General features: G+C 69.6%; 59 protein-coding genes and 3 pseudogenes (1 of these 62 only partly in view). 38 read left to right on the forward strand and 24 right to left on the reverse strand.

Translation table 11 applies throughout. The features are described from left to right. Positions 1–132: 132 nt before the first annotated feature. The gene (locus ACWDEX_RS31165) at positions 133–489 is read right to left on the reverse strand and encodes a hypothetical protein (protein ID WP_450467814.1); all 357 of its coding nucleotides are present in this window, start codon (positions 487–489) and stop codon (positions 133–135) included. Positions 490–844: 355 nt separating this feature from the next. Here ACWDEX_RS31165 and ACWDEX_RS31170 point away from each other — a divergent pair, with 355 nt between their 5' ends. Then, positions 845–1,465 (forward strand): TetR/AcrR family transcriptional regulator, encoded by a 621-nt coding sequence (locus ACWDEX_RS31170; RefSeq protein WP_450467815.1) that lies wholly within the window; start codon positions 845–847, stop codon positions 1,463–1,465. A 280-nt stretch (positions 1,466–1,745) separates the two neighbouring features. Here ACWDEX_RS31170 and ACWDEX_RS31175 read toward each other — a convergent pair whose 3' ends face one another. The 5 genes from ACWDEX_RS31175 to ACWDEX_RS31195 all read right to left on the reverse strand — a co-directional run bounded on the left by ACWDEX_RS31175 (position 1,746) and on the right by ACWDEX_RS31195 (position 4,820). Then, positions 1,746–2,243: a hypothetical protein gene (locus ACWDEX_RS31175; protein ID WP_450467816.1), complete on the reverse strand. Its 498-nt coding sequence runs from the start codon at positions 2,241–2,243 to the stop codon at positions 1,746–1,748. A 112-nt stretch (positions 2,244–2,355) separates the two neighbouring features. After that, the gene (locus ACWDEX_RS31180) at positions 2,356–3,432 is read right to left on the reverse strand and encodes a hypothetical protein (protein WP_450467817.1); all 1,077 of its coding nucleotides are present in this window, start codon (positions 3,430–3,432) and stop codon (positions 2,356–2,358) included. A gap of 91 nt (positions 3,433–3,523) precedes the next feature. Further along, entirely contained in the window at positions 3,524–3,883 is a 360-nt protein-coding gene (locus ACWDEX_RS31185; RefSeq protein WP_450467818.1) for a hypothetical protein, read from the reverse strand. Further along, complete coding sequence (locus ACWDEX_RS31190) at positions 3,880–4,002, reverse strand: hypothetical protein (RefSeq protein WP_450467819.1); 123 nt, start codon at positions 4,000–4,002, stop codon at positions 3,880–3,882. The genes ACWDEX_RS31185 and ACWDEX_RS31190 overlap by 4 nt, the downstream gene beginning before the upstream one ends. A gap of 407 nt (positions 4,003–4,409) precedes the next feature. Continuing rightward, a complete protein-coding gene (locus ACWDEX_RS31195; protein WP_450467820.1) occupies positions 4,410–4,820 on the reverse strand; it encodes a hypothetical protein in 411 nt (136 codons plus the stop codon). Positions 4,821–5,116: 296 nt separating this feature from the next. On the opposite strand from ACWDEX_RS31195, the gene ACWDEX_RS31200 reads away from it, so the two are divergent. The 5 genes and pseudogenes from ACWDEX_RS31200 to ACWDEX_RS31220 form a co-directional block, all read left to right on the forward strand. Then, positions 5,117–5,560, forward strand: a complete 444-nt coding sequence (locus ACWDEX_RS31200) for a tetratricopeptide repeat protein (RefSeq protein WP_450467821.1) — start codon at positions 5,117–5,119, stop codon at positions 5,558–5,560. After that, on the forward strand, positions 5,557–6,108 hold the full coding sequence (locus tag ACWDEX_RS31205; protein WP_450467822.1) for a DUF4303 domain-containing protein: 552 nt from the start codon (positions 5,557–5,559) through the stop codon (positions 6,106–6,108). Before ACWDEX_RS31200 ends, ACWDEX_RS31205 begins: the two co-directional genes overlap by 4 nt. Then, complete coding sequence (locus ACWDEX_RS31210; protein ID WP_450467823.1) at positions 6,096–6,590, forward strand: hypothetical protein; 495 nt, start codon at positions 6,096–6,098, stop codon at positions 6,588–6,590. Before ACWDEX_RS31205 ends, ACWDEX_RS31210 begins: the two co-directional genes overlap by 13 nt. A 421-nt stretch (positions 6,591–7,011) precedes the next feature. Then, positions 7,012–8,145, forward strand: a complete 1,134-nt coding sequence (locus ACWDEX_RS31215; RefSeq protein WP_450467824.1) for an outer membrane protein assembly factor BamB family protein — start codon at positions 7,012–7,014, stop codon at positions 8,143–8,145. A 274-nt stretch (positions 8,146–8,419) separates the two neighbouring features. Then, positions 8,420–8,557 (forward strand): annotated as a pseudogene (locus ACWDEX_RS31220) (IS5/IS1182 family transposase); the annotation flags it as partial. A gap of 56 nt (positions 8,558–8,613) precedes the next feature. Here ACWDEX_RS31220 and ACWDEX_RS31225 read toward each other — a convergent pair. The 3 genes from ACWDEX_RS31225 to ACWDEX_RS31235 form a co-directional block, all read right to left on the reverse strand. Continuing rightward, positions 8,614–8,976, reverse strand: a complete 363-nt coding sequence (locus ACWDEX_RS31225) for a hypothetical protein (protein WP_450467825.1) — start codon at positions 8,974–8,976, stop codon at positions 8,614–8,616. Between the two features lie 326 nt (positions 8,977–9,302). After that, a complete protein-coding gene (locus ACWDEX_RS31230) occupies positions 9,303–9,950 on the reverse strand; it encodes a hypothetical protein (protein ID WP_450467826.1) in 648 nt (215 codons plus the stop codon). Between the two features lie 72 nt (positions 9,951–10,022). Further along, positions 10,023–10,349 (reverse strand): substrate-binding domain-containing protein, encoded by a 327-nt coding sequence (locus tag ACWDEX_RS31235; RefSeq protein ID WP_450467827.1) that lies wholly within the window; start codon positions 10,347–10,349, stop codon positions 10,023–10,025. 19 nt (positions 10,350–10,368) lie between these two features. Between ACWDEX_RS31235 and ACWDEX_RS31240 the strand changes: the two genes are divergently transcribed. Further along, positions 10,369–10,629 carry a hypothetical protein gene (locus ACWDEX_RS31240; protein WP_450467828.1) on the forward strand — a complete coding sequence of 87 codons (261 nt, stop codon included), beginning with the start codon at positions 10,369–10,371 and terminating at the stop codon, positions 10,627–10,629. A 76-nt stretch (positions 10,630–10,705) separates the two neighbouring features. After that, positions 10,706–10,822 (forward strand): annotated as a pseudogene (locus tag ACWDEX_RS31245) (cold shock domain-containing protein); the annotation flags it as partial. A 190-nt stretch (positions 10,823–11,012) separates the two neighbouring features. Here ACWDEX_RS31245 and ACWDEX_RS31250 read toward each other — a convergent pair. Together ACWDEX_RS31250 and ACWDEX_RS31255 are read right to left on the reverse strand one after the other, a co-directional pair. Continuing rightward, entirely contained in the window at positions 11,013–11,300 is a 288-nt protein-coding gene (locus tag ACWDEX_RS31250; RefSeq protein WP_382557521.1) for a hypothetical protein, read from the reverse strand. A 79-nt stretch (positions 11,301–11,379) separates the two neighbouring features. Further along, positions 11,380–11,868, reverse strand: a complete 489-nt coding sequence (locus ACWDEX_RS31255) for a YybH family protein (RefSeq protein WP_450467829.1) — start codon at positions 11,866–11,868, stop codon at positions 11,380–11,382. A 35-nt stretch (positions 11,869–11,903) separates the two neighbouring features. On the opposite strand from ACWDEX_RS31255, the gene ACWDEX_RS31260 reads away from it, so the two are divergent. Further along, entirely contained in the window at positions 11,904–12,266 is a 363-nt protein-coding gene (locus tag ACWDEX_RS31260; protein ID WP_450467830.1) for an ArsR/SmtB family transcription factor, read from the forward strand. A 243-nt stretch (positions 12,267–12,509) separates the two neighbouring features. Here ACWDEX_RS31260 and ACWDEX_RS31265 read toward each other — a convergent pair whose 3' ends face one another. After that, positions 12,510–13,499, reverse strand: coding sequence for an Acg family FMN-binding oxidoreductase (locus tag ACWDEX_RS31265; RefSeq protein ID WP_450467831.1), 990 nt, complete (start codon positions 13,497–13,499; stop codon positions 12,510–12,512). 385 nt (positions 13,500–13,884) lie between these two features. Between ACWDEX_RS31265 and ACWDEX_RS31270 the strand changes: the two genes are divergently transcribed. After that, complete coding sequence (locus ACWDEX_RS31270; RefSeq protein ID WP_450467832.1) at positions 13,885–14,784, forward strand: universal stress protein; 900 nt, start codon at positions 13,885–13,887, stop codon at positions 14,782–14,784. A 21-nt stretch (positions 14,785–14,805) separates the two neighbouring features. Here ACWDEX_RS31270 and ACWDEX_RS31275 read toward each other — a convergent pair whose 3' ends face one another. Beyond that, positions 14,806–15,480 carry a CBS domain-containing protein gene (locus ACWDEX_RS31275; RefSeq protein WP_450467833.1) on the reverse strand — a complete coding sequence of 225 codons (675 nt, stop codon included), beginning with the start codon at positions 15,478–15,480 and terminating at the stop codon, positions 14,806–14,808. A gap of 227 nt (positions 15,481–15,707) precedes the next feature. On the opposite strand from ACWDEX_RS31275, the gene ACWDEX_RS31280 reads away from it, so the two are divergent. After that, on the forward strand, positions 15,708–16,604 hold the full coding sequence (locus ACWDEX_RS31280; RefSeq protein WP_450467834.1) for a DUF1918 domain-containing protein: 897 nt from the start codon (positions 15,708–15,710) through the stop codon (positions 16,602–16,604). A gap of 117 nt (positions 16,605–16,721) precedes the next feature. Here ACWDEX_RS31280 and ACWDEX_RS31285 read toward each other — a convergent pair whose 3' ends face one another. The 3 genes from ACWDEX_RS31285 to ACWDEX_RS31295 are packed head-to-tail and all read right to left on the reverse strand — an operon-like array spanning position 16,722 to position 20,905. Then, the gene (locus tag ACWDEX_RS31285) at positions 16,722–17,399 is read right to left on the reverse strand and encodes a CBS domain-containing protein (RefSeq protein WP_450467835.1); all 678 of its coding nucleotides are present in this window, start codon (positions 17,397–17,399) and stop codon (positions 16,722–16,724) included. A gap of 58 nt (positions 17,400–17,457) precedes the next feature. Then, a complete protein-coding gene (locus ACWDEX_RS31290) occupies positions 17,458–18,198 on the reverse strand; it encodes a CBS domain-containing protein (RefSeq protein ID WP_450467836.1) in 741 nt (246 codons plus the stop codon). A 13-nt stretch (positions 18,199–18,211) separates the two neighbouring features. After that, complete coding sequence (locus tag ACWDEX_RS31295; RefSeq protein ID WP_450467837.1) at positions 18,212–20,905, reverse strand: bifunctional acetate--CoA ligase family protein/GNAT family N-acetyltransferase; 2,694 nt, start codon at positions 20,903–20,905, stop codon at positions 18,212–18,214. Positions 20,906–21,312: 407 nt separating this feature from the next. Between ACWDEX_RS31295 and ACWDEX_RS31300 the strand changes: the two genes are divergently transcribed. The 17 genes from ACWDEX_RS31300 (at position 21,313) to ACWDEX_RS31380 (ending at position 36,479) form a co-directional block, all read left to right on the forward strand. Further along, positions 21,313–21,792 (forward strand): hypothetical protein, encoded by a 480-nt coding sequence (locus ACWDEX_RS31300; protein ID WP_450467838.1) that lies wholly within the window; start codon positions 21,313–21,315, stop codon positions 21,790–21,792. 77 nt (positions 21,793–21,869) lie between these two features. After that, positions 21,870–22,730, forward strand: a complete 861-nt coding sequence (locus ACWDEX_RS31305; protein ID WP_450467839.1) for a hypothetical protein — start codon at positions 21,870–21,872, stop codon at positions 22,728–22,730. Next, complete coding sequence (locus tag ACWDEX_RS31310; protein ID WP_450467840.1) at positions 22,717–24,132, forward strand: V-type ATPase 116kDa subunit family protein; 1,416 nt, start codon at positions 22,717–22,719, stop codon at positions 24,130–24,132. Before ACWDEX_RS31305 ends, ACWDEX_RS31310 begins: the two co-directional genes overlap by 14 nt. Beyond that, complete coding sequence (locus tag ACWDEX_RS31315; protein ID WP_450467841.1) at positions 24,117–24,533, forward strand: ATP synthase subunit C; 417 nt, start codon at positions 24,117–24,119, stop codon at positions 24,531–24,533. The genes ACWDEX_RS31310 and ACWDEX_RS31315 overlap by 16 nt, the downstream gene beginning before the upstream one ends. Further along, entirely contained in the window at positions 24,530–24,778 is a 249-nt protein-coding gene (locus ACWDEX_RS31320; protein WP_450467842.1) for a hypothetical protein, read from the forward strand. Before ACWDEX_RS31315 ends, ACWDEX_RS31320 begins: the two co-directional genes overlap by 4 nt. Then, complete coding sequence (locus tag ACWDEX_RS31325; protein WP_450467843.1) at positions 24,775–25,293, forward strand: hypothetical protein; 519 nt, start codon at positions 24,775–24,777, stop codon at positions 25,291–25,293. Before ACWDEX_RS31320 ends, ACWDEX_RS31325 begins: the two co-directional genes overlap by 4 nt. Next, the gene (locus ACWDEX_RS31330) at positions 25,290–27,044 is read left to right on the forward strand and encodes a V-type ATP synthase subunit A (protein WP_450467844.1); all 1,755 of its coding nucleotides are present in this window, start codon (positions 25,290–25,292) and stop codon (positions 27,042–27,044) included. The genes ACWDEX_RS31325 and ACWDEX_RS31330 overlap by 4 nt, the downstream gene beginning before the upstream one ends. Continuing rightward, positions 27,041–28,450: a V-type ATP synthase subunit B gene (locus ACWDEX_RS31335; protein WP_450467845.1), complete on the forward strand. Its 1,410-nt coding sequence runs from the start codon at positions 27,041–27,043 to the stop codon at positions 28,448–28,450. The genes ACWDEX_RS31330 and ACWDEX_RS31335 overlap by 4 nt, the downstream gene beginning before the upstream one ends. Beyond that, positions 28,447–29,076, forward strand: coding sequence for a V-type ATP synthase subunit D (locus tag ACWDEX_RS31340; protein WP_450467846.1), 630 nt, complete (start codon positions 28,447–28,449; stop codon positions 29,074–29,076). The genes ACWDEX_RS31335 and ACWDEX_RS31340 overlap by 4 nt, the downstream gene beginning before the upstream one ends. Positions 29,077–29,213: 137 nt before the next feature. Then, a complete protein-coding gene (locus tag ACWDEX_RS31345; RefSeq protein ID WP_450467847.1) occupies positions 29,214–30,593 on the forward strand; it encodes a nicotinate phosphoribosyltransferase in 1,380 nt (459 codons plus the stop codon). A gap of 172 nt (positions 30,594–30,765) precedes the next feature. Further along, complete coding sequence (locus ACWDEX_RS31350; protein ID WP_450467871.1) at positions 30,766–31,044, forward strand: DUF1540 domain-containing protein; 279 nt, start codon at positions 30,766–30,768, stop codon at positions 31,042–31,044. 10 nt (positions 31,045–31,054) lie between these two features. Next, positions 31,055–31,576, forward strand: a complete 522-nt coding sequence (locus ACWDEX_RS31355) for a hydrogenase maturation protease (protein ID WP_450467848.1) — start codon at positions 31,055–31,057, stop codon at positions 31,574–31,576. Positions 31,577–31,807: 231 nt separating this feature from the next. After that, a complete protein-coding gene (locus ACWDEX_RS31360) occupies positions 31,808–32,977 on the forward strand; it encodes a 4Fe-4S dicluster domain-containing protein (RefSeq protein WP_450467849.1) in 1,170 nt (389 codons plus the stop codon). Then, positions 32,974–33,450, forward strand: a complete 477-nt coding sequence (locus tag ACWDEX_RS31365) for a cyclic nucleotide-binding domain-containing protein (protein ID WP_450467850.1) — start codon at positions 32,974–32,976, stop codon at positions 33,448–33,450. The genes ACWDEX_RS31360 and ACWDEX_RS31365 overlap by 4 nt, the downstream gene beginning before the upstream one ends. Beyond that, positions 33,447–34,253 (forward strand): FAD/NAD(P)-binding protein, encoded by an 807-nt coding sequence (locus tag ACWDEX_RS31370; protein WP_450467851.1) that lies wholly within the window; start codon positions 33,447–33,449, stop codon positions 34,251–34,253. The genes ACWDEX_RS31365 and ACWDEX_RS31370 overlap by 4 nt, the downstream gene beginning before the upstream one ends. A 1-nt stretch (position 34,254) precedes the next feature. Next, a complete protein-coding gene (locus tag ACWDEX_RS31375) occupies positions 34,255–35,046 on the forward strand; it encodes an NADH-quinone oxidoreductase subunit B family protein (protein WP_450467852.1) in 792 nt (263 codons plus the stop codon). Beyond that, positions 35,043–36,479, forward strand: coding sequence for a Ni/Fe hydrogenase subunit alpha (locus tag ACWDEX_RS31380; protein ID WP_450467853.1), 1,437 nt, complete (start codon positions 35,043–35,045; stop codon positions 36,477–36,479). The genes ACWDEX_RS31375 and ACWDEX_RS31380 overlap by 4 nt, the downstream gene beginning before the upstream one ends. A 225-nt stretch (positions 36,480–36,704) precedes the next feature. Here the strand turns inward: ACWDEX_RS31380 and ACWDEX_RS31385 are convergent, their stop codons facing one another. After that, the gene (locus ACWDEX_RS31385; protein ID WP_450467854.1) at positions 36,705–38,753 is read right to left on the reverse strand and encodes a heavy metal translocating P-type ATPase; all 2,049 of its coding nucleotides are present in this window, start codon (positions 38,751–38,753) and stop codon (positions 36,705–36,707) included. A gap of 112 nt (positions 38,754–38,865) precedes the next feature. Between ACWDEX_RS31385 and ACWDEX_RS31390 the strand changes: the two genes are divergently transcribed. Beyond that, on the forward strand, positions 38,866–39,261 hold the full coding sequence (locus ACWDEX_RS31390) for an ArsR/SmtB family transcription factor (protein WP_450467855.1): 396 nt from the start codon (positions 38,866–38,868) through the stop codon (positions 39,259–39,261). 202 nt (positions 39,262–39,463) lie between these two features. Here ACWDEX_RS31390 and ACWDEX_RS31395 read toward each other — a convergent pair whose 3' ends face one another. From ACWDEX_RS31395 to ACWDEX_RS31415, 5 genes are all read right to left on the reverse strand, one after another. After that, positions 39,464–40,171: an alpha/beta fold hydrolase gene (locus ACWDEX_RS31395; protein ID WP_450467856.1), complete on the reverse strand. Its 708-nt coding sequence runs from the start codon at positions 40,169–40,171 to the stop codon at positions 39,464–39,466. 349 nt (positions 40,172–40,520) lie between these two features. Continuing rightward, entirely contained in the window at positions 40,521–41,264 is a 744-nt protein-coding gene (locus tag ACWDEX_RS31400) for a sulfite exporter TauE/SafE family protein (RefSeq protein WP_450467857.1), read from the reverse strand. After that, positions 41,261–41,419 carry a hypothetical protein gene (locus tag ACWDEX_RS31405; protein ID WP_450467858.1) on the reverse strand — a complete coding sequence of 53 codons (159 nt, stop codon included), beginning with the start codon at positions 41,417–41,419 and terminating at the stop codon, positions 41,261–41,263. The genes ACWDEX_RS31400 and ACWDEX_RS31405 overlap by 4 nt, the downstream gene beginning before the upstream one ends. Before the next feature lie 480 nt (positions 41,420–41,899). Continuing rightward, positions 41,900–43,288, reverse strand: a complete 1,389-nt coding sequence (locus tag ACWDEX_RS31410; protein WP_450467859.1) for an MBL fold metallo-hydrolase — start codon at positions 43,286–43,288, stop codon at positions 41,900–41,902. 802 nt (positions 43,289–44,090) lie between these two features. Next, positions 44,091–44,789 (reverse strand): VIT1/CCC1 transporter family protein, encoded by a 699-nt coding sequence (locus tag ACWDEX_RS31415; protein ID WP_450467860.1) that lies wholly within the window; start codon positions 44,787–44,789, stop codon positions 44,091–44,093. A gap of 768 nt (positions 44,790–45,557) precedes the next feature. On the opposite strand from ACWDEX_RS31415, the gene ACWDEX_RS31420 reads away from it, so the two are divergent. The 3 genes from ACWDEX_RS31420 to ACWDEX_RS31430 all read left to right on the forward strand — a co-directional run bounded on the left by ACWDEX_RS31420 (position 45,558) and on the right by ACWDEX_RS31430 (position 48,133). After that, on the forward strand, positions 45,558–46,124 hold the full coding sequence (locus ACWDEX_RS31420; protein ID WP_450467861.1) for a TetR/AcrR family transcriptional regulator: 567 nt from the start codon (positions 45,558–45,560) through the stop codon (positions 46,122–46,124). Between the two features lie 78 nt (positions 46,125–46,202). Then, positions 46,203–47,348, forward strand: a complete 1,146-nt coding sequence (locus ACWDEX_RS31425) for an FAD-dependent monooxygenase (protein ID WP_450467862.1) — start codon at positions 46,203–46,205, stop codon at positions 47,346–47,348. A 149-nt stretch (positions 47,349–47,497) separates the two neighbouring features. Then, entirely contained in the window at positions 47,498–48,133 is a 636-nt protein-coding gene (locus tag ACWDEX_RS31430; RefSeq protein ID WP_450467863.1) for an imine reductase family protein, read from the forward strand. Between the two features lie 673 nt (positions 48,134–48,806). Here ACWDEX_RS31430 and ACWDEX_RS31435 read toward each other — a convergent pair. Then, on the reverse strand, positions 48,807–49,997 hold the full coding sequence (locus ACWDEX_RS31435; RefSeq protein WP_450467864.1) for a trans-sulfuration enzyme family protein: 1,191 nt from the start codon (positions 49,995–49,997) through the stop codon (positions 48,807–48,809). A 78-nt stretch (positions 49,998–50,075) separates the two neighbouring features. Between ACWDEX_RS31435 and ACWDEX_RS31440 the strand changes: the two genes are divergently transcribed. The 4 genes from ACWDEX_RS31440 to ACWDEX_RS31455 all read left to right on the forward strand — a co-directional run bounded on the left by ACWDEX_RS31440 (position 50,076) and on the right by ACWDEX_RS31455 (position 52,476). Beyond that, positions 50,076–51,485 carry an aminotransferase-like domain-containing protein gene (locus ACWDEX_RS31440; protein WP_450467865.1) on the forward strand — a complete coding sequence of 470 codons (1,410 nt, stop codon included), beginning with the start codon at positions 50,076–50,078 and terminating at the stop codon, positions 51,483–51,485. A gap of 52 nt (positions 51,486–51,537) precedes the next feature. Continuing rightward, on the forward strand, positions 51,538–52,008 hold the full coding sequence (locus ACWDEX_RS31445) for a TetR/AcrR family transcriptional regulator C-terminal domain-containing protein (protein ID WP_450467872.1): 471 nt from the start codon (positions 51,538–51,540) through the stop codon (positions 52,006–52,008). A 127-nt stretch (positions 52,009–52,135) separates the two neighbouring features. Further along, on the forward strand, positions 52,136–52,312 hold the full coding sequence (locus tag ACWDEX_RS31450; protein ID WP_450467866.1) for a hypothetical protein: 177 nt from the start codon (positions 52,136–52,138) through the stop codon (positions 52,310–52,312). Positions 52,313–52,317: 5 nt separating this feature from the next. Continuing rightward, the gene (locus ACWDEX_RS31455; RefSeq protein WP_450467867.1) at positions 52,318–52,476 is read left to right on the forward strand and encodes a hypothetical protein; all 159 of its coding nucleotides are present in this window, start codon (positions 52,318–52,320) and stop codon (positions 52,474–52,476) included. Between the two features lie 97 nt (positions 52,477–52,573). On the opposite strand, the gene ACWDEX_RS31460 is transcribed toward ACWDEX_RS31455, so the two are convergent. Next, complete coding sequence (locus ACWDEX_RS31460) at positions 52,574–53,431, reverse strand: alkaline phosphatase family protein (RefSeq protein WP_450467868.1); 858 nt, start codon at positions 53,429–53,431, stop codon at positions 52,574–52,576. Positions 53,432–53,498: 67 nt separating this feature from the next. Here ACWDEX_RS31460 and ACWDEX_RS31465 point away from each other — a divergent pair. Both ACWDEX_RS31465 and ACWDEX_RS31470 read left to right on the forward strand, forming a co-directional pair. Continuing rightward, positions 53,499–53,978: pseudogene (locus ACWDEX_RS31465) on the forward strand (ABC transporter permease); the annotation flags it as partial. A 6-nt stretch (positions 53,979–53,984) separates the two neighbouring features. Then, positions 53,985–54,705 carry the 5' portion of an ABC transporter ATP-binding protein gene (locus tag ACWDEX_RS31470; RefSeq protein ID WP_450467869.1) on the forward strand. Its footprint extends 368 nt past the window's final position, so only the first 721 of its 1,089 coding nucleotides appear in the window; its start codon is at positions 53,985–53,987; its stop codon lies beyond the right edge, outside the window.

Raw genomic sequence — 54,705 nt, forward strand, 5'->3', positions numbered from 1 at the left:
CCTCCGCCGACTGATCAACCTCGGACTCACCCGCGCAGGCAGCACCTGGACGATCAGCGCGGCCACCGCATAGACCGAGGGGCCGCCCGGCCTGCGGCCGGACAGCCCCTCAACGAGGTCTTCATGAGTCTTCTAGTCCCATACCACGGACCACACCGTCGCGCCGTGCGGTACCTCCGGAACATCACGGTAGACATCCACTAGCTGCGGGATCACACCGCTGCTCTCGAGCCCCTCGATCCACGCGGCACAGACACTCTGATCCGCCATGACACAGATAGCGACGGCCTCCCCGGCCAGCTCCTCCGTCTCCAACGTCTCCGGGTGCAGTTGTACCCGGACCCAGGCAACGCCCTCGTGTCTCTCGACAGCGCGAAGGCGTTCGGCCAGTGCCGCAAGAGCAGGCCTCCCATAGCCCCACTGGTTCGGCGCAATGCATCCCTCGTTGTCGTTGCCGTCGAAGAACTCGTCCAGGGTGAGCAACGGCATCACGCCATCGTCACCAGCACGGTTGACCACTTGTTCGACTGAGATCACGGTCGAGAGCCCCTCCGATCGCCTCCATGGACCCCGCAGGCGCCGCAGCAGCGAGGCGGAGAGAATCCCGGCCGCCGCAACAGGGATCCTCCGGGACCCCATCGCAATCATCCGCCGTCCGGTCGGCCCGGACGACCGGACGCTCGGGACGCCACCAGGCCGGAACCGCGACTCCACGCCGTTCAAAATCCGCGGTCCGCCACCGCCACCACAACCCATCCGTTCCGGCCACACCGACAGACACAGTATTGGAGGAGATTCCAACCGTGGAAGAGCATAAAACCTTGGGGTTCTGTAAAGTCGCCCTGTGGCAGCGAACGAGACCTCACGAACGGCCCGCCGGGCCGCCGCGACGCGGCAGTCGATCATCGAAGCGGCGGAGGCGATCCTCGTCGCGGGCGGGCCCACGGCCCTGACCCTGGAAGCCGTCGCCGAACGCGCCGACGTGGCCGTGCAGACGGTCTACAACCGGGTGGGCGGAAGATCCGCGGTCCTCGTCGCGGTGGCCGAGTGGGCCTTCCGGGAGAACCGGGAGTACATGGACGCCGCGTACGCCACCCCCGGCACCCCGCGCGAACGCATCCTGCTGGCCGCCGACGCCTACGCGCGTTTCGCCCTGGAACGCCCGCACCACTTCCGACTGCTTGCCGAACCCCCCGCCGACGCCGGGTCACTGAAGAGCATCGCCGACCTCGTTGACGAACAGAACGCCAAACTCACCGCCGCACTGCGCGACGGTATCGCCGACGGCTCCTTCAACCCCGACCTGGACCCCAGAGCCACAGCCTACGCCCTGTGGGCCGCCATGAACGGCATCCTCGCCCTGAGCTGGCGCGCCGACCGCCTCCACGTCGACCCGCAGGACATGGGCCCCGTACTCGACACCATCCTCACCGTGATCACCCGCGGTCTTGACGCCAGGACCTGACCCTGCCCATGCACCAGTCACGTGTTCCGGGGTGCGTACCTTCGCGAAGACTCCGGCGTTGAATGCGAGGTACGGGGACGACTCCATCAGCATCTCGTCGGCCGAGGACTGCCTTTGGAGGGCATCGGACGGCATCAGATGACGGTTCAGTCGTCGACCGCCGTCAAGGTCCTGGTCGTAGTGCGCTCGCCCTCGCGCTGCTCTGCAGACTTTCGTGGACGGGACAGGTCGGCAGGTTGTCGGGGGAGAAGCTGCAGGCGGAGTACGGCGTCCCTCGGGTCTACCGCTTGGTGGCCCCGTCGTCTCGCGTAGCTGCCTTGACTGCCCCAACTCGTAGGCCGATGTTGGAGAGTTCTGGCAGTGTTCCGCACGACGCGCTCTCCTCGCCTTGAACCGCGTCAGTTCCGGTCGGCTCGGCAGCCGCACGGCCTGTGTCGTCCGTGTCGGGCAACACATAGCCCTCGGATTCGTCCCACGGGAGGTCCACGTCGTCCAGGTGCACGTGCCATTCGCCGTCGAGGGCGCGGCGCAGCCGGGTGAGGGAGCCCAGGATGTGGGTGATCACCGGAAGCAACCGGTCGAGATCGAGCGGCAGTTTGCTGGATCCGGCGAGGATCTCATCCGGGGCGCTTCTGTCTGCACCGTAGAGGAACAGTTGTTCTTCGTCCGCATACGGGAACGAGGCTGCATGGGCGGCGACGACGCGCTGGATGGCGGCCGTCTCGACCTCGGTCAGCGGCTCCGCCCGGCTCGCCTGGTAGTAGAGGGAGATACTCATGGCGCGAGCGTACGGTCGGGGTGTGACAGCACGTTCTGGGGACGAGAGGCCGAAGCGGCCGCCGTATGGTCGCCTGGCGCACGCGTCGCGGTAGTGGCGGGTCATGACGACGTCATCCATCGAAGGACGACCAGTCGATGCCCAACTCACCGAACGGCCGCAGCGCACCGCGGTGCCGTGCGCCGATCGTGATCTCGAACATGCCGTCGCCCAGGTCACTGGCGCATGCGATGAGGCCGGGAGCGACGTGGAACGTCGTCGGGTCGGCCGGCCACTGCCACGGCCGGAGCGGCACGGGACGCAACCGGTCGGTGAGGTCCCGCACGAGCGGCTCTGGCACCGGCGTGTACCAGGCTTGGGCTTGGTACGGTGCTCCGGTCATCGCCTCGAACAACGAGAACTGCATCAGGAAGCCACTGAGCGGCTCGCGTTCGGCGCTGTCCTCCGCCGCTGTCAGCCAGACGACCGGGTCGGTCTCGGCCGGGTCCAGCTCCCAGTGGAAGCAGAGTTGGTTCTCCTCGCCGAAGACGACCCGTCGCGGATCCACGCCCGAGCGCAGCTCGGTGGCCGGCAGGATCCGGTTCTGCCTGCCCAGCATCTCGGGCCGCTGGTAGGCGAGCTGGTAGAACTCCCGCAGGGCACGCGGCAGGTCGGCGGGCACCGCACCGGGTACGGCCGGGGCGAGACCCGGCCGCGGGTACCAGCCCGTGGCAAAGTGTCCCAGCGCCCTGACACGATCCTCCCCCAGCCGCGTGAGCCAGTCCAGGCTCGGCGTTTGCGGTGACGGACCGGTCGGCCGCACCTCCTCCAGGACCTCGGGCGCAAGCGGGGGCTCGATCCTCAGGTCGCACTGGAGCAGTTCACCGTCGGCACAGGACGAATAAACCGGCCGGCCCACGCCCAGATAGCGGCAGCCCCCGAAGACACGCACGAAAAGATGTACGGGGAGGGGACCGTCCAACTCCTCCACCAGCCGTGCTCGCACCACGGCCGACGCCGGGCCCATCAGCCGGAACAGCTCACCGCTCCACACCCCGCTCACCCCCAGCTCGTCCACGGCGTCGGAAAGAATCACCGACGCGTCGGCGCCGATCACCACCCGGGCGCCGCCCGCCATCGACGAACGCGCATGGATTCCGGCGAGTGAGCACGCAGCCTCCTCGCCCACTATGTCCAACTGTTCGATCACGTGTGGGTCCTCCGCTGCAACGACTCATCCACTGCCGCGGGCTCCTGCCCCGCCGGACATGGGCCAGAACCCCAAGATTTTCATGAGTCTTCTAGGCCGCGCCCGGTACCTTGCGTGTGAACATGAACTCCTCCAAGGCCGCCACGAGTGCGGGGCGACTCCGCGTCGTCCAGGTGCCGAGCAGGACCCCAGCACCCACCCCGCCGTCCCTACGTCGATCCAGGCACAGGAAGTCCACGACGTAATACCCCTGAGGATCGCCTTCCGGCTCCCAGCGCGTGTCGAAGGACAGTCCCGTACCCGCGTGGTCAGCGCTGATCAGCACGGACCCGTACAGCCAGTCGATGGTGTCGGGCCCGGGGTCCACTTCGTAGAGGCCGTTCCAGCCCATCGTCCAGCCGGCGGGAACGCGCAGCGGCTGTATCTTCCGCCATGCCTCGCCCACCGTCATGAGGCGATATTGCCGCGCGGCGGTACGTCAGAGCCGTCCCTGAACAGGGGCTGCCCGGTGTGCAGCGCCCTCAGCCGGTCGGGGTCGAAACGGGCCCGCCAGGTGGACAGGCTCAGCACGGGGTCTCCTCTGCGGCGCGGTGTCCTCGTCTCCCTAGGATCTGCCGGGCCTCGGCGGCCCGGCCCGGGACGGGCGGCGATGACGGCGAGAACGGTGTCGCGGAGTTCTGGGGTTGGCGAGAGCTCGTGGTCGCGGTCTCCGCAAGCGGCCGGGCCAGTCGGATCCCTTGCGGCGACGGGGGTGGCGCCAGGTTCCTCCACATGGCTGGGGACCAGTCCCGGGTCGACTCTGGGGGCGTCGTCAGTCAACTCCTCGGGCGGGACGTACCGGTTGGCCATCACCGCGTTCAGCTCGTGGACCGGCTTTGCGGACCACGGCGGCGAGCAGGTCCTCGGGCGTGGTCGTGCGCCGAGCCGCGGTGATCGTCGCACAGCTCGCCTCGTCTTCGAGGGGCTTCGAGCGGGAATCACCGCAGGACATCGGCTTGCTGAGGATCGTAGACAATCGCACCCTTGATCTCACTCAGGTAGTCCATGAGCGAGATGATCTGGTCCGTGTACTCGCGGGCATCGTCGTCCCCGAAAACGACCCGGACCCGTCTTGTGGCAGCCGAGAGATCAATCGGTACCGATCCTCCGGTCATTGCGTGCACGAAGCGCGCATCCTCAGCGACAGTCTGGCTCTCTTCGTAAGCGACGCGCGTCAGCCATGCTCCCCATCTGAGGGCGAGCGTAGGGCCCTTGGAGAAGGGAAGCCGCTCCCACTGCAGCGTGAAGCCCGCTTCGTCTTCGAAGAGCTCGCGCAGGTCAGCGGCCAGTGACTCGTTCGACATCTCTGGGGCGTCGGGGCCGAGGAAGGCATGGAGTGCAAAAGTCATTGTCGCTGTTCAATCATCCGAGGGTGCTGGCACCAGGGCCGGCACGAGTTCGATCAGGCGCCGCACCGCTTGTGCGTACTCCGGCACCAGACCGGCCTCCCGTCCTCGGCCAACGCCCTGCTCTCGCCGAGTTCGGATCTTCACGAGAGGGATCCTACTTGTACCTCCCTCAATCATGGAATGCCTTCCAAAGTTGGGCTGACATCCATTACCGTGCACGTGGCTGGAACGTCCTCGGCGAAGAACCGAGCTGAACCAGCCACCCGTACACGAGCACAAGGATCGAAGGAACAGCCGTGCCCCTGCCCGACCGCCTCTCCGCCGAGATCGACGCCTTGTGCCGTCGCGGCGACACCCTGGCCGAAGAGGGGCGGCTCGACGAAGCCAAGGCGCTGTACGTGGAGGCCCTGCGACTGCTGCCGGATGATCCGAGTGACTGGGCGGCGGCGACCTGGATCTACGTGGCGATCGGTGACGTGCATTTTCGGCAGGGCGTCTTCGACAGGGCGTACCGGTGCTTCCACAACGCCGTCCGGTGCCCAGGCGGACTGGGCAACCCCTTCATCCATCTCCGTCTGGGCCAGAACGCCTTGGAACTCGGCGACCACGACCGAGCGGCGGATGAGTTGATGCGGGCCTACATGGGCGGCGGTCCTGACATCTTCGATGAGGACGACCCCAGGTATCTCGCCTTCCTGCGGACCCGCGCCGACCTCGATCATGACCGGAGTTCAGGATGAGCGCCGGGCGGGCCCGGGAGTACCGTCCCGGGGAAACACCCCCCGCACCCGGGAGCGAATCGCTGCTGACCATGCTGCTGCCTGCCGCACGTTCGGCCTTCACCCGCCTCGCGGAGGCGTTCGGCGGCACGGAGTGCTGCGGATACGCGCTGTACTCCGATGCGGCGGCGATGACGGTCTGCTGCGCGGTCAACACCCGGGACCATCTGGCCCGCAGCCAGGCCGCCGATCCGGACGACGCGGAGTACTACCGGTGGAGCCCGGCCGAATGGGCGCACGAGGGGGCGGGCCATGAGTACTTCACCGAGGTGAACCGGCACCTGCTCACACGCTCCATGAGTCTCGGCAGCCTGGATCTGTGCCAGTGGCGCGAGAGTGCGTACGAGGCGTGCGTGGTGACGTTGGAGACACTGTTGGCGGAGAACATCCTTGAGCGGGACGACGACACCGTCGTGGTATTCGCCGTCTCCGACCACACGGACGCGGAACGGGAGGCGGACTGGATCCGCCGTCTCAACCCGCCACACCAGACCCAATGGGTGTTCTGATCGACTACTTCCGCGCACCTGACGCCGCATCCGTTGTCCGAGCGCTCAAACAGACAGATGGCGAGTCCCCACTCGGCACAGAGCACCGTGTCTTCGACGGAGTCGAGGCCAAAGGGGTGGATCCGACCGTTGTCCTGGCGATGCTGATCGCTGCCATTCGGCAGGTTGCGTGGCAGGTGGACCTGGTCGAGGAGGCCACCGTGTGGCCGGCCTCCCCGGTCCCAGGCCCGGAGGACACCGAGGACGAGGCCAGCCCCTGGCTGACGGGACCGTGGGTGTCCGAACTCCGTCCTCCGGTACGGGACACCCTGGCGGCGGTGAGCGACCTCGAAGTGCCGGCCATCACTGCCGCATGGGTACAAGCGGAGGAACTGCACGGAGCGCGCGCCGAGGACATGCAACCGGTAGCCGAGGAACTCATCCAACTCGCCAGGCGGGCTCGCGAAGCCGACGAGCAGCTCTACTGCTGGCAATGTCTGTGAGGAGGTCCGGCTGCCCGTCCGTGCCTGTTTCTGAACTCCCCCTCCGGTGTGGGCCTGTTGGGCTGGCTCTATTCGCGAGCTGGAGGCTCTGGCGCTGATCTTGGGAAGCGGCCGAGGAGGGTGATCAAGCCGGTCGTCGCATGAAGCGGCGTTGTCGGGTTGTGGACCAAGATGCACCCTGCAAGCCCCGGACAGGGCATACCACGATGAGCCCATGAGTGATGAGAGCCGCGGTTTTGCTTGGCGTCGCACGTCCACCTAACCCGCTGATCTTGGTTCGTTTCCCAAGACGGCAGGGCAGCCTAGGCGGAGGCTTCGGGAAGAACATCGGCGCAGTGGTGTCGCGCACCCAGATCCGCCGCACGAGAACTGACCACACGTGATGGACAGGAGATGAGGGGCGATGACGAGTTCAACGGCGATGCTGCAGGGCGGCCCGACCCGGAACGGGGTCTACCCCGAGGGGACAGTCCCCCAGGATTTCCGGCCCTGGCAGTTCCGGGCCGGAAGACACAAGGACCTTCAGCCTCCGACCGTCTGTGACGGCACGGTGTACGTCTGCTCCCAGGACGGCGTCTGCTACGCACTGTCCGCTGCGACGGGAACCGTGCGCTGGAGCACCGCGATCGGAGAGCGTATGGGCTACACCCCCTCTCCCGTGGTCTGTGACGGCATTGTCTGTGTCACCGACCAAATAGGGAGGCTGTACGCGCTCGGTGCCGAGGACGGTCGGGAGCGCTGGCGCTACCGCTGTGACGGTCGGGTACGACTCGTGGCTGACAACGGTGTGGTGTACGGGGTGGACTCCGCCTGGTTGTACAACCGCGGCGCCAACCCTTCGAAGTTGTTCGCGTTGGACCTCGGCAGCGGTGAACTTCTCTGGAGAACCGACGTCTTCGACCGTTCCCGGACCCATCCTGCCCTCGCCGACGGACGGATCTTCCTCACCAGTGATGTCGGCGACCTGACCGCATTCGACGCCGCCACGGGCGACCGCCTGTGGCGGGTAGAGTGCGACAGCGGTTTCGTGAATGCGTCCAATACCCCATGCGTCGGGGACGGAGTCGTCTACGCCGCCGTCCAGTCGGAGCTGTTCGCGCATGCCGCGGAAGACGGCGAGGTCCTGTGGGCCCAGGCATACGAGGGACTCATTCTGGAAAGTGCCTCGGTTCTGGGCGACACTGTGTACTTCAGCACGAGAAAGCCACAGTACTCCCGGACGCGCAGGTGTGCCTCCTACGCCGTCGACGCCGCCAGCGGCGAAATCTGCTGGCAGTCGGCCAACCCCAATGGCGCCTCGGCTGTCGCCCTCAGCGGCACCTCGGGCTGGCTTATCTCCGGCCGGGACATGAATTACCTGTATGCCATCGATCTAGCCACCGGCATCCGGCGTTGGAAGCGATACCTGGGCTCCCTGGGCGGCAGTGTCCCCGTCCTTTGGAACGGCATCGCCTTTATCCAGACCCACGTGGACAGGCTGAAAGCCATCGACGCGCGGACCGGACAGATGCCGTCCCGTTTCGCACCCTTTTCTCATATCTTGGGTGGTCGGTGACTGGGGCCGTGAGTTGGCGGTGGGACAGTGGTCTTCCCGGGGGCGGGTCAGGGGCAAGCAGAGCACGCTGTCCTTGGAACCGGTCAGTCACGGACCAGTTCGCGGGGTGCCCAGCAGGATGCTTTCAACGGCATGCCCGTGCCCGCACACCGCGTCCGCCACTGCCGGTGCGACATGGCCGAAGGGCACGAGGCCACAACCGAGCTGAGCCGCGGACCCGACCGCCGGCCGACCGCCGGCCGACCGCCGTCAACGACGCGGCAGCCATAGCGAGTGGCATGTCGAGTGCACGCACGCCTGGCAGAATGCCTTCCACCGCCTTGCCCGCTGCTACGAGCGGCGCACCACCGTCATCGATGCCTTCTTCGACCTCGCAGACGCAATTATCACTGTCCGTAGCCTGATCCGATGAGCCTGGACCACCCACCGCTGGGACGACCGCCCGAAACGCCGCCCAGGAGTGCCCGCCTATCCGCGCGGGCTCGGCAATGTGTATCCCGGCAGCCGTATCTGGCGTGAATACACGGGTGGAGTGCCTTCTGTGGGGGCGGGCTCCTCGTAACACTCGAGAAGCAGGTCGCCACACAGGTCGCCCAGCTCGTTCGGCGCTTCCTCCAGCAAGGCGTGGGCCCATGCCTCGAGGGACGCGTTCTTCAGCGCATCGTTCGGAACCTGGTGGACCGGCTTGGGGCCCATCACCTCCCACCCCGACGAACCGTCTGCACGGAACAGCAGCCGCCACCAATACGGCTGCCAGTAGGGCTTCTTCAACGAGGACCAACTCCCCAGTACCGTTGCGGACGGTGGCTGCTTGGTCGTGGTGGCCGCCATGCCTGGTGACGCTTCCATCGACCTGGGGGTGCGGGCTGGTGGTTCAGCCCGCCGTGACGGCGTGGCGCAACGCCTGTACTGCTTCACCAGCTGATGCGAGGTGAGGGATTGCGGCGGTCGAGAGTAGGTGTGTGCGTTCGCCCGGGGGGTTCGGCATCGTCGCCTTGTCGTCCGCTTCGGCGGGTGCGGGCCCGCACGCCGCTGGGCCCGCCATCTTGCTGCCGCCGGTGACACATGCTGTCCGGTGCCAGACGGTCACGGCCACCGTATCAGTGCCGTATGGCACGGCGGCATCGGTGCGGGCAGGCCCAGCGTGGTCTGTGAGGTCAGCGGGGGGACAAACAGGCGAGTTCCCCGCCGAATCCGACCAACAATTCTCCGCCCGGCGCCACCGCCACCACCAGGACAAGCTCCGGGAAGGGCAGGGTCGCGACCTGTTCGCCGGTAATCAGGTCCCACATTCGCACCGTCTCAACCCAGCTGCCGGTGACGGCGACGGCGACGGGGCGGCCGTCCACCACAGCCGCCGCCACCGCCTCCACCTCGCGGGTGTGGCCGGTCAGGGGTTCGCCGATCGGCTGGCCGGTGGTCAGGTCCCAGACCCGCACCGTGTGATCGTGGCTGCCGGTGACGGCGACGGGGTGGCCGTCCACCACAGCCGTCGCCACCGCCCACACCCCCCGGGTATGACTGGTCAGGGTGTGTCTGAGCTGCGGGGTGACCATGCCGCCCGTGGCCCAGTCCACCCCCCAACGTGCCGCCGGCTCGCCCTCCACCGGCACAGCCGTGATCCGCGCCGCCAGCCCGCGGTCCCCGTACCGGGCCGCGTCCAACGCCAGCAGCTGCCGCCGCACGCCAGCCTCCGCATCCCGGTGCAGATGCGCCGATGCCCGGTACACCGCCGCCGCCAGCTCCTCCTCCCGGCCCGCCGCCCCGTCCAGCGCGGACAGGACCCGTCCCGGGACGGTGTTCATGCGGCGGTGAACTGAAGAGCTGTGGACGACGGTGACGCCGCAGGTCGGTCGGTGCGCATGCGGGCGGCGCTCTCAGCTGAGTGCGGGGCCGATGGGGGCGCCGCTGGAGGCGCGGGTGACGAGTTGGGGGCTCAGGTGCTGGGAGGTGGCGGGTTCACCGGCGATGCGGTGCAGGAGTTGGCGTACGGCGGTGCGGCCGAGTTCGGCCATGGGTGAGTGGACGCTGGTCAGCGGTATGGGGAGTTCGGCGGCGAGGGGGGTGTCGTTGAGGCCGACCAGGGCGAAGTCACTGCCCGGGCGTAGGCCCAGGTCGCGGGCGGCGCCCATGGCGCCGAGGGCGGCGAGGTCGTTGACCGCGAAGAGCGCGGTGGGCCTGTCGGGGAGGGTGAGCAGGTCCATTGCGGCCTGGCGTCCGCCGGTGATGTCGAAGAGCGGGTTGGCTGACAGCGGTCAGTTCCGGCCAGGTGACCATCTTGCGCTGCCCGGCGGTGAGGACGAGACCATCAAGCGGCCAAGTGACCGAAGGGTCTCTCCGCATGGGTCCGCGCACCTGACCGCTGCACTCACGGCGGTCGAGCGCTGGCTGCGTCGCACGTACCAACTGGTTCCGGCCGACCGGGAGTCAGAGGCGCTAGACCTGGAAATCAGCATCAACCGCTTCCTGGATGAAGCCTCCTGAATCTGACCAGTGGCTCGGCAAGTAGGCACCAGCACCTCCTCGGGCGTGCCCTCCGTCACGCCCTCGGTACCTGATCCCCTACTCGAACATTGCGACCCAGGGCTTCCGTGAGCTTCAGGAGGGTCACTGGGGCTCCCTCGATGTCGCGCAGGGCCAGAAGGGCCCGCAGGCGGAGAACATCGTCCCCGCCTGATCGCCAGAGGCGTATCTGCTCACCGGGGTCCGCACCGTCATGGTGCGGACCCCCGTGACCTCTGGCGGGTCGGCGAGCTACTGCTTTCGTTCGCGCAGCATGCGCAGGGTGTGTGGCGCGTTCGCGTGATCCTGGAAGCGCGCTCGGAGGCGTACAGCTCGTAGAAGACTCGGGTGTATGCGCCCTGAGATCAGCCGAGACCACGATGGGCGGCCCACAACGCCCCGGCACGGCTGGCAGCGTCGGAGACCAGGGCCGCGAGTTCGGGTTTATCGGGGACAGGGAACGAGACGTATGCGCCCCGACCGCCACCGACTGGTCTGCCATAGGCCTTCACGGCGAGGTGACCGTCCGGGAGAAGCCGGACGTTGAGTGTGGTCAGCGTGAACGCTTCACCGCGTCGAGTATCCGTCCAGCGGAGCGCCTGCGGGATCGTGACATTGATCGCCAGAGCACTTACTTCCAGGTCGCTGCTCATGGACGGATGATCTCACGCGAGTTGCCGCAGGACTCAGTGTGCGGAAGGCTACCGCTCGCTGCGGCCCCTCAGCCCCGGATCAGCCCCGGATCGCGGCCTGGTACGCCGCCAGTGCCGCGGCGTCGTCGATGCTGCCGTGGTGGTGGAACTGGCTCCAACGGCCGTTCTCGTAGCGGAAGTAGCGGCTGGTGCGGATCGACAGCGGTACGGCCTCGCCACCGTTCACCGCGTACTCTCCCCTCTCGCGTCCGGCGAACACGGCGTGGGTGTCGTCGGCGTACTCGACCACGTCGCCGAAGGTGACAGTGACCCGGGCGGGGCCGTGGAAGACCTGGGCGTACAGCGCGGTGATCGCGTCGCCGCCGCGCAGGATGCCGCCGAGCGGGTTGTTGAGCTGCGCCAGCGGATCCTTGGTCCACACCTGGGAGAAGACGTCGAGATCACGGTTGTTGAAGGAGAAGTAGAACGTCTCCAGCGCGGCCAGCGCGCCGTCGATGCCGGGAGAGACCGCTTCGTCGATCCGGTTGCGGGAACCGGGGCCGAAGGAGATGTCGAGCTGCCGTGCCATGAAAACCCCTAAAGTGTTCGATGGAGGTCGACCACATGAGTGTACGACAATCATCGAACAGTGCGCGGGCTCGTGGCCTGACTCACACGCATCCGCGCGACGTGCCCTTGCAGGACGCGCTGACCGCGGTCGCGGATCCCGTACGGCGCGCGATCGTACGGGAGTTGGCCGGGCTGCCGGACTGGACGAAGGCGTGCGGCACCTTCGACCTGCCGGTCACCAAGGCCACCCGGAGCCACCACTTCGCGGTGTTGCGCGCCGCCGGGGTCATCGAGCAACGCGACGAGGGCCCGCGCCGCCTCAACCGCCTGCGTCGCCCGGAGTTCGACGCGGCGTTCCCCGGCCTGCTCGACCTGGTGATCGCCGAGCGGCTCGAAGAGGGGAGTCCGCGGGACTGATGCTTGGCGCGCCTTCGGTGTGACCCTGGCCGAAGGCGCCACGCCTGCTTGCGCAGCCCGCTCACCGTCAACCGGCCCATGCGGCCCCGCAGTTCGGAGCGATGCGACCGTCCGCCAGTCACCGACCCACCGGTCGCCACCGCCTCGGCCGCTCCGGGGAGCGCCTCGCTCATCCGGCCACCGCGGTTCTCGCCTCCTTCGACCTGAAGAAGCACTCGGGTGCGTGTCTCTGACGGCGAGCCGTCAGACGATGTCGAGCACATCCGCCACGGGCCGGCGCGGAGTCGTGGGGCCCTCGGGGCCGTATCCGAGACGGATCACCATCTGTACGTGCCCCATGGCCGACACCGGGTCACGCACCGCCCACCGGAGTTCGGGCCATTCGAGGGGCTGGGAGGCCAGGGACGCGACGAGGCCGTCCAAGGTGGCCTGGAGCAGAACACGCTCCAGCGCCTGGCCGGCCCGCAGCCAGTCCAGGGGCCGGTCACTCTCCGTACCCAGCAGGGCGATGTGGGGCCGTTTCTCGAAGGATGCCCAGCCGCGACCGGGTATCGTCCGACCGACGGCGAAGTCGCGTACGGGGGAGCTGGCTCCCCACTGGACGGGTCCGAAGGCTTCGACGGGGATCCCGTCCGAAGCCTTCGCCTCGCCGACGAGATCCGTACGGGCCCAGCGGATTGTCTCGCCGCGTAGACCGGGGTCTTGCGCCTCCTGGCCTTCGGCGTCGTGCACCAGGTCCAGTACCGACTGCACATGCCAGGCATCAGGGAACACCAACCGGGCACCTTCGAGGTCGGCCGCTGCGCACAGCCCGTCTGTCAGGTCGGTCGGTATGTCGTCCTCACGGAACGGAGCCCGGCTGGTATGACGTCGGTGGATTGCCGGGTAGAGAAGAGCGAGAGCGTCGTCGAGGTGTGGGGTGCGGGTGAACTCCACTCTGGCGAGCAGTTCGGGATCGGCCATGTCAGGCAGAAGCCGGGTGGCGGGCTGCCAGCCCGCTGCTGTCGCTGCCACCCTCAGGTTGAACAGTGCGGCGCCACAACCCAGATGCAGGCCGCGCCCGTCAGGGTCGCTCTTCGGGAGCGTGCGTTCGGGGTCGGCGTACAGCTGCAGGATGCCGTCGTCCCGCAAGAAGCGGAACTTCCAGGGCTGTGCGTTGAGCAGTGACGGGGCCGCCGTGGCGTCCTCGACGAACGCGGTGACGGTGGACGCGTCCAGGGGTGGTGCGGTCACCGGTACCTCCCTTCGTGCCGGCCGGTCGCTGCCTTGTCGTGGTCGGCTCGAGCGCTCTCGTACGCCGTCCCCTTCATGCCGCTGATGAGGCGAACGGTCACGCTCTCAGACTGGGAGGCGCGCGGCGCGCAATGACAGGGGCCGCTCGTACCTCACCGGGGGCCGAATGGACCCTCGTCGGGGCGGGCGCCGTCATCGAAAGCCCGGGTCGGTCGTCGCGGGCGTGTACCAGGTGGACACGCACTCGGCTGCCGACTGCGATACAGCTTGGGGCCTAATGGCCCCCACAAAGGAAGGATCGCCCCTCGCTCCGTCCGCTGACGAGCGTGATGGTGGCAGTGGGACCTGCTGCGGGTACCCGCAGTGACGAAAGGCGGTAGGGATCATGGAACTGCCCCTGCTCGTAGGCGTCGACGGATCTGAATCCAGCCTTCAGGCGGTGGATTGGGCGACTGACGAGGCGGCACGCCACGGACTGCCGCTGCGGCTGGTACACGCGTCTTTGTGGGAGCGTTACGAGCACTTCGCGCCCTCGGGCGCCCTGCAGCGCCCCTCGCATCAGACGATGGAGGAGTACATCATCGGAACCGCTGCGGAACGTGTTCGGCGCCGCAACCCGGAGGTGAAGGTCACTGCGGATGTTCTGGCCGACGACCCGGTGCACGCGCTGCTGCATGAGGGCCACAACGCCACGGCCGTGGTGACGGGATCCCGCGGCCGTGGCGAGCTGAAAGGGATGCTCCTGGGCTCGGTCAGCCTTGCCGTGGCGGGCCGCGCCTCCGGGCCGGTGATCGTGGTCCGCGGGGACAAGGCGGGACTGGAGAGCACACACGAGCGCATCATGCTCGGCGCAGGCGAACCCGGCACGAGTGGCATGGCAGCCCGTTTCGCCCTGCGTGAGGCCGAGACGCGACGCTGCCCTCTGGACGTCGTCCGTGTCTGGCGCCGACCCGCACACCAGCCCCTGGAGCACCCTTTGCTGGCCGGAGATCCGGCGCTCTATTACGAGGAGCGGGCGTCCACACTGATCGATGCTCTGCTACAGGACGCCATGGTTGACCATCCGGCCGTCCGGGTGAACCGCTCCACGGTCGAGGGAGTGGCCGACAAGGTTCTGCTGCAGCGTTCGGCCTCTGCGGACCTCCTGATCATCGGTGTGCGCGTGCGGCGCACTCATGACCACGGAGAACTCCAACTGGGGCGGGCGGCACACACGTTGCTGCATCATGCCAAGTGCCCGGTGGTAGTCGTACCGGAACTGCCAGGCATGACGGAGCCCATTTGATCCGTAACTGTCGGCTCAGCCTCATGTTCCGGTGGGAGGAGGCCTGGTGTCGTCGGTCTGGTAGGTGATGTGCTCGGAGACCGAGACCACGCCGTCCACGCTCCGGCACAGCCGCTCGATGACGGGGATCAGGCTTCTGAACTCGACGGATCCGCCGAGGGTGGCCTGCCCTTCACGCACCTCGACCGTCACCTCCGAGGGCGTCAGGCCCATCGTGCGGTGCAACAGATCTTCGGTGATCTCTTCGCGGATGGCATCGTCACGGCGCAGAAAGATCCGCAGCAGGTCGGCGCGGCTGACGATGCCCTGCAGTCTGTCCGCCTCGTCCACCACAGGCAGTCGCTTGACGTGGTGGACCTCCATCAGGCGGGCCGCCTCGACCACGTTCCACTCCGGACGCGCGCACACCGCGGGAGCCGACATCAGTTCCTCGGCTCTGGCTCCCTCGGCCTTGGCCCGCTCCCACGCCTCCAGATGCGGAATCGGTGTCCGGCCGGACGGGTCGGTCTGGTCCGTGCACTTGCGCAGCAGGTCGGCTTCGGACACCACGCCCATGGGACGGTCCAGTTCGTCCACCACGGGTACGGCAGTGACATCGTTCTCCGCCAGTAGCCTGGCGATCTCCTTGAACGGCATGTCACGCCGCGCCCGCACGACGTCTCGGGTCATGAGCTCTTCGACGGTTCTGTGGTGCACGTCCGCGCTCCCTTCCGGTCGTGACAGCCGGTAGTGGTCACGCGTCCGCTGTGTCGGGAACATGTCGCTACGGGTGGGCCGCCTGGCCCGTTCTGGAGGCCGGTGGTCCCGAGATCTCCCCGTCCGGGCCGAACCAACCCCCTGGGCCTGGGGCCGCCACCGCATGCGTCGGCATATCGCGCGTGGCACGTTGGGTACAGCACGATTGTGCGGGAAGGGCGGCGATCATGCGAGCTCACCTCGGCGATCAACTCGTCATCGAAGGTCCGACGACCGGCGCCACCAGGCGCGACGGCGAGATCGTCGGACTCCACCACGCGGATGGGACGCCTCCCTATGACGTGCGCTGGTCGGACACGGGCGAGGTGACCCTGGTGTTCCCGGGGCCCGACGCGCACCTGCGTCATGTCGGGCACGAGCCCGTGAGCAACCACGAGGCAGAAGGTGCGGTATCCGGCGCGACCTCGCTTGCCGGGGTACCCAACCCCGGCGACATCGGCAGGCGCGTGGCCGCCGAACGCAAGCGACAGGGCCTGAGCCGGGGAGAAGCCGCCCGCCGCGCCGTCATGGCGCCGGAGTACCTCGCATACCTCGAAGAACATCCAGCCGAGCCGAGCACGGCAACTCTCATCCGCCTGGCCGACGCGCTCGGCACCAGCGTCGAGGCCCTGTGCGGGGGTGGCATCGATCTGCCGCCGGGCCAGGGCCACGCGCTCCTGCACCCTCGGCTACGGGACCTCAGCCCCGACGAATGCCGCGCCCTGCTGTCCACACATGGTGTGGGGCGCGTCGCGGTGTCGACCCCCGATGGCCCGGCGGTCGTCCCGGTGAACTACGAGGTCATCGATGACGCGATCGTTTACCGGACCATGCCTGACACCGTGCCCGCAGCGGCCGTGGGAATGGAGGTCGCCTTTGAGGTCGACCATGTGGACGAGGCCATGAGCCGTGGCTGGAGCGTGCTCGTCGTCGGTACCGCGCGGGTTGTCACGGAGCCCGACGCCGTGCGGCGGCTCGCCGAGCATGTCCACACCGAGCCGTGGGCCGGCGGCGTACGTGAGATGTGGGTGTCGATCCAGCCCAGGCGTCTCACAGGTCGCCGTATCGAGCCCGCTGATCGGTGAGGCTGACCACGGTCTGCCGTTCAACCGGTGTGCATTCCGCGACCAGGACCTCGGGGCAACCTCCGCACACGCCTGCTCGCGGCCGACGAGCACCCACCAGCCGCGCTGAGGGTCCCGTCACCGAGTGCCTTCGGGTCCTGCCGGTGCTCCGGTCTCGCCGGTGACGTGGGGCTCGACGCCCACCACGCCCTCCACGGCGCGGATGAGGCGTGCGGCAACCGAGATGAGCGAGGTGTCCTGGACCGTTCCGCGGAGCGTGACGACTCCCTCGTGCACGTTCACGTGGATGGTGTGGCTGAGGGCGGGGAACAGGTAGGACACCACCGTGCGGCGCACCTCCTCCTCGATGTCCTTGTCCGGCCGCAGGAAGACCTTCAGTAGATCGCCACGGCTGACGATGCCCTTGAGTATGTCCTCGTCGTCCACTACCGGAAGACGCTTGACGTGCCTCACCGCCATGATCCGGGCTGCCTGGGCCAGTGTGACGTCGGGATGCACCGTGATGGCGGGCGAGCTCATGACCTCTTCGGCGGTCACCGCTGACGCCTTCGCGACGTCGGACAGGCGTTGAGGCTGCTCGTGCAGCGTCAGATCGCGGTCGTGGAACTCCTCCTTCGGTAGCAGGTCGGCCTGCGAGACCACACCGATGACGCGCCCATCAGCCTCCAGGACCGGTAGGGCGCTGACCTTCCACTGCCCCATGGTCCGGACGATCTCCTTGAAGGGTGCGTCGCGTCTGACCGCGACCACCTGCCAGGTCATCACATCGCTCACGATGTGCGGAGTCTCGGGCATGTCGGACCTCCTCCCGTCGGACGGTGGCGACTGGTGGCTCTGTGGCGGGCATGGCCCGTCACCTCCTCCCGGTATCGCGCACCGGGTCATCGGCGATGTCGTGCGATGGCTGCTCGTCGGGCGGTAGGCGGGAATCATCGAAGCGGTAGGTGAGCTGATCGATCACCGCGACCACGCCGTCGATCTGCCCGGTCAGGGAGGCGGCGATCTCCGTCTCGCTCCTGCGTTCCAGCCGGCCGGTGAGGGTGACCACGCCTTCGACCACGAAGACGTCGATGGTCATGGGTGCCAGCCGCAGCGTGTGGATCAGCACGTCCGCGATCACCTCGGTGCGGATCTCCGCGTCGGCCCGCAGAAAGACCTGGAGCAGGTCCCGGCGGGTGACGATCCCGACGAGCCGGTCCTCCTCATCCACCACCGGCAGCCGCTTCACATGGCGCTGCGCCATCGTCCGCGCGGCTGCGGCGATGGTCTCCTCCGCGTGCACGGTGACAGGGGGTGAGGTCATGAGCTGACCGGCGGTGAAGGCCCTGGACCTGGCGGCCTGCCTGCGAGCCCCGGGCGTCAACGGGGCGAGCGGGAAGCGGCCTTTCGGTTCGCCCGTGCCGAGGGCTTCCGACTGCCTCTCCACCAGGTCCGTCTCGGAGATGACACCGATGACCCTGTCCCTGTCGTCCACGACGGGCAGTCCGCTGATCCGGCGGTCAGAGAGGAGTCGCGCGACTTCCTTGAACGGAGTGCGGTACTCGGCACGGATGACATCTGTGGTCATCACGGATCCGACCTTGTTGTACTTCACGTCCGTTCCTTTCTCAATGGAGTCGACGCAGATACGGGTCCTGGGGCCTGCGGGGCAGCAGGCGTACGCGTGCGTCGAGCACGGTCACTCCGTCCTGTGCGGCAAGGACGGGGTTGAAGTCGGCTTCGGCGAGTTGCGGTAGATCGCTCGCCATACGGGACACGCGCAGGAGCAGTTGGTCCAGGCCCTCGAGGTCGACAGGCCCGGCTCCGTGCGCACCGAACAGGAGCGGGGCGCAGCGTGGGGCCGTGATCAGGTCGTGGACGTCCTGGTCGGTGAGGGGGGCCAGGCGGGCGGCGTGGTCGGCGAGTACCTCGGTCGCGGTGCCGCCGAGACCGAAGAGGACCAGAGGGCCGAAGACCTCGTCCTGGGCTACACCGGCGAACAACTCAATGCCGCGGGCGGCGAGTGGCTGGACGACCACGCCGGTCATCAGGTCGGCGAACCGGGTTTCGAAGTCACGGAAAGCGGCACGTATCTGCGAGTCGCTCTGGAGGTCGAGGTGGACGGCATGCTGCTCGCTCTTGTGCAGCAGGCCCGGCCAGTGGGCCTTCATGACGATCCGGCCGCCGGGTCCGCGCAGCCGCTTGGCGGCGGTCAGGGCGGCGTCCTCGGTTACGGCCCAGGCCCACGGGAGCTGTGGGATGCGGTAACACGCCAGCAGGTCGGCGCAGGTGTGCGGGTCGAGCCAGCCGCCGTCGGGGTACCGCTCGAGGTACGCGTCGGCGACCGCGTGGGCATGCGGGGTGTCGACTCCGGAGAGGGCCGGGACGGTGCCTTCGGTCCGGGCGAGCCAGGCCGTCCGGCGTGCGGCGTGGGCGAGGGCCCGTGCCGCCGCCTGGGGGTCGGCGTACGAAGGAATGGCCCGGCCGGCGGTCGCGGGCAGCAGCTTCACCGGCAGGTCCTGTTCGATGCGTACCGCGACGACCGGTCGCGTCCGGTGTCCGGGATCGCTGGTGAGGGCGCGGGTCAGGTCCTCACCGGCCGCCGCGGCGACCGCCGTGGGTACGAGGGCCACCAGTACGGCGTCGATCTCCGGGGAGTCGAGGAGCCGGTCCAGGCAGTTCCGAAGCTGGTCCTCGGCGACGGCCGCGGTGGTGTCGACGGGGTTGCCGACGGCTGCTCCCTCTGGCAGCGCGGAGAGCAGGTCCTCGATGAGCGCGGGGGTGAACAGTGGCAGTCCGAGACCCGCCTCCACGCATGCGTCGGCTGCCAGGACCCCGACGCCGCCCGCATTGGCGACGATCGCGACGCGCATACCGGCGGGGAGCGGCTCGGAATGCATCAGGGCGGCGACCTCGAGGAGTTCACCGACAGAGCGGGTGGCGGTGATACCGGCCTGGGTGAACAGCGCCTGCCGGGTCATGGTGCGGGTGGCAGCCGCCGCGGTGTGCGAGGCGGCGGCGCGGCGACCCGCGTCGGTGCGGCCGGCGTCCACGGTCAGGACGGGGATGTGGCGGGTGACGCGCCGCGCGGTGCGGGAGAACGCCCTCGGGTTGCCGAAGGACTCCAGGTGCAACAGGGCGATTTCGGTGCGGCCGTCGCTCTCCCACCACTGGAGCATGTCGTTGCTGCTGACGTCGTACTTGTCGCCGAGGGACGCGAACGACGAGACACCGATGCCAAGCCGGGACAGCCCGTCGAGCAACGCGATTCCCACCCCGCCGGACTGCGCGGCGACGCCCGCGGTGCCCGGCAGCGGGTGGTCGGCGGCGAAGGTGGCGTCCAGGCGCAGCTCGGGATCGGTGTTGGAGACGCCGAGGCAGTTCGGGCCGACGAGCCGCATGCCGTACGCGCGGCACGTGGTCATCAACGTCTGGGCATGGGTGCGGTCGAGGCCGGCGGTGACGACGACGAGCGCCCGTACACCAGCCTTGCCGCACTCCTCGGCGATGACCGGGACGGCGGCGGCGGGCACGGCGACGATCACCAGCTCCGGGACCCTGGGCAGGGCACCGATCGCCGGGTGGCAGGGCACACCCAAGATCGAGTCGGCGTTCGGGTTCACTGCGAAGAGAGGTCGAGTGAAGCCGCCCGCGAGCAGGTGATGCAGGATGGCTCGCCCCACTGACCTCGGCTTGCGCCCCGCGCCGACGACGGCGACCGCGTCCGGCCTGAGCAGCGGCTCCAGGCTGGCCACGTCGGCGGCCCGGCCGCGTGCCTCCACGGCCGAGAGATAGGTGTCGTCCTCGTCGAGTGCGATGGTGCACCGGACCTCGGGCCCCTCGAAGTGGCGCCTGGTGCGCAGGCCGAGGTCGGCGAAGAGTCGGAGCACGTCGAGGTTCTCGCTCAGTGCGTCGGCCCTGAACGCAGTGATGCCTTCTGCACGGGCCGCCGAGACCAGATGCTCGATGAGGAGGGTGCCGACACCGCGGTGGTGCAGGCCCTCGGCGACCGCGACGGAGACCTCGGCCACGTCCTTGTCATCCCCGGTGAAGTACTCGGCCAGGCCCAGCACCCGACCCTTGGCCTCGGCCAGCAGCGCTCGGTGACCGGGGCACACCGGAGCGCACGCACGGTCGGCGGCCATAGCGGCCAATCTCGGGCTGACCGCGAAGAACCGCAGCCGAAGGTTCTCGGGAGACAACCCCTCGTAGAACCCTCGCAACCGTTCGTGATCATTCGGCTCCACGGGCCGTATGCACACGGTGGTGCCGTCCGCGAGAAGGGCGTGTGTCGGCGGGCGGCTGAACGTGTCGTCCGTCATCGCGGGTCTCCTCCCACCTGTCGCCATGTCGAGCATCCGGCGACGGTGACTGCGATCACATGGGCTGAGCGGGGTGGGAAGAGGGCCGGTCGGCCCTGAAGCGGAAGACCGGCGCAGCCGCTGAGGAGAAGCCACAGCAACCGCCCGCCTCGCGGCAGACTGCGGGAGCGGCAGCCGCACGGCAAAACACGAGGGGAGTTGTGCTGTCTCGGTGCCGTTGCCACTGTGTCACGGCATGGCGGGCCTCGGCGTCTGTGGAGTAGTTCTCGCGCCTGCTCACGGCGGCCTCCGGACTCCGTCGGATTGCCTACGGTCCCAGTCTTACGCTCCACCATCCCTGGCCAAGAGCCGAACAGCCCTGGTGGAGCGGCGATGCGGTCCATCCGATGCGAGCCTGCACGGGAGCGGTGAGACTGGAAGAGGAGCAGACCGGCAGGAGGACGCTCGTGGTGAGCCTGCGGGATTTCCTGGCGCGATTCCGTCCGACCGGTGCGCCGGGAGCAGCCGTCACCGGAGTTCCCGCCGACCGGGCGGCGGAGCGCGCCGCAGAACTGGAGCCGTCGCTCGCGCTGCTGACTGGCATTCAGCAGGAGGCGGACCGGATCCGTGCGGCCGCGGACCGTGAGGCCGAGGCGATACGGGAGAGTGCCGCGCGGCAGGCCGAGGAGACCGTGGCAGAGGCGCGGGCCCGCGCTCCGCAGGTCCGGGAGGAGGTTGCGGCCTCCGTGTACCGTGCCACCCTGCAGGAAGCGGAGGCCCTTCGCTCGGCCGGGGAACGCGCTGCCTCGCTGGTGCGCGAGCGGGCGCGAGAGCGCATGCCGGCCCTGGTGGACCGCGTGGTCGCGAACGCCCTCCGCGCCGCGGACGGACCGCGGGCAGCGCCGTGAGCGCCGGGTGGGTCGCGGGGGTGGTTCGCGCCCGCGCCCTGACCAACCGTTGCCCCGGCCCGGGAGGCGCACGGGAGATGGCAGGCGCCGCGACGCTGGAGGACGCACTGCATCATCTGGCCCGGACGCCGTACCGGAAGTACATGCGGGCGACGGTCGATCTCCCCGAAGCACAACGGTCGGTCTCCGCCACACTGCTGTGGCATCTGCGGGTGCTGGCGGGCTGGCTGCCGCCGGGCGGGGCCCGCCTCATACGCCCGCTCGCCGCAGGCTTCGAAGTCGCCAATGTCGTATCCCGGCTTCCGGATCGGAGCGGCCTGGGCACCACCCAGGAGGTCCCGCAGAGGCAGCCGTACCGGCTCGGCGCGCTGGAAACCGCCTGGCGAGCCCTCGAACGTGCCGCGACGCCTGCCGAACTGCGCTCTGCCCTCGCCGCCTCACCGTGGGGCGACCCGGGCGCGGACACGCCCTGGGCTCTGCTCACGGGCATGCGCATGGCGGCCGCCCGACTCACGGCCGCTGCTGTACCACCCGCCCGGCGCTGGGCGCGGGGGCGTGCCGCGCTGCTCACCGCGCGCGAGCTGTTCGTACACCAGCGCCGCCTGCCAGGGCCCGTGCGACGCAACGCGGCTGACTTGCTGGGGTCGCGGGCCGTCGACGCCCCGTCGTTCCGGGAGTTCCGCGACCGCCTGCCGTCCGCGGCCCACTGGGCCCTGGAGAAGGTCGAGGAGCCGGGAGAGCTGTGGCGGGCCGAGGCCCGATGGTGGCGCGTGGTCGGTCAGGAAGGCGTCGGCATGCTGCGGGATGGCCGGTACGGGCCCCGGGGGGTCGTGGGGGCGGTCGCGGTGCTGTCCGTGGACGCCTGGAGGGTCAGAGCGGCCCTGGAGTCGGCGGCCCGGGGCGGACGTGCGTTGGAGGAGTTCGATGCCCTGGTCTGAGGTGGTGACACCGGTCCGGATGCGACGCGTGGCACTGGTCGTGCCGCGCGCGGCACTACGGGACATACTGGTTCGGATCGCCGAGGCGGGCTGCGTCGAGCTGGATCGGGTGGAGGGGGCTGTCCCCGGCCCGGCGGCCCGACGGCTGCAGCGGCTGGAGGGCCGTGCCGAGCCCGGTGAGACTCCCGTCCTGGCCCGTGCCGCGCCCGATCCGGACGTCCTGGAGCGGCAACACAGCCTCGGGTTGCTGGCGGGCGAAGCACAGCTGGAAGAGCGTGCCCAGGGAGCCGTACTGCGCAAAGAGGCTGCCGCGCTCGCCGGGTGGTGTCCGGCGGCCGAGGTACCCCGGCTCGCGCGGCGACTCGCCGCCGCCGGTGGCGCGCTGGTTCCACTGCGTACCCCGCCTGGGACCGATCCGCCGACGCTGCTGCCGTCCGCGTCGTTCACGCCGCTGGTGACGACGTACGGCACGCCGCCCTACGCGGACGTCGACCCGTCGTGGCCGGCGGGGATCACGTACGTGGTGATGTTCGGGATCATGTTCGGGGACGTGGGACATGGTGCGCTTCTGCTGCTCGGAGCGCTGGCGTTGCGGCTCGGGCGGCCCCGAAGGCTTGCCCGGTTCAGCCGCCTGTGGCCCTTCCTCGCCGGTGCCGGTCTGGCCTCCATGCTTGCGGGTGCCGCCTACGGCGAGTTCTTCGGGCCGACGGGCGTGCTGCCGGTGCTGTGGCTGAGCCCGTTGAGCAGCCCCGGGCGTCTGTTGGCCGCCGCGGTGGTCTTCGGGGCGGGGCTGCTGGCCGTCGCCCATGCGGCCGGTGCGGTCAACCGTTGGCGCGAGGGTGGTCCGGGCAAGGCGCTGTACGCCGTGTCCGGCTGCGCGGGGCTCCTGTTCCTCCTGGGGCTCGGGCTCTCGGCGGCGGGTCTCGTCCTGCACCGGTCGGCTGCGGCCGTCCTGGGGGCGGTGTCTGCCCTGGCCGGGCTCGCGCTGGTGACGGTGGGGCTGTACCGGGCCACGGCAGGGGGGTTCGCAGGGATCGCCGAGACCGGGGTACGGCTGTTCGACGTCGTGGTGCGCGCAGGTACCAACACCGTGTCCTTCGCGCGGCTCGCAGCGTTCGGCCTCACCCATGCGGCGCTCGCGGACCTGGTGTGGCGCGGCACCACCGGACTCGCTGGGCGGGGAGCTGCAGGGGCCGCTTCGGCGGTGGTGGTGTTCGCGGTGGGCACCGCCGCCTCCCTCGCACTGGAGGCCTTGGTGGCGGGTGTGCAGGCGCTGCGGCTGGAGTTCTACGAGCTCTTCTCGCGGATCTTCGAGACGGAGGGTCGTCCGTTTCGTCCCTGGCACGTTCCGTCGGCGACAGCAGATGCGGAAACGGAGGTGGCCGGGTGCTCACCTGGTTGATGGCCCTGCCTGTGCTGGCGGCGGCGCTCGGCGCCGTCCGGTTGCTGCGGCGACGCCGGGCGAGACGCGCGTTCGGCTGGCTTCTGGCAATGAACCTCGCCCTGCTTGGCGGTGCGTGCCTGCTCTTGGTGACGGCCCTGACGGCCCCCGCACAGGGGGTACCGTCGCAGGCCGCCGCCCGGGCTGCGGTCAACGGGTCCGCGTTGATCGGGGCCGCCATCGCGGTGGCCGGTGCGTCCATCGGGGCCGCCATTGCGGTGGCCTACACCGGGGCGGCGGCGTTGGCCGCGCTCAGCGAGCGCCCCGAGATGTTCGGCCGGGCCATGGTGATCGTCGGTCTGGCCGAGGGCATCGCCGTCTACGGACTGGTGGTCGCGATCCTGCTGATCGGCAAGGCATGACGCGGAAGGACATGACGATGGGGACGGTGGCGGCCATCGGAGCGCGGAGCAGGGTGGGCGGGCTGGCCCTCGCCGGAGTCGACGTCCTGGTCGCGGAGCACCCGGAGGCTGTACGAGAGGCTTGGCGGATGCTCCCTGGCTCGGTTTCCTTGGTGATAGTCACACCGGAAGCAGCCGAGACGCTGGGCACCGAGACGGCGGCGCCCGATCCCTCCAGGCCGCTGACCGTGGTGATGCCGCCATGACCGTCTCCGCTCCCGGCCCCGGCGACCCCTTGGCCCCCGTGCGCGCCGAACTGCTGCGTGCGGCACGGGCGGACGCCGACGCCGTACTGGCCCGCGCACGGGCGGACGCTGACGAGGCGGTGCGGGCGGCGCGTACCGAGGCGGACGCACTGCTGGACCGGGCCCGGCAGGGTGGCGCGGCGGACGGCACCGCCGCTGCGGCCCGCGAACGGGTGCTGGCACGCCAGGACGCTTGGGCACGAGAGCTCTCCGCGCGCGCCGAGGTCTACGAGGACCTCCGCACCAGGGTGCGCGCGGGTGTTCGCGACGCGCTGGCGGACTCGGGCGCACTGCAGGGTCGGTTGGAGGAGCGGGCCCGAACGCTGCTCGGGACGGAAGCGCGCATCACGGCTGCCGTCGACGGCGGAGTGACGGCCCAGACGCCCGGTCGCAGGGTCGACCTCACGGCGGACGCCCTCGCCGAGCGTGCGCTGGCGCGGGCCGGTGCGGAGGCCGAAACCCTGTGGGCACCATGACGTCCCCATCCGCCACGACGCGTGAGCAGCCAGGCGAAGACCGACCGCCGCGCCTCCTACGAGTGGCCGGGCCCCTCGTCGAGATCGCCTCCACCACCGGCGTAGCCATGCACGACGTAGTACTGCTCGGCGAGGACCGGCTGCCGGGCGAGGTGGTGGTGATCCACGACGATGTCGTCACGGTCCAGGCTTACGAGTACACCGGCGGCCTCGCCCCGGGGCACCCCGCCGCCCCGCATGGCGGACCACTCGCGGTGCGGCTGGGACCAGGGCTGCTGGGCGGCGTCTTCGACGGCCTGCTTCGCCCCCTCGACCGTGCCGGCGACCTGCTCCTGGCGACCGGGCAGAGCATCGAACCCAACGCTCGCAGCCGACGGTTCACCCCGCTTGTGGCCGAGGGGGAGCACGTCGAGGCAGGGGATGTTCTGGGCGCCATCGAGGCGTCGGTCCCCCTGAAGCTCCTCGCACCTCCCGAGTGCTCGGGGATCGTGACGCGGATCGCACCAGCGGGAGACCACGCCGAGGACGCCCTCATCGCCGTGGTGGACGGACACGAGGTGCGCATGACGCAGACCTGGCCGGTGCGCAGACCCCGGCCGATACGGGAACGGCTGTCGGCCGATGCGCCGCTGCACACCGGTCAGCGGGCCGTGGATCTGCTGTTCCCCGTGGCCCGCGGGAGCACGGTCGCCGTCCCGGGCGGTTTCGGCACGGGCAAGACCATGCTGCTGCAGCAGATCGCCAAGTGGTGCGACGCCGACGTGATCGTCTACGTCGGCTGCGGGGAGCGCGGCAACGAGATGGCCGATGCCATCGAGGAACTCTCGGAGCTGACCGACCCCCGCACCGGGGGCCGTCTGGCGGGGCGCACCGTCACCGTCGCGAACACCTCCAACATGCCGATGATGGCCCGGGAAGCGAGCGTGTACACAGGCGTGACGGTCGCCGAGTACTTCCGGGACATGGGGCTCGACGTCGTCGTGATCGCCGACTCGACCTCCCGCTGGGCCGAGGCACTACGCGAGTTCGCCTCCAGGATGGGCGAACTGCCCGCAGAGGAGGGCTACCCCGCGGGACTCGCCTCGGAGCTGGCCGCCTTCTACGAACGGGCGTCATCGGTGCGCACCCTCGGTGGCGCCGCCGGTTCGGTGACTGTCATCGGTGCCGTGTCGCCGCCGGGCGGTGATCACACCGAGCCGGTCACGGCCTACACCGAACGGTTCGTACGGTGCCTGTGGAGCCTCGACCGCGACCTCGCCTACGCACGCCACTATCCGGCGATCTCCTGGGCGGACTCGTTCTCCCGGGACGCCGCCGTGCTGGCCGCCGCGCACGCCCGTGCCGGTGACCCGGAGTGGGCCGAGCGACGCGGGCGGGTGGCCGCCCTGCTCGCCGAGGCGGACCGGCTGGCCGATCTCGTGGAACTGGTCGGCGTCACGGCCCTGCCCCCGCGAGAACGGGTCAGTGTGCTCGCGGGCCGGCTGCTGCGCGAGGGGCTGATCCAGCAGAACGCGCTGTCGCCGTTGGACGCGTACTGCACGCCCGTGAAGACGACGGCCCTGGCGGAGGCCGTCCTCACGGTGATCGACCGCTGTGTCGCGCTGGTGGACTCCGGCGCTCGCGCGGACGCCGTCGAGGCGGTCGACTTCACGCCGCTGCTGCGCGCCCGTGAGGATGCCGGGCCGCGGGAGACGGCTCCCGTGGGGGCGGCCCGCGACCTGGTGCTGGCGCGGCTGGGAGAGCTCCGATGAGCACACCCGGTGAGATCGAATACACGAGCGTGCGGGAGCTGCGTGGCCCGCTCGTGGTCGTCGAGGGGGTGAGCGGCGTGGGGTGGGACGAGTTCGCCACGATCGTTCTCGACTCTGGCGGGCGCCGGCATGGTCTCGTCCTGGAGGTGGACCGGGACCTGGCGGTTGTGCAGGTCCTTCAGGACACGGCGGGGATGGACCGGACCGGTACGCGCATCGCGTTCTCCGGTGCGCCCCTGCGGATACCGGTCGGCACCGGGTGGCTGGGCCGGGTCTGCAATGGCCGGGGTGAACCGGTGGACGGCGGGCCACCGGTCCTCGGTGCGATGGCCGCCGCGGTGGGCGGTGCGCCGATCAACCCGCTGCGCCGCGAGCCGCCCACCGAGCCGGTGCTGACCGGAGTGGGGGCGATCGACGTCCTCACCACCCTGGTACGGGGGCAGAAGCTCCCCGTGTTCTCGACCGCCGGACTGCCGCACCTCGACCTGGCCGTGCAGATCGCCGCCCAGGCGACCTGCGGCGCCGAGGCGTTCTCCGTCGTCTTCGCCGGTATGGGACTCACGCACGCCGACGCCGCGTTCGTCCGCGGCGGGCTGGCCGAACGCTCCGCAGCCAGGGAACTCGTCCTGCTGCTCAACACCGCCGACGACCCGGTGATCGAACGCCTGCTCACACCACGACTCGCGCTCACGGTGGCCGAACACCTCGCCTTCGCCGGCGGCCGCCATGTCCTGGTGGTGATGACGGACATGACCGCCTACGCGGAAGCGCTGCGCGAGGTGTCCGCCGCTCGGGGCGAGATCCCGGCTCGGCGGGCCTACCCCGGCTACCTCTACAGCGACCTGGCGTCCCTCTACGAGCGGTGCGGCAGGATCAGGGGCCGCCCCGGATCGGTGACCGTCCTGCCGGTGCTGACGATGCCCGCCGGCGACATCACCCACCCTGTTCCCGACCTCACCGGCTACATCACGGAGGGCCAGATCGTGTTGTCCACCGAGGTCCACGCCCGCGGTACGTATCCGCCGGTCGACCCACTCGCCTCGCTGTCGCGGCTGATGCGCAAAGGAGCGGGTGTGGGACGGACCCGTGACGACCATCCGCACGTTGCCGCGCAACTGATCGCCGCACTGGCCCGCGCCCGCCAGGTACGGGAACTCGCCGACCTGATCGGGCGCCCGGCGCTCAGCCCCACCGACCACCGTTACCTGGACCTGGAGGACGCGTTCTCACGTGAGTTCCTCGCCCAGGGCACAGCCGAGAACCGGCCGCTCAACGACTCCCTCGACCGTGCCTGGGGCGTACTGCTGACCCTGCCCCGCAGTCAGCTCGGCATGATCCCGACAGCCATGCTCGACGCCCACACCCCCAGGAACAACGGCACGGACGGGGACGGAGCACCGCCATGAGCACGCGTCGACAGCGCGTACCCCGCGGACGCGCGGGCCGCCTGCGGCTGCGGCGCAGCCTCGGCACCGCTCTGCGCGGAGCGGACCTGCTGGAGCGCAAGCTGCGGCTCCTGCTGGACCGGGAGCGGGAGTTGAGCCGCACCGCAGAGGAATCCGACCGGATCTGGCGGGACCGGCTCGCCGAAGCGGAGACCTGGTGCGTGCGCGGGCTGCTGATCGGTGGCGACCGGGCCCTGTCCGAGACGGGCCCCACCGACCGGGCCGTGGTCGACGTCGAGTGGACCGCCTTGATGGGCGTGAGCCATCCGTCCCAGGTGTCGTGGACGGCCCCCGTACGCTCCCTCGATGAGCCGACTCCGGGGAACACCGCGCTCGCTCACGCGGAGACGGCGTACCGCGCTGCCGTCCGCGCCGCCGCAAAGCACTCCGCCGCCCGCAGCGCCGCCGAACTCATCGCCGCGGAGGCCGAACGGACCCGTCAGCGGGTACGCGCCCTGCGTAAGCACTGGATTCCCTGCCTGACACGCGAGCTGGCCGCCGTGGAACTGGCGTTGGAGGAAGCGGAGCACGAGGAGGCGGTACGACGACGCTGGGCCGCATCGTCCCGTGACCAGGCGAGGGACTGAGTACCCGGTCTGGGAAGGGGGCACCGGCAGGGCCGGTCGGCCCATGTGTTCACGCCGACATTCGCCGAGACTGGCGACGAGACGAAGAAGCGTCCCTGGCACCGGCTTCTCAGCCGGCCTACTCAGTGGCGGTCACCATGTCCGATGCCACGACCACCGACCTGTACGAAGTGACCATGGCCCTGTCCTATGTGCGGGAGGGCATGCGGGCCCCGGCGACCTTCAGCCTCTTCGTCCGTGATCTGCCGCCCGGCCGGGGATTCCTCGTTTCCGCAGGCTTGGAACCCGCCCTGGACTTCCTGGCCCGCTTCCGCGTGGAACGCGAGGACGTCCAGGTGTTCGCGGCGGCCTTGCACCGGCCGCCCGAGGACCTCGAACCGCTGCTCGGCCTGGCCTTCGACGGCGAAGTGTGCGCCGTCCCGGAGGGGCACGTGGTCCTCGCCGGTGAGCCGCTGCTGGAGGTGACCGCGCCGCTGCCCCAGGCCCAGATGGTCGAGACGTACCTCCTCAACCAGCTGTGCCATCAGACGGCGGTGGCGTCCAAGGCGGCCCGCTGTGTCCTGGCGGCAGCCGGACGTCCTGTCGTGGACTTCTCCCTACGCCGTTCCCACGGCCCCTGGGCTGGTATGCAGGCGGCCAGGCTTGGAGCTCTGGCGGGTTTCGCGGCTACCAGCAACGTGGCGGCGGCCGTTGCCCTGGGCCTCCCGGCCTCGGGCACGATGGCCCACTCTTACGTGGAGGCGTTCCCCAGTGAGGAGGAGGCGTTCCGGGCCTTCGCGCGCACCCATCCGGGGCCGGTCACGTTCCTCGTCGACACCTACGACACCGAGGCGGGAGTCATGGCCGCCGCCCGTGTCCTGCGCGAGATCCGGCGGGGGCCGGGCTGCGCGATCCGCCTGGACAGCGGTGACCTCGGGGAACTGGCGCGCCGGGCGCGGGCCTTGCTGGACAACGTCGGACTGGCCGACGTGCACATCGTCGCGAGCGGCGGACTCGACGAGTACGCCGTGGCGGAGCTGGTGCGCAGTGGGGCCCCGATCGACGTGTACGCCGTGGGGACGAAGGTGGGCGTCGCCGCGGACGCGCCGTACCTGGACGCGGCCTACAAGCTCGTGGAGTACGACGGCCACCCGGTCATGAAGCTGTCGTCGGCCAAGGTGACGGCCCCGGGCCGCAAGCAGGTCTTCCGCCGCCCCGGACAGTCGGATGTCATCGGCCTGCTACAGGAGGAACCGCCGGACTCGGCGCAGCCGCTGCTGCGCACCGTCATGCGCGACGGTCGGCGCACGGGTCCCCCCGACCGGTGGGAGTACGCGCGTGCGCGCTGCGCCCACGACATCGCCGCTCTTCCCGCCTCGGCCCGCGGAATCGACCATCCCGAGCCTTGGCGCGCGGTCGTGTCACCGGCGCTGGAGGAGCTGACGTCACGGGTGCGCGGGGAGATCGAACGGCGGTTCCATCCTGAATACTCCGGGTTGTCCGGCAGCGGCGCCTCCTCGCTTCGGGAGCCGCAGTGATAGCGCCGGCCGCATCCCGGGCCCTTCGGGTGATTCGCGGTGTCCGGGGGTGTCGCACGCCGTGTCGGCGCGAAAGTGTGAACACCTTGATGACTGACCGATCGTGCGACGTCGCGCGGGCACCTCTCGCCCGCACCGACATCACGCCGGATGTCAGGAGGACTCCGTGGAGATGCCCTTCATCAACGAGTGCATGGTGGAGTCGTGCTCGTACAACGTCGGCGCGGCCTGCCATGCGCTGGCCATCACTGTGGGGGATCCCCCGAAGGCCCGGTGCGACACGTTCTTCATCACCTCACTCAAAGGCGGCGACCCGGCTGCCACCGGGCAGGTGGGAGCCTGCAAGATGACCGATTGCCGACACAACTCACGACTCGAGTGCCAAGCAGCCGGCATCGCTGTCGGCCCAGGGCAGGGAGACGCCGACTGCCTGACCTACAGCCCGCGCTGAAGGCGGACTGGTGACGGCGTCCGTAGGCGCAGCGGTCATCGGGATCGGAAACGAGTACCGGCGGGACGACGGTGTCGGACACGCCGTGATCGCTCTGTTGAGGCAGCGAGCCGTGGCCCGGCCGCTGCCGCCGGGCACCCTGGTGCGGGAGTGCGACGGGGATCCCGGCCATCTGATCGGGCTGTGGGAGGACGCCGCTCTGGCCATCGTCGTGGACGCCTGTTTCCCCGCCCCCGCGCACCCTGGCCGCATTCACCGGTGGGGCCCCGCAACGGACACTCGTCTGCGCTGTGCCACCGCCAAACGCCACAGCACCCACGGGCTCGGTCTCGTCGAGACGCTCCACCTCGCCCGTAGGCTGGACCGCGATCCCGGCCGTCTGGTCGTCTATGCGGTCGAAGGAGCCGATCGGTCCCTGGGAACGGGGCTGACGCCCGCCGTCGCCGAGGCGGTAAGACCGCTGGCAGAGCGAATCGAAGCGGAGATCCTGCAGTGGGTCGACGGTGCGGGACGCGGACGGGCCGCCAATTGACGCGGTCGCGACCGGCCGCCACGCCGGCGCGGCAGTCCGGCCGCGCCTGCCGGACCCGATGGGGATACCCGCCCGGTGGGACACGCCAGTCCCGCGTCGATCCGTGGACCAGTAAAACCTGACAACCTGTCAGTGTCCTACGTGGAAGCTGAACATTGCGACGGTTTCCTGGACTCATGTCGTAACCCAGGTACCTTCCGGCCCCCGAGGCCAGGATCGAGAGGAACGAGGATGGCCGACCCACGGGGCACCGGAACGGCCCTCGCCGGGCAGGTCGAGGCGGTCCTCGATCGCGACGCTCTCGATGCGCTGGTGCAGGTCCTGCGACGGCGCGGTCGTACCGTGATCGGCCCCACGGTCCGGGACCGCGCCATCGTGCTCACCGAGCTGGAATCCGCCGACGATCTGCCCCACGGCTGGGGGGTGGAGCTGGAGGCGGGGCGGTACCGGATCCGCCGGAGGGTCGATACCGCCGTGTTCGCGCACAGTGCGGGGCCGCAGTCCTGGAAGTCGTTCCTGCACCCTCAACGTGTCCGCCAGTGGACCGCCGATCGGGACGCCGACGGCGGACTGACGGTGCAGGAGGAGAAGCCGCCAAGCGTGTCGTACGCGTTCCTGGGGGTGCGGGCGTGCGATCTGCGGGCCATCCGCATCCTGGACCGCGTGATGATCGGCGGCCGGTTCCCGGATCCCGTCTACGGATCCCGTCGTACGGGGGCCTTCCTGATCGCGGTCGAGTGCACCGAGCCGGGAGCCACCTGCTTCTGCGTCTCGATGGGTGCCGGACCGGCCGTGGACACCGGCTACGACCTCGCCCTCACCGAGGTGCTGGACGCCGAGGGCCACCGCTTCCTGTGCCGGAGCGGAAGCGAGGAGGGTGCCGCCGTGCTCACCGAACTCCCGCGACGCGACGCCGACGACGCCACCCGCACCGCGGCGGCCGACGCCGTGCGGTGGGCCGCCGAGCACATGGGCCGTGCCATGCCACCGGTCGACCTGCGCACCCTGATGCGCGACAACCTGGAGGCCGACCGCTGGGACGACGTCACCTCCCGCTGCCTGAACTGCGGCAACTGCACCATGGTCTGCCCCACCTGCTTCTGCACCACCACCGAGGACGTCAGCGACCTCACCGGCGATCACGCCGAGCGCTGGCGGCGCTGGGACTCCTGCTACGACCTCGACTTCACCCTGCTGCACGGCGGCCCGGTGCGGGCGAGCAAGCGCAGCCGCTATCGCCAGTGGCTCACCCACAAGATCGGCACCTGGCATGACCAGTTCGGCAGTACCGGATGCGTCGGCTGCGGCCGCTGCATCGTCTGGTGCCCCACCGGCATCGACCTCACCGAGGAGGCACATGCCCTGCACCAGGAGGCCACGGAGAAGAGGGCCTCGGAATGACCTCCTGGACGGATTCCGGTCCTGTGACAGGCCTCCTCGCGGCCCTGCCACCTGAGCACCGCGAGCGGCTCATGGACCTCGCACACGAGGTCGATTACCCGGGTTCCGCCCGGCTGTTCGAGGAGGGCGGGGAGGCCGACCGTTTCTGGATCATCCGGACGGGCGCGGTCGCGCTCGACATCCACATTCCCGGACGCGGGTCCGCTGTCGTCGAGACCATCGGTGCGGGCGCACTTCTTGGCTGGTCCTGGTTGTGCCCGCCCCACCAGTGGCATCTCGGGGCGGAGACCAGGAGCCCCGTGACGGCCTGGCAGTTCGACGCCGCCGCGGTCGATGAACTGTGCAGTGCACACCCGGACTTCGGCCTTGCGCTGGTCACCCTCGTCGCCGAGACGATCGGACACCGACTGCGTGCGACTCGCACACGTCTCCTCGACCTCTACGGGCCGCGGGAAGCGGGCCCGAGGCCATGACGCTCGTGCCCCGGCCCTACCGCCTTGTGAGCCGTCACCGAGAGACGACCGACACGGTCACGATCGAGCTGGAGCCCGTCGGCGAGGCCCTGCAGCCTTTCGCACCGGGCCAGTACGCCATGCTGTACGCGTTCGGCGTCGGGGAGATCCCCGTCTCGGTGTCCCGGACGTCCTCTCACCCGCGGCTCGCGCACACCATCCGTGCGGTCGGGGCCACCTCCCGCGCGCTGTACGCTTTGCCGACAGGAGCATCGGTCGGCGTGCGCGGCCCATTCGGCACCGAGTGGGGCCTGACGGCTGCCCGAGGCCGTGATCTGCTCGTCGTCGCCGGGGGCATCGGCCTCGCCCCGCTGCGCCCTCTCATCGACGCTGTGCTGGCCGAACCCCACGCGTACGGGCGGCTGAACGTCCTGATCGGCGTCCGAACCCCCGAAGACCTTCTGTACCGTGTCGAGTTGCCCACCTGGCGGCGGCCGTTCGGCGCTGCCACGGTCGACCGGCCCCATGACGGCTGGAGGGGCCGAGTCGGCGTCGTCACCACCCTGCTCGACGAAGCCAGGTTCACCCCGACCCACACCACGGCGTTCGTCTGCGGCCCTGAGGTCATGATCCGTGCGACGGCCCGCGAACTGATCCACCGAGGGATGTCACCCGACCGCGTCCGGATCTCCCTGGAACGCAACATGCGCTGCGCCACCGGTCACTGCGGACACTGCCAGCTCGGCCCCCTGCTGCTGTGCCGTGACGGCCCTGTCGTCGGCTACGACCTGGCCGAGCCGCTGCTGACCGTACGGGAGCTCTGAGATGACCGACCCCGCGCCGCCTCCTGAGCAGGCCCGCCCTCGGCTCGGCGTGTTCAAGTTCGCCTCGTGCGACGGCTGCCAGCTCACCCTCCTGGACTGTGAGGACGAACTGCTGGGTCTTGCCGACGAGTTGGAGATCGTCTATTTCCTGGAGGCTTCCAGTGACATCGCGCCCGGACCGTACGACCTGTCACTCGTCGACGGCTCGATCTCCACTCCCGAGCATGTGGAACGCATCCGGCGCATCCGCGCGGAGTCCCGGCACCTCGTCACCCTGGGCGCGTGTGCCACAGCCGGCGGTATTCAGGCACTGCGGAACTACGCCGACGTGACGGAGTACATGGAGACGGTCTACGCCCGCCCCGACTACATCGAGACCCTCGCCACCTCCACGCCGATCTCCGCGCACGTACCGGTCGACTTCGAGCTGCGCGGCTGCCCCATCGACCGCACCCAGCTCCTGGAGGTCATCACCGCCTTCCTCGCCGGCCGCAAGCCCGGCATCCCGGACCACAGCGTCTGCTTCTCCTGCAAGCAACGCGGAAACGTGTGCGTCCTCGTCGCACACGGCACTCCCTGCCTCGGCCCCGTCACCCATGCCGGGTGCGGGGCTCTCTGCCCCACCTACGGGCGCGGATGCTACGGCTGCTTCGGACCGGCGGCGACCACCAATCTCGGCGCTCTCATCCCCGTCCTGCGCCACGACGGCATGAGCGACAACGACATCGGGAGACTCCTGCACACCTTCAACGTCACCGCGTTCACCGCGGTCGAGGAGAAAGACCTGCCGTGACCGAGCCCCCCGCCGCATCCTCTGCGGGATCACGTGTCGTTCGCATTCCCGCGCTCACCCGCGTCGAGGGCGAGGCCGCGCTGCATCTGCGCGTCCACGAGGGCACCGTCACCGAGGCCCGCCTGCGGATCTACGAGCCCCCGCGCTTCTTCGAGGCCTTCCTGCGGGGGCGAGCCCACACCGAGCCGGTCGACATCACCTCGCGAGTCTGCGGCATCTGCCCCGTCGCCTACCAGATGACCGCCTGCCGGGCCGTCGAGGACGCCTGCGGAGTCGTGGTGGACGGCCAACTCGCAGCCCTACGCCGCCTGTTGTACTGCGGCGAGTGGATCGAGAGCCAGACCCTGCACATCCATCTACTCCACGCTCCGGACTTCCTCGGACACGCCGATGTCATTTCCATGGCGCGCACCCATCGTGTGCATGTGGAGCGTGGGCTGCGGCTGAAGCAGGCCGGCAACACCATCATGGAGCTGCTCGGCGGACGCGCGATCCACCCCATCAACGTCCGCCTGGGCGGATTCCACCGCACCCCCACCCGCTCCGAACTCCGCCCCCTCGCCAAGCGCCTGACCATCGCCCTCGACGACGCCTGGGACACCGTGCGCTGGGTCGCCGGCTTCGACTTCCCCGACGCCGAGTGCGACGCCGATCTGTTCGCCCTGACCCAACCAGGCACCTACGCCATCGAGTCAGGCGTACCCACGGTCCTCCCGGCCGACGGCACGCTGCCGCCGTACAGCTTCCCCGTCAGCGACTTCCCGGATCACATCACCGAGGAACAGGTCCCGCACTCCAACGCCCTCCACTCCCGGCTGGACGGCCGCAGACACCTCACCGGCTCCCTCGCCCGCTACGCCATCAGCGGCCACCTGCTCTCCCCGCTGGCCCTCCAGGCCGCACGAGAGGCCGGGCTGAGCGACCCACCGCTGGCCACCGGCACCACACGCGGCGAGGTCTGCCGCAATCCCTACCGCAGCATCCTCATCCGGGCCGTGGAGGTGCTGTACGCGGTGGAAGAGGCACTGCGGATCATCAGCGAGTACGATCCTCCACTACGTCCGAACGTGGAGGTGCCGCCACGACCCCGGGTGGGGCACGGTGCCACCGAGGCACCCCGCGGCCTGCTCTACCACCGCTACGCGCTCGACGCCGACGGACGCGTAACCGAAGCCTCCCTCATCCCGCCCACCGCACAGAACCAGGGCGCGATCGAAGAAGACCTGCGCAGCCTGGTACAGGCTGCCTTGAACCGTGGGCAGACGTCCGACGCCGACCTCGCCCACCTGTGCGAACGGGCCATTCGCAACCACGACCCGTGTATCTCGTGCTCGGCCCACTTTCTGGACCTGGACATCAGTCGGGGCCGGCATTTGGGTGAGGGACCGGATTCCGCTGCGGATCGGCAAGTTGGAACCACGGGAGAGTCCTGAATGAGGTGAAAACCCTACGATGCTGACGATCCTTTCCAGCCCTCGCTCTTCGAAGCCGAACCGTACAGTGGCCGCAGCGGCCTCGGTGGCCAAGCCCTGCCTCGTCACGGACGCTGCCGTCACCGCATGACCTCGGGGTCGGCATTGACGGCAGCCATGGGCGCAACGTCTTCCTCGCGTCAGCGACGCAGGATCAAACGGGGAGTCTCAAGCGTGACCATCCAATCACTCTGGATCACAAATGGGCTCTCCGTCATCCTCACCAGGCACTTTCGAGACACGCCCTAACTCGATCTTTAAGCACTGTGCGTCCTTCGTGCGGGCGCGGCGCCATGCGCTGTCGGCGAGCAGGCGCAGGCCGTTGAGGCCGACGATGACGGTGGAGCCTTCGTGGCCGGCGACACCGAGAGGCAGGGGCAGGGTGCCGGCGAGGTCCCAGATGACCAGGCCGGTGATGAAGGTCGCGGCGATGATCAGGTTCTGCACCACCAGGCGGCGTGCTTGGCGGGAAAGGCGTACGACGGTGGGGATGGTGGCCAGCTCGTCGCGTACCACGACCGCGTCGGCGGTCTCCAGGGCGAGGTCGGAGCCGGCGCGGCCCATGGCGATGCCGGTGTGGGCGGCGGCCAGGGCGGGCGCGTCGTTGACGCCGTCGCCGACCACCAGCACCTTCCGTCCGGCCTGCTCCATCTCCCTGACCACGTTCACCTTGTCCTGCGGCAGAAGACCCGCGCGGACGTCGGTGATGCCCACCTCGCCGGCGAGCCGGGTGGCCGCGCGTGGGTTGTCGCCGGTGACCAGAACCGGGGTATGCCCGGTCAGCCGGCCCAGGGCTGTGACGGTGGCGGCGGCCTCCTCACGCAGCCGATCGGCGATGCCGAGCACCCCCATCGGGATGCCGTCCAGGGTGACCAGTACGGCCGTGCGTCCCTCCTGTTCCAGGACCGAGGCCGCCGCGATGGCCGGGTGCTCGGTGTGGTGGTCCAACAGTCGGGCGTGGCTGCCGACCGAGACGGTGCGGCCCTCCACCTTCGCGCTCACCCCGGCACCGGGCGTGGAGACGAAGTCCTCCACCAGCGGGATGTCCAGATCGCGGGTGCGGGCGGCGTCCACGATCGCGCGGGCCAGCGGGTGCTCGCTGGGGTGCTCGGCAGCCGCAGCCAGCCGCAGCAGCTCGTCCTCGCTCAGGCTGGAGGCGGTCAACGGGCGGATGTCGGTCACGCGTGGGGTGCCCTCGGTCAGAGTGCCGGTCTTGTCCAGGGCGACCGCGTCCACCTGCCCGAGGCGCTCCATGACCACGGCCGACTTGACCAGCACACCGTGACGGCCGACGTTGGCGATGGCGGACAGCAGTGGCGGCATGGTGGCCAGCACGACCGCGCACGGCGAGGCGACGATCATGAAGGTCATGGCGCGCAGCAGCGTGGCTTGCAGGTCGGCGCCGAAGACCAGGGGAAGGATGAACAGGGCGAGGGTGGCGGCGACCATGCCGAGGCTGTAGCGCTGTTCGACCTTCTCGATGAACAGTTGGGTGGGGGCCTTGGTCTCCGAGGCTTCCTCCACCATGGCCACGATCCGGGCGATCACCGAGTCGGACGGGTCGCGCTCGACTTTCACCCGCAGGGCGCCGGTGCCGTTCAGGGTGCCGGCGAAGACCTCGTCGCCCTCCTGCTTGGCCACCGGCAGGGGCTCGCCGGTGATGGTGGCCTGGTCGACCTCACTGGCCCCGTCCAGCACCCGGCCGTCGGCGCCGATCCGCTCGCCGGGCCGTACGAGGATGGTGTCGCCCACGCCCAGATGCTCGGTCGGCACCTCCTCTTCGGTGCCGTCGTCCGCGAGTCGGCTGGCGGTTGCCGGGGCCAGGTCGAGCAGGCCACGTACCGAGTCGGCGGTGCGGGCGGTGGCGATGGCCTCCAGGGCACCGGAGGTGGCGAAGATGACGATCAGCAGCGCCCCGTCCAGCACTTGCCCGATCGCCGCCGCACCAAGCGCTGCGACCACCATGAGCAGGTCGACATCCAGGGTCTTCTCGCGCAGTGCTTGAAGGCCCGCCCAGCCGGGCTCCCAGCCGCCGGTGGCGTAGGTGAGCGCGAACAGCGGACCCCACGCCCAGGTCGGCGCCCCGGCCAGATACAGCGGCAGCGCGAGCAGGAACAGCACCAGGGACGCGGCCGCCCAGCGGGCCTCGGGCAGCGCGAAGATCCGGGTGCGGCGACGCGGCGTCAGCGCCTCGCGGGCGGCAACCGGGGCCGGGCGAGTGAGAGTGGAAGACATCGAAACAGCCCTTTTGACGCAGGACGGCGACGGACAGCATCCAACCTCGCCACCATAACAGGAACAGATGAACATTAATTCATGAGTTCATGGTGCGGCGTACCATGAACGCATGGGTCACGGAGCCGCACCGCCTTCCAGCAACGTTCCGCGTGCACGCCTGGACGCAGCCAGCGCCGCCAAGGTCGCCACGACTTTGCAGGCCCTGGCCACCCCGTCCCGGCTGCTCATCCTCGCCCGCCTGCGCGATGGATCGCTGCCGGCGACCGAACTGGCCGCCGAGGTGGGTATGGAGCAGTCGGCCTGCTCCCATCAGTTGCGGCTGCTACGCAACCTTGGCCTGGTCACCGGTACCCGCAAGGGCCGCTCAGTGGTGTACGCGCTCTACGACAACCACGTTTCCGAACTCCTCGACCAGGCCCTCTATCACGTCGAGCATCTGCGTCTCGGCCTGAGCGACACCGCCGTCGAGCCAGAGCCTGAAGCCGCTGCCGTTCCTGGCGTCTGACTTCCGTCGTTGGGCCACTGGGCCATCCGAAGCTGATCAGAACCGCTGTGCCCGGCGGACCCACAGTTCATGCCGAAGGCTGCGGCGAGACGGTGGTCACCGCCGGAGCCTGGGACTCCATCGATGCCACCGACGGGCCCACTCCTTGGGCACACTCGAAGAACCCGTGCGGCCCTCGCCACGTCACGGTCTGCGACCGCGCTCATGCTTGGCGGGCAGGAGGGGAGTTTTCCTCCAGGAACGCCGAAACTGCCTCGGTGAACGCCTCCGGCGCTGCGTGGTGGATCAGGTGTCCAACCGGGATGGTGACCACTCGCCCGCCAGGGATGCGGCGGGCGAGTTCGGCGACACCGTCCTGAGGAACGTGACTGTGCGGGCCGCCTGCGAGCACGAGGGTTTGAGCGGTTATCCGGTCGAGTCGCTCCAGCCACCGGGAATCGGGCTGGTCGACCTGCCGCCTGATGGCCAGCACCATCTCCCAGTCAAAGGTCAGGGTGCCGTCCGGTCTGGCCGGGGTGCTCGGCTCCCGGGGACGGGGGACCGGCACATCCTCCAGGACGAGCCGGCTCACCCGCTGCGGGTGAGCCTCCGCGATCAGGTAGGCCACGATCCCGCCCATGGAGTGCCCGATCAGATCCACTGGTCCAAGCCTCAGTGCGTCCAGAAACCGGAGCACATCGGCCTGCATGAGTTCGAGTGAGTAGTCCCCCGGCCAGTCGCTTCGGCCATGACCGCGAAGGTCGAGGGCATACACCCTTCGACTCCGGGCGAGGGTGGGCGCAACCGCCTCCCAGTCGGTGGCATCCTCGCCCAGCGCGTGCAACAGGATGAGCGGCGGAGCATCCGGGGGCCCCGACATCTGATAAGCCAGCCGGACCTCGCCAACGTCGACCCAGCATTGATCAACCATGTCCGGAGGATATGCGGACGGGTCCTGCCGGAGATCGGCGTTCACCAGCAGCCGAACCACCATCCCCTGTCAGCAGCTCGGGGTTCTCGGCCACACGGTTCTCGCCCCGATCTTTCAATAGCTGACAACGCCGTAAGTCGCGGTGGTGTACATGCCTTGTTCGGTAAGGGTCCGGGACCGTGCTGCTTCTCCAACACGCCCAGGGATGCCTGGTCAATGGTCGCCGGACCGAGTGCGTGGAGGGACGGCGATGCGCGGCAAACGGCACAGCGCAAGGGCGTTGCCCACGGACACTCGCGCATACGGGACCGGCAAGGCGGTGGCGGCGCCCGACGGTGTGCCGACGTGGTCAGAGGAGCACGTCAACGAACATGAACACAGCGACCGCGAGCAGCACGTAGGCGAAGATACGCTGAAGCGTATTGCCCTTGAGTCTCTTCGACAGGCGTTTGCCGTCCCAGGCGCCCAGCATCGCCGCCGCGGTGAACGGTGCGATGACCGCCCAGTCCAGCTGCGTGCCGGTGCCGGCGCGGGCGGCGAGGGCGGCCAGTGAGTTGATCGTGATGACCAGCAGGCTGGTGCCGACCGCCCGGCGCATGGTCAGTCCGAGCACGCTCACCAGCGCGGGTACGGCGAGGAAGCCGCCGCCCACACCGAGGAACCCGGTTACCGCACCGAGCCCGGTGCCGGCCGCACCGGCCTTGCCTGGATGCACCTCGCCGGACGGTTCCGTGCGCGCGGGGCGCAGCATGCGCAGGGCGGCGAGCCCCGCTATGACGGAGAAGGCGACCGTCAGCAGGGTCTCCGGCACGTGGCCGGCGACGGCACCGGCGACTATCGCGGGCACGATGCCCGCGGCGGCGAAGAGCAGTCCCGTCCGCCAGGCCACGTTGCCGTCCCGGGCGTGCCCGGTCAGCGCCGTGATCGAGGTCAGGGTGACGATGACCAGGCTGGCCGTGGTCGCTTCCGCAGGGGTGAAGTCGAGCAGATAGATCAGGGCGGGAACGGCTAGGACGCTGCCACCTCCGCCGAGTCCGCCAAGGGCCAGGCCGATAACGGCACCGGCGGCGAGCGCGAGGATCAGAGCGGTCATGCTGTCGAACCGCCGTTCCCGTGTTCGCCGACGACGGTCACCAGGACCTGACTGGAGCCACTCGGCGGATCCACCGCTACGGCCGTCCGCGCGCCGCCGGTCAGGTAGCTGCCGCTACCAAAACCTTTGAGCTGACCGGTGTCGATGAAGAACACGCAAATGTTCCCTTCCCGCGGAAAATGCCCCCAAGGGCGTACACGTCATCATAACATCAATACCCCTGGGGGTATTTTCGCTGCTGGCGGCGCGCGACATGCAGGACGCCGGCCGTCCAGTCCGGCAGGCGTGGTTCTGGCGGTTGCACGCCAGTGGCTGTCGCGGGTCCCCTGTCGCCGACGGAGGAGTCGGACTGGCGGGCCGGTGTTGTGCGCGTCGCCGTTGACGCGGCGGGAAGGCGTCCTGCGTGGGCATCGTCGGCTTCCGCCTCTACCCCGAGGTCGAGGTCACCCGCCTGAGGGTCATCGGAGTGGACGATGAACCCGCCGTTTTCAAGCATGTCATCGCCATGGCTGGTGCCTGCTCCCCAGTAGGTATCGCCGGTATGACGCACGGCGGGGGAGCGCTGCGCTTGCGGCGCAGGGTCCGGTGGGAGGACGAGGCCGTTGTCCTCCCACCGGGGCGGGGCGGCGGGTGTGTCAGAGCGCGGTCGGCGCGTTCAGCAGCTCCCAGGCGCCGTAGCCGCCGAGCACGTCGGAGACGTCCGTGAAGCCGCGGTTGCGCAGCAGGCTGGCGGCGATCGAGGAGCGGTGTCCGCCGGCGCAGTGCAGCACGAGCGGCCGGTCGGCGGGGACTTCGTGCAGGCGCTGGGGCAGTTCGCCCAGCGCGATGTGCAGCGCACCCTCGATGTAGCCCTTGTCGCTGCGCTCGCCGCAGTTGCGTACGTCCAGCACGAGCGGGGGCTGCGACCCGGCCAGGGCGCTGCGCAGCTGTTCAGCAGTCAGTCGGCTGGCGGGGGCCACCTCGTCGGCCATGGCCGCCAGAGCGGACTCGGGGTTGCGCAGGTAGCCGGTGACCTGGTCGAAGCCGATGCGGGCGAGACGGGTGACGACCTCCTCCTCGCGGTCCTGCGGAGCGACGACCAGGATGCGGGTGCCCGGGGCGACGACGGTGCCGGCCTGCTCGGCGAAACGGCCGTCGACGGGGACGTTGATCGCCCCGCGCACGTGCCCGGCGCTGAACTCCTGCGGGCTGCGCGCGTCGACGACCATGGCGCCCGCCGTGCGCTCAGCACGGAACTCCTCCACCGAGAGTGGGCGGAGCATCGCGGCCGGGTCGTAGAGGTCGCGCTCCTGGCGATTGAGTGTGGCGTCGTAGGCGAAGTAGCCGGGCGCGGTGGGCTGCCCGGCCGCGACGATGGCGACGAACTCCTCCTCATTCATCGGCTGGCAGGCGTAGTTGGTGGCGCGCTGCGCGCCGATCGTGGACTGCTTCTCCGTGGAGAGGTTCTTGCCGCAGGCCGAGCCCGCGCCGTGGGCGGGGAACACACGCACCTCGTCCGGCAGGGACATGAGCTTGCGCTGGACGCTGTCGTAGAGCATCCGGCCGAGCTCCTCGGCCGTCACGCCCACCGAGGCGAGCAGGTCGGGTCGGCCGACGTCGCCGATGAACAGCGCGTCGCCGGTCAGCACGCCGTACGGAACCTCGTCCGAGGCCTTTTCGAAGACCAGGATGCTGATCGACTCCGGCGTGTGGCCGGGCGTCTCCATGATCTGCAGGGTCACGTCGCCCAGGCTGATCCGCTCGCCGTCGGCGAGCTTGCGGATGGGGTACTCGGCCTCGGCGCGTTGCCCGTAGCCGATCCAGGCGCCGGTGCGGTCGGCCACCTCGAGGTGGCCGGCCAGGAAGTCGGCGTGGAAGTGGGTGTTGACGACGGCCTCGATCGTGAAGCCGTGCGCCTCGGCGTCGGCCAGGTACTCCGAGACGTCCCGGCGCGGGTCGACCACGACGGCCTTGCCGGTGGACTCGTCGGCGATCAGGTAGGACGCCTGGGACAAACAGTCGAGGTAGTACTGGGCGAAGAACACTGAAAAGTCTCCTGAAGCGAGAGCCGTCATACCTCGGCGGGTATACAGGCGGGCGGTCTGGGAGGCGCGGCAGTCCAGTCAGTCGGGCCAGGGCCGCGCGGGTCTCTTTCGGATGGAGGAACGCCCTGCGAAGGGGGAAGCCGGTCCGGGAGGGCCTACCAGGCCACCACGAATCCGCCGTCGGACCAGGCCGAGGCGAACGAGTCGGGATCGATCTCGCAGGTCACTCACACCTCCGCATACCCCCGTGGGTATCTTGCTCTTCGACCGTACCGGCCTGGCGTCGAGCTCGTCAAATACCCCCCCGGGTATTAAAGGCGCGGTCGAAGTCCCGAGTGGCGAGCTGCGTGTTCGAGGGGTTGTCGCTCGGTTGAGGTGTGACGTTTCGCGCAGTCGCGGTGCGCTGCGATGGTCGTCACGTTGCGATTAATACCCCAGGGGGTATTGTCGACGTGTGAGTGGAGGCCCGGCGAGTGCCCGCGGGCGGGAAGGATGGAGTCATGTGCCGTCGAGTGACGTGCGGGAAGTGCGGTAAGGCCACCTATGCCGGGTGCGGGAACCATGTGGACCAGGTGCTTGCCGGGGTCCCGAAGGCGCAGCGGTGCAGCTGCCCGCCGCCGGCCAAGCGCTCCTGGTGGCCATTCGGGAGGCGCTGAGGCCTACGCGGTCCATCGACGGCATGGGGCTCGAAGTGACTCCGCCCAGACGCTGACCGCGCGGACCGCTGTCGACGACGCATGAACGCCACGGCACCCCGGAGCGCGGCAGCTTCCTAGCTCCCCGGCCATCTGTCACGGGGTGCTCAGACGCCGGACACGTGGGCAAGTTGGCCGACGGCCGCTGTGATGGCCATGGCGAGTCCGCCGCCGATGACTACGCGCAGCGCCGGGCGCAGGAGGCTGGTTCCGGCGGCGCGGGCGGCGAGCACTCCTGCCAGGGCGAGGCCGCAGAGGGTGACCGCGACGATCAGCCACAGGCGTGCGGTGGTGGACCCGGCGAGCAGGCCCAGGAACGGCACGAGTCCACCGCCGAGGAAGCTGGCGGCGGAGGCGAGGGAGGCCTGGAGAGGGTTGGCCGTGGTGTGCTCGCTGTGGCCGAGTTCGTCGCGCAGGTGGGCTTTGAGCGGATCGGCCTCGTGCAGCGCCTCGGCGACCTGGCGGGCGAGCTCCCTCGGTACGCCCCGATCCTCGTAGATAGCGGTGAGCTCGGCGAGTTCGGCCTCCGGGGCTTCGGCGAGCTCGCGGGCCTCCTTCGCCCGGTCCGCGGTCTCGACGTCGACCTGGGAGCTGACGGAGATGTACTCGCCGGCGGCCATCGCCATCGCACCGGCGGACAGACCCGCCAGGCCGCCGGTGACGACAGTGGAGGTGCTCGCTCCGCTCGCGGCCAGGCCCACCATCAGGCTGGCGACGGAGACCAGGCCGTCGTTGGCGCCGAGCACGGCGGCCCGCAGCCATCCGGCCCGACCGGCAGCGTGGCTTTCCTGGTGGGGGTTGAGCATGGCCGTCAAGATCAGTATTGGCGGGGAAGCCGGCCGGTCGTTCCTTCGGGGCGGCCGTTGGGTGTGGCGTGTGATCGGTCACCGTGGGACTCCAGGTCGGCCGGTGACGTGCAGGTGGAGGTCGAGCAGCACGACATCGGGCGCGGCCTCCGTCTGCGCGGCCCGCCGCAGACTGCACACAAGGGAGTCGGCGATCACCGGATCGTCCTCCCTCACCCAAACCCGCCGAGCCCTGGTGTCCGTTCCCGTACCCATATCGTCCCGCTCCCGTGCCGGGCCGCTGGCCGGCCAGTTCGGTGGTTGCCCCTATCGTGCTCAGACGCTGGGGGCGATCACTTGGGCCGCACGGTCCCGACTGACCGGAACATGCCCCTATGACGCGGTGACCTGGAGTATCTGCGGGTCGGACTGTGCCCCGGTGCCAGAGCAAAACGCTGAGACGGCGCAGTCGGCGGGTGGCGCTTGCCGCGACTGAAGACCGAGGTCACGGCTCGACGATCTCCGATCGGTGTGCAACGACCCTCAGTCACAGGCGGCCGGCGGATGGCCGTGCCCTGGAGATTCCCGGCCCGGCGCGTTCTGACCGTGATCCGATACCAGTGGGCCCGCCTTCGGTCCGCGCCCGCGGTGGAACCCGAGCACCCCGGAGAAGGACCGATGGTTTCACCGCACACAACCTTCCCTCCCTCCGGCCTCTACAGTTGTAGTGGCAATGATACTCTACGTCTGTAGAGGAATTGGGCGTGTGAAGAGGAAACGACCGTGACCGTGAGCTCGACACGACGGAAACAGCTGGCCGACGCGGCGATCGAGACGCTGGCCGCGGAGGGTATGCGGGGGCTGACCCACCGGGCCGTCGACCAGCGGGCGGGGCTGGCGGAAGGTTCCTGCTCCTACTACTTCAGAACCCGGCAGGCGCTGCTGCAGGCGGCCGTGGAGCGGCTCGCCGAGGCGGACATCGCGGATGCCGCCGCGCTGCCGACGACGGGCACTACCTCAGCAGAGAAGCTCGCCGATGCAACGGTGGCCTACCTGGAGCACTGGGGGACCCAGGGACGCGTGCGCACGCTCGCCCGCCACGAACTCGCCCTGGAGGCTACACGCAGGCCCGAACTGCGGGCGGTACTGAGGACCGCGGCCGGGCACGTGCGACGGCCGGTCGTCGACCTGCTTGCGGCGGCCGGTGTCCCCGAACCGGAGCAGCGCGCGAAAACACTCATTGCCTCCATCGACGGTCTGCTCTTCGAGCATCTGGCCGGCCCGGACGGACTCGACCTCGACCCGGCCGAACTCCGTACCACGCTGCTGAGCCTGTTGCGCACCTTCACCGACTGACCTCCGCACCGCCGTCTACGAGGCGGAATCGGCCGCAAGGCGGCTCCAGAACCTGGAACCCGAAAGGGAAAGCACCTTATGGACCCCGTACTCATCGCCGGAGCAGGCATCGGCGGACTCACCCTCGCGGCGGGACTCGCCGGCCGCGGCATTCCGGCCGTCGTCCTGGAGCAGGCCGAACGGCTCGCCCCTGTCGGAGCCGGCCTGACCGTGCAGCCCAACGCGCTGATCGCGCTGCGCCGTCTAGGCCTGGCCGCGCCCTTCGAAGCCGCTGGCGCGCGGCTTTCCACGGCCGCCGTCTACGATGCCCGCGGCCGCGTGCTGCTGAAGCCGAGCCCTGCCCAGGCCGGCGCCCTGCTTGCGGAGATCGGCGCCCCCACCCTGGGCCTGCACCGCGCCACCATCCACCAGGCACTGGTCAGTCAGCTCGGCACCAGCGAACTGCGGCTCGCCTCGACCGTCACCGCCGTCGACCCCGATCAGGCCACCGTCACCCTCGCCAATGGGCAAGAAGTACGCGGCTCCGTGCTGGTCGGTGCGGACGGCCTGCGCTCCACCGTCCGAACCGCACTGCTGGGCGCCCAGGCACCCAGCTACAGCGGCTACTACTGCTGGCGCGGCGTCACCGACGTCAACCCCCTGCCCAGCGACTGGATCGGAGAGATGTGGGGAGCGGGCCGCCGCTTCGGCGGATGCGTCATCGATGGCGGCCGTTTGTACTGGTTCCTGTGCGCCAACGGTCCCGCCGACGGCAAGGACAGTGACACCCGTGCCGCACTCACCCGGGCCACGGCCGAGTTCCCCGATTACGTCCGCCAGGCCGTCAAAGGCACTCCCCTCAGCGCCATCCGCCGCGACGACATCCGTGACCGCCCGCCGGTCACGCAGTGGGGCAGGGGCCGCACCACCCTGCTCGGCGACGCCGCCCACCCCATGACCCCCAACCTGGGCCAGGGCGCGTGCCAGGCCATCGAGGACGCTCTCGCCCTCACCGACCTGATCACCGAGTACGGCCCCATCCCCGACGCCCTGCGCCGCTACGAACGCTTCCGCCAGCCCAGGGCCAACGCCGTCGTCAAGGCCGCCCACCAGATCGGACGCATCGCCCACTGGAGCACTCCCACACGCACCCGGGTACGCAACACCCTCGTCCGCCTGACCCCGGCCTCCGTCCTGGTGTGCCAGCTGCGCACCTCCTGGCAGCTGCCCAGGACCACGAGTTGACTTCAGGGCACCCCTCTGCCGATGCCCATTCACCGGAAGCGAGCACAAGATGCACGACGCCGACACCGACACCGACACCGGTCGTATCCCCCTCTCGGTCCTCGGCCTGGGCCTGATGGGCCAAGCCCTCGCCCAGGCCTTTCGAACCCGTGAGCCGGGATCTGGCTGGCCGCACCCTGGTCAACCTGACCTCGGGCACCTCACAAGCGGCCCGTGAAACGGCCAAGTGGGCGATGTGCCAAGGCGCCGCCTACCTCGACGGCGCGATCATGGCCGTACCCCCGGCCATCGGCACCGCGAACGCCACCATCCTCTACAGCGGTCCAACCACCGCATTCGGCCGGCACCAACAGGCACTCAGCAGTCTCGGCGACCCCGTGTACTTCGGCGCAGACCATGGGCTGCCGTCCCTGTTCGACGCGGCCGCACTGAGTCTGGTGTGGAGCACACTCAACGGCTTCTTGCACGGCGCTGCCCTGCTCGGCACCGCGGGAATCGCCGCGGCCGCATTCGCCCGTATCGCCAAGACGGGCATCGAAACCGTAGCCGACTGGGTGCCCGGCTACGCGCAGCAGATCGACGACGGCACCTACCCGGCCACCGAATCCACCGTCAACACGAACCTGGCCGGGATGAAACACCTCCTCCACGAAAGCCACGCCGCCGACATCAACGCCGAACTACCCGAACTCCACGCGACCCTGGCCGAACGAGCAGTAGCCAACGGACACGGCAGCAACAGCTACGCAGCGATCATCGAACAACTCCGCCACCCCGCACCGTAAACCGTGAAGGACCCGAGGCGCTGCCATGGACGGCACTGGCTCTACTTGCGGTCGGTCTGACAGTGACCATTGCCGCGAGCCGGCACGGGTTTCCCATCCGCTCTCCACAGGGCGCGAGGCCGAACGCCGACCGGTGAGCTCAGGGATGCGTACCTGGCCCACTTCGACACGCCGAACAAGGTCCCATCAAAGGCGGGGAAGTCAGCAGAGCAGGTTTGCCCATGCCTTTGCCGGGGGTGGGGAATTTCAATCAGCCTTGTCGTCAGCCCCGCCGGCCTCGCCCGATGTCACAGTCCCAACGCCCGCTCGTGGGTGGCCCGTCCGGCGCTCCGGGGCGTGGCCCGGACGAACCGAGGCCAGTCGAGGTTGCACGGTGGCGCCGACGGCCGAGACCGGGTCCGTACGCTCACTGGACAGACCCGACGAAGGATGCCGACGAGATCCCGCAGCGACTAAGGGCTGTCGTCGCGCGCCCGCCAGGGATTACGGGACAGCCCTCAGCCTCATATCTTGATCGAATTGCCGGCGCAGGACACTAGAGGATTGGTTCCAATGGGTGTCCGTGGAGACGTGAACGAGGGTGTCCAAGGTCGTTGTGTGACGAACAACCTGGACACCCTCGCGACCGCACAGCAGCAGGACTACAACGAGCGCAACGGCCACAGTTCCGCCATCATTCGGCATACTCCGCGGCCAGTGCGGCGAACGCCTGACCGAGATCGGCGATCAGGTCTGTTTCGTGCTCGAGGCCGACGGCGAAGCGGATCAAACCAGCGGGGACTCCGGCCTCGGCAAGTTGTTCCTCGGTCAGTTCGTTCGACCACATCGCGGCGGGCCGCACCAGCGTCGAGCGGGGGCCGCCCAGGCTGGGGGAACGCACCGGAAGGCGTAGTTCCGAGATGAGTTGCTCGGCCGCCGCCTGGCCCCCACGAAGCTCGAAGCTCAGCAGTCCACCGAAGCCCCGCATCTGCCGCTTCGCGAGGTCATGCTGGGGGTGGCCGAGGAGCCCGGGGTAGTTCACCGCTCGTACTGCGGGGTGATCGACCAGGTACTCGGCCACGGCCTGCGCGCACTGATTCTGCCGCTCCGCCCGCAACGACAGCGTCCGCAGGCCACGCAGCGCGAGCCAGGCATCGAACGGGCTGACGACCGAGCCCACCAAGGTGTGAGCTTTCCAGAGCCGTTCGATCAGACCGCCGCTGCCGAGCACGATCCCGGCTTGCACGTCCGCATGCCCGGATATGGCCTTGGTGACGCTGTGCATGACGAGGTCCACGCCCTGCTCCAGTGGCCTTTGATTGAAGGGAGTCGCAACGGTGTTGTCGGCGAAGGTGAGGATGCCGCGAGTGCGGGCAAGCGCGGTGACCGCTTCCACATCGGTCAGCTGGAGCAGCGGATTGCTGGGTGTCTCCAGCATGATCAGCTTGGTGTCCGGTGTGAGGGCCCGGGCGAAGGCATCGGTGTCGGTCTGGTCCACGAAGGTCACCTGGACACCGAAGCGGGGCGCGACGTCCCGCAGCAGACTCAGCGTGCCGCCGTACATGCTGTGCTGGGCGACGACATGGTCGCCCTGGGACAGCAGGGCGACCAGGATCGTGGTGATCGCCCCCATTCCGGACGCCGTGGCCAGGGCTGCCTCGGCGCCCTCGACGGCCGCGACAACACGCTCCAGTCGGGCCTGCGTCGGGTTGCCGTAACGCCGGTAGTAGCGCTGAGGCTGGGACTGCTCGTTGAGTGCGTCGAAGTCCTCTGCTGTGGGGGCCGAATAGTTCGCCACCTGATGGATCGGGGGCGCGACGCTCAGTTCGTCCGGATCGGCATCGGCGTGGGCAAGGAGTGTCTCAAAGGTCAGGAAAGAGTCCATGGATCGAGCATGCAGGTCGATTGGCTTTGCTTTCGATATCCAATCAGTGCAGCATTGGACCGTATGGATCACTCAACCTTGCCCGTTGGTCTTATCGGTGACTCATCTGGACCGCTCTACCGGCGGTTGGCCGAGGGCCTTCGTGACGCCGTGCGCCGGGGCGAGGTCGGTGCCGGTTCCAAGCTGCCCTCCGAGCGCAACCTAGCTCGGTGGCTGGGTGTGAGCCGGACCACCGTGATCGGCGCCTACCGGCTTCTGCGCGAAGAGGGCCTGCTGGAAAGTGTGCGCGGCAGCGGCACCCGCGTCGTCACCTCCGTCCACCGGATCGGTCCGGCGGTCCCCGCCGCGACCATGCCGTCAGCCAAACTGACGGGTGAGCCGGCAGTCGGTGTCGTGGACCTGTCCGGATCGCTTGTCGCCGGCCCTGACGCGGTACCCCGCCTGACACCGGACCCCATCGACCTGTGCGAGCCGGCCACCGGCCTCGGCTACCAGCCGCTCGGCCTTCCCTCCCTGCGGGCTCGGATCGCCGCCCGCTACACCGGACTCGGACTGCCGACCACGGCCGACGAAGTGCTCGTCACCAGCGGAGCACAGCAGGCGATCAGCCTGCTCTTCACGCTGTTCGGCCGCGACGGCGGCGTCATTGCCACCGAGAACCCCACCTACGCCGGCGCCCTCGACGCCGCCCGCGCCGCGGGGGCGACGCTTCTGGCGCTGCCCACCGACTCCGAGGGCATCAAAGTACGCCCGCTACGAGAGACACTCGCCCGGTCCTCCGTCTCACTGCTCTATGTGATGACGGCCTGCCAGAACCCCACCGGCACGGTGATGAGCACCCAACGGCGGACCGAGATCGCCCGGCTCGCCGAGCACGCCGGCGTTGCGGTCGTCGACGACACGACACTCGCCGACCTGGTCTTCGAAGGATGCTGGCACCCCCTGCCGACCGCCGCTTCCGGTGTCATCGTCGGATCCTTGAGCAAGCTGTTCTGGCCCGGCCTGCGAATCGGCTGGCTTCGGGCGCCCAGAACGCTGATGACCAGGCTCGCCCGCCTGAAAGCCGTGGCAGACCTCGGTTCCTCACACATCGGCCAGCAGCTGGCCGCCCATCTCCTGCCGGTGTCAGGGGACATGGCCACGGCACGGCGAGGGCAACTGACCGCACGTCTCGACCTGATGAGCGACCTCTTGCGGTCACGGTTGCCGACGTGGTCGTGGACCCGCCCGTCAGGCGGTCCCTTCCTGTGGGTCCGGCTCCCGTACGGCGACGGAGAGTCCTTCGCTCAACTCGCGCTCACGCACAGAGTGCAGGTACTCCCAGGCGCCAGATCCTCTCCCGACCACGGTTTCACCGATCACCTCCGACTGTCCTTCGTGGCCGAACCCGCCGACCTGCGGATCGCCGTCCACCGGCTCGCCGAAGCCTGGACCGCGTTCGAGTCCCGCCACGGCTCAGGCCCCCTCCCCTCCGGCATCGTGGGCTAGACCAGGGCTACTTGGTGTACGGATAGCCGCTGCTTCTGGGCCGGGCCTCCCCATCCACACCAGCCGAGCCCTCCTGGCCCGCCACAACGATCTGGCCCGGCTGACGTTCGCGCATATCCCCGACAGTCTGCGCATGTTCGACGCCGCGGAGGCGCTGCTCAAGAGCATGATCGAGTCAGGCGTGCCCCCTCGTGCCGCCGCTTGGGCCCTCGACAACCTCTCCGTCCACGTCGCGAGCACTGTTTACGACGCCTATCTCAAACGGACGCGCTTCGGTGACGACAGCGGCCGCGACCCCGAAGAACTCCGCGCAGCCCAGTTCGTCGCCGGGGTCGGCCGGGCCTTCGCCGCCACATCGCCCACGCGCTTTCCCTACCTGATCAAAAACGCGGACGCCCTCATGGCCGGAACCCAGGACGACCGCTTCGCCTTCAGTATCGACACCCTCATCGCCGGCCTCACCGCGTACGACGGGGCCGCCCTCACGTCCGGCGATCACAGGATCGAGCGACCTCGTCCGTGACAGTGATCAACCAGCCCTCGGCGGGGGCAGCAATACCGGTTGCTTCGCTGGATGAAGGCAACAAACGAGGCCCCGCGGCCGTTGAGTCGGGCTGTCTACACCTCAACTCGGAAGCCAGGGAGCCTCGTTGGTCGCCTATCCGGCGACCTGCCCGACCGCGGCCATCAGCACGCTCCAGGCCAGGACCATGACCAGCGCGACCCGCCGCGGCCAGGACCGCGAGGGCTACGGCGGCCTGTCAGTCGTCGAACGAGCTCGCGCGCGGACGAGGGCCGCCACCGTGACGCCTACCGCACCGCGCTGACGGTCGTGACCACCGGCCGCGGCACCGTCCCGGCGCCGCCGAAGGCCGACATGGTGTCGGTGCCCGCCTGTCTGCCGAAGGTGAAGGCCGCCCGCACCAAGGCCAATCCCGACACCGCGATGCACGGCGAAGCGCTCGCCCACGCCAAGCAGTGTCCGCGGTAGCACGTCGCCGTCGCACCCGCCGGGCCGCGGCCTGCCTGTGGGGGTCTACCGACCGGGCCGAGGAGGTCGCCGCCTGACCGGCTTCGCGTCGGGGCGGTCAGCTGCCGAACGGGCGCCCGTCCAGGGTCCAGTGCGGGTCGATGGGGCGGCCGAGCGAGGCGTAGACCTGGGCGGCGACATCGGGGTGACGGAGGGTGCCGACGGGCTTCCCCGGCGGGAACTGCGGGCCGGTGCCGGCGATCCAGGCGGTGCGCTCCTCTGGGGTGTCGCCGCCGTGGCCGCCGGCGTCGACATGGCCGTGGTCGGTGACGACGATGACGGTCCACGCCTCGTTCGCGTAGGACCGGCGGCCGTGAACCGCCGCGAGCAGCCGGCCCAGGCGCTCGTCGGCCCGCCGGATCGCCTCGCGGTACTCGGCGCCGCAGCCCAGGGCGTGGCCGGTCTCGTCGACGGCGCCGAGGTAGACGAAGGACGCCTCGGGGTCGCTGGTGGCGAAGACGTGCTCGGCCTCGGCCGTGATCTGTTCGTCGCAGTCGTCCCATGCCTTGGGACTGTGGTCGGCGGGCCCGATGAACGTCAGCCGACCAGGGGCCCGGAACAGCGGGCCGCCGTCCCGCTGGATCATCAGCGGCTCCCAGCCGCCCGCGACGAACGTACGCCGCCCGTCCTCGCGGGCCAGGCGGGTGGCGAAGTCCGGGAAGACCTCCAGGCGATTGCCGGTGAAGTTGTTGCCCCAGATGCCGTGCTTGGCCGGGCCGACGCCGGTGGCGATGGTGGCCCAGCAGGGGCCGGACATCGTGGGGGTGCTGAGGTCGATTCGGACGGGCGTGAGGAAGCCGCTCTCCGCGACCGCGTCGAGGTGCGGGGTCGGTACCTGGCCGAGCAGGTCGTAGCGGACCCCGTCGATTCCGACGACGAGCACGTGCGGTGCGGGGCCGAGGGGCTGGGCTGGCATGGCCGGGGTTCCTTCCGGTGGTGCGGTGCGGGCCCCACGATGCACCGGTCAGGTACGGGGCGTCGGCGACTGGGGCCCGGAACAGCTGGCCGACACCCCGCTGTTCCAGATGTTCGCCACGCTTCAGGACCCGTCGTTCCCGGGGGTGCTCGTCATCGTCTACACGGTGATGGCGCTGCCGTTCGTCTACCGGGCGCTGGACTCGGGGCTGCGTGCCGTCGACGTCCGCACGCTCGTCGAGGCGGCCCGCAGCTGCGGCGCCGGCTGGCCGCGCGCGGTCGTGAGCGTGGTGCTGCCAAATCTGCGCGGGGCGCTGCTGAACGCCTCGTTCCTCACCCTCGCGCTGGTGCTGGGCGAGTTCACGGTGGCCCGGGTGCTGGGCTTCCAGCCGTTCGCCGTCTGGATCGTGAACGTCAGTGGCTCGCAGGCCCGGCTGTCCGTGGCGGTGTCCGTGCTCAGCCTGCTGGTCACCTGGGTACTGCTCCTCGCGCTGGCGCCCCTCGGCGGGCGCCGCCGCTCCTCCCGTACTACTGATCAAAAGAGTTGACGTCCCATGACCTCGATGACCGTCGAATCCCCACTGACCGCGTCCGCCGATGGCTTCGCCGCCTCCGTCGAACTGCGTGCCCTGCGCCGGTCGTTCGGCACGACCGTCGCCCTCGACGGACTCGACCTGACCGTGCGCCCCGGTGAACTCCTCGCCCTGCTCGGCCCGTCCGGCTGCGGCAAGACCACCGCGCTGCGCATGCTCGCCGGCTTCGAGCACCCCGACTCGGGGCAGATCCTCGTGGACGGTCGGGACATCACCGCAGTGCCCGCCCACCGTCGCGACGCAGGCATGGTCTTCCAGTCCTACAGCCTCTTCCCGCATCTGACCGCCCTGGACAACGTGGCGTTCGGACTACGCATGCGCAAGGTTCCTACCGCCCGGCGGCGCGAGCGTGCCGCTGAACTGCTGGAGTTGGTGGGCCTGCCCGACAAGGCCGGCCGCTTCCCGCACCAGCTCTCCGGCGGGCAGCAGCAGCGCATCGCCCTCGCCCGGGCCCTCGCGCTACGCCCCAGGGTGCTGCTGCTGGACGAGCCGCTGTCCGCGCTGGACGCCAAGGTGCGGCTGACACTGCGCGAGGAGATCCGGCGCGTGCAGCAGGAGCTGGGCATCACCACCTTGTTCGTCACCCACGACCAGGAGGAGGCGCTGTCCATGGCGGACCGCGTCGCGGTGATGCGCGCGGGCCGGATGGAGCAGTGCGCGCCCCCGGCCGAGCTTTACAGGC

The organism is Streptomyces sp. NPDC001020 (assembly GCF_053599115.1).

Excerpts from the sequence above, each read along its gene's own strand:
- ACWDEX_RS31390 (WP_450467855.1), top strand. The coding sequence starts at position 38,866 with ATGGGTCACGGAGCCGCACCGCCTTCCAGCAACGTTCCGCGTGCACGC.
- ACWDEX_RS31330 (WP_450467844.1), top strand. The coding sequence starts at position 25,290 with ATGACGTCCCCATCCGCCACGACGCGTGAGCAGCCAGGCGAAGACCGA.
- ACWDEX_RS31285 (WP_450467835.1), bottom strand. The coding sequence starts at position 17,399 with ATGCCCGAGACTCCGCACATCGTGAGCGATGTGATGACCTGGCAGGTG.
- ACWDEX_RS31310 (WP_450467840.1), top strand. The coding sequence starts at position 22,717 with ATGCCCTGGTCTGAGGTGGTGACACCGGTCCGGATGCGACGCGTGGCA.
- ACWDEX_RS31415 (WP_450467860.1), bottom strand. The coding sequence starts at position 44,789 with ATGCTCAACCCCCACCAGGAAAGCCACGCTGCCGGTCGGGCCGGATGG.
- ACWDEX_RS31165 (WP_450467814.1), bottom strand. The coding sequence starts at position 489 with ATGCCGTTGCTCACCCTGGACGAGTTCTTCGACGGCAACGACAACGAG.
- ACWDEX_RS31225 (WP_450467825.1), bottom strand. The coding sequence starts at position 8,976 with ATGGCGGCCACCACGACCAAGCAGCCACCGTCCGCAACGGTACTGGGG.
- ACWDEX_RS31260 (WP_450467830.1), top strand. The coding sequence starts at position 11,904 with ATGAGTGTACGACAATCATCGAACAGTGCGCGGGCTCGTGGCCTGACT.
- ACWDEX_RS31360 (WP_450467849.1), top strand. The coding sequence starts at position 31,808 with ATGGCCGACCCACGGGGCACCGGAACGGCCCTCGCCGGGCAGGTCGAG.
- ACWDEX_RS31210 (WP_450467823.1), top strand. The coding sequence starts at position 6,096 with ATGGGTGTTCTGATCGACTACTTCCGCGCACCTGACGCCGCATCCGTT.
- ACWDEX_RS31335 (WP_450467845.1), top strand. The coding sequence starts at position 27,041 with ATGAGCACACCCGGTGAGATCGAATACACGAGCGTGCGGGAGCTGCGT.
- ACWDEX_RS31255 (WP_450467829.1), bottom strand. The coding sequence starts at position 11,868 with ATGGCACGGCAGCTCGACATCTCCTTCGGCCCCGGTTCCCGCAACCGG.
- ACWDEX_RS31345 (WP_450467847.1), top strand. The coding sequence starts at position 29,214 with ATGTCCGATGCCACGACCACCGACCTGTACGAAGTGACCATGGCCCTG.
- ACWDEX_RS31235 (WP_450467827.1), bottom strand. The coding sequence starts at position 10,349 with ATGGACCTGCTCACCCTCCCCGACAGGCCCACCGCGCTCTTCGCGGTC.
- ACWDEX_RS31205 (WP_450467822.1), top strand. The coding sequence starts at position 5,557 with ATGAGCGCCGGGCGGGCCCGGGAGTACCGTCCCGGGGAAACACCCCCC.
- ACWDEX_RS31305 (WP_450467839.1), top strand. The coding sequence starts at position 21,870 with ATGGCAGGCGCCGCGACGCTGGAGGACGCACTGCATCATCTGGCCCGG.
- ACWDEX_RS31425 (WP_450467862.1), top strand. The coding sequence starts at position 46,203 with ATGGACCCCGTACTCATCGCCGGAGCAGGCATCGGCGGACTCACCCTC.
- ACWDEX_RS31215 (WP_450467824.1), top strand. The coding sequence starts at position 7,012 with ATGCTGCAGGGCGGCCCGACCCGGAACGGGGTCTACCCCGAGGGGACA.
- ACWDEX_RS31365 (WP_450467850.1), top strand. The coding sequence starts at position 32,974 with ATGACCTCCTGGACGGATTCCGGTCCTGTGACAGGCCTCCTCGCGGCC.
- ACWDEX_RS31385 (WP_450467854.1), bottom strand. The coding sequence starts at position 38,753 with ATGTCTTCCACTCTCACTCGCCCGGCCCCGGTTGCCGCCCGCGAGGCG.
- ACWDEX_RS31185 (WP_450467818.1), bottom strand. The coding sequence starts at position 3,883 with ATGACGGTGGGCGAGGCATGGCGGAAGATACAGCCGCTGCGCGTTCCC.
- ACWDEX_RS31395 (WP_450467856.1), bottom strand. The coding sequence starts at position 40,171 with ATGGTTGATCAATGCTGGGTCGACGTTGGCGAGGTCCGGCTGGCTTAT.
- ACWDEX_RS31435 (WP_450467864.1), bottom strand. The coding sequence starts at position 49,997 with ATGGACTCTTTCCTGACCTTTGAGACACTCCTTGCCCACGCCGATGCC.
- ACWDEX_RS31340 (WP_450467846.1), top strand. The coding sequence starts at position 28,447 with ATGAGCACGCGTCGACAGCGCGTACCCCGCGGACGCGCGGGCCGCCTG.
- ACWDEX_RS31375 (WP_450467852.1), top strand. The coding sequence starts at position 34,255 with ATGACCGACCCCGCGCCGCCTCCTGAGCAGGCCCGCCCTCGGCTCGGC.
- ACWDEX_RS31270 (WP_450467832.1), top strand. The coding sequence starts at position 13,885 with ATGGAACTGCCCCTGCTCGTAGGCGTCGACGGATCTGAATCCAGCCTT.
- ACWDEX_RS31230 (WP_450467826.1), bottom strand. The coding sequence starts at position 9,950 with ATGAACACCGTCCCGGGACGGGTCCTGTCCGCGCTGGACGGGGCGGCG.
- ACWDEX_RS31250 (WP_382557521.1), bottom strand. The coding sequence starts at position 11,300 with ATGAGCAGCGACCTGGAAGTAAGTGCTCTGGCGATCAATGTCACGATC.
- ACWDEX_RS31350 (WP_450467871.1), top strand. The coding sequence starts at position 30,766 with ATGCCCTTCATCAACGAGTGCATGGTGGAGTCGTGCTCGTACAACGTC.
- ACWDEX_RS31295 (WP_450467837.1), bottom strand. The coding sequence starts at position 20,905 with ATGACGGACGACACGTTCAGCCGCCCGCCGACACACGCCCTTCTCGCG.
- ACWDEX_RS31370 (WP_450467851.1), top strand. The coding sequence starts at position 33,447 with ATGACGCTCGTGCCCCGGCCCTACCGCCTTGTGAGCCGTCACCGAGAG.
- ACWDEX_RS31175 (WP_450467816.1), bottom strand. The coding sequence starts at position 2,243 with ATGAGTATCTCCCTCTACTACCAGGCGAGCCGGGCGGAGCCGCTGACC.
- ACWDEX_RS31400 (WP_450467857.1), bottom strand. The coding sequence starts at position 41,264 with ATGACCGCTCTGATCCTCGCGCTCGCCGCCGGTGCCGTTATCGGCCTG.
- ACWDEX_RS31280 (WP_450467834.1), top strand. The coding sequence starts at position 15,708 with ATGCGAGCTCACCTCGGCGATCAACTCGTCATCGAAGGTCCGACGACC.
- ACWDEX_RS31320 (WP_450467842.1), top strand. The coding sequence starts at position 24,530 with ATGACGCGGAAGGACATGACGATGGGGACGGTGGCGGCCATCGGAGCG.
- ACWDEX_RS31460 (WP_450467868.1), bottom strand. The coding sequence starts at position 53,431 with ATGCCAGCCCAGCCCCTCGGCCCCGCACCGCACGTGCTCGTCGTCGGA.
- ACWDEX_RS31195 (WP_450467820.1), bottom strand. The coding sequence starts at position 4,820 with ATGACTTTTGCACTCCATGCCTTCCTCGGCCCCGACGCCCCAGAGATG.
- ACWDEX_RS31325 (WP_450467843.1), top strand. The coding sequence starts at position 24,775 with ATGACCGTCTCCGCTCCCGGCCCCGGCGACCCCTTGGCCCCCGTGCGC.